This window comes from Streptomyces luteosporeus (genome assembly GCF_039532865.1).
Classification (GTDB): Bacteria; Actinomycetota; Actinomycetes; order Streptomycetales; family Streptomycetaceae; genus Streptomyces; species Streptomyces luteosporeus.
The window spans coordinates 1-57,671 of record NZ_BAAASL010000015.1; the positions used below are offsets into that span (position 1 = coordinate 1).

A 57,671-nucleotide genomic window follows, 5' to 3' on the forward strand; every position below is an offset into this window, starting at 1 on the left:
CAGCTCCACATCCGTCCCTTCCTGAGCCTTCGAGGGCACCCCCTCGTTGGCTCGCCCGTCCCGCACTCAACGGATCAACGAGACTGAAGCACGGGCTTCATGAGACAGATCTGAACCGCGGAAAGAACAGATGAGCCAGCGCCAGCCAGAACCCGCGCGCCCCCTCCGGCGGCGGGGCCAGAGACCCTGCCCGGTGACGGCCGGGCTCGGCGCCGACGCGGTCCTTGTGCCGGTGCAGCGACACCCAGCTGTAGCCGTGCATCGGAACATGCCCCAGCCGCGAGCCGCACACCGACGCCTCCAGACGGCCGCCCGCTTTCCGCACGGTCACCAGGCCGGGCCAGCTGGGGGAGTCGGCCGTCAGATGCGCGAGCAACAGCCCGTCCTCGGCCAGCTGCTCCACCACCTTCACCGGCAGGTACGGCACCGAGAAGGTGAAGGCGATCCGCTCGTACGGGGCCCGCTCCGGGTGGCCGTCGAGCCCGTCGCCGGCCACGACGTCCGCCTCCAGGCCGAGCGCAGCGAGCCGGCGCGCGGCCGCGAAGGCCATCTCGGCGTCGCGCTCAACGGCTGTGACCCGCCCGGCCCCGAGGACGCGGGCGGCCAGGGCCGTCGAGTACCCCGGCCCCGCCCCCAACTCCAGGTAGGACAGGCCGGGACAGAGCCGCAGGTCCTGCAGCATCTGGACCGTCATCGACACCACGCTCGTCTGCGACGTGATGCGGCCGCCCTTCACCCGGCCGCGCACCTGCCCCTCGAGCGCCTCGCCGTTGCGCTGTGCCAGCACTGAGGCACCGCTGTAGATGAGCTCCAGCCACTCCTTCCGGTCCTCGGGGTGCACGCCGTCCAGCAGCTCCAGCACCACCGGCTCGGGATACCCGGCGTCCCGCCGGACGTAGGCGCGTGGCAGCAGCACCTCACGCGGCACCGCCAGCAGCGCCTCCCGCAGCAGCGGGTCGGATAAGACCCCCTGTTCCTCCAGGCGGCGCACCATGGCCTGCCGCGCCTGCGCAGCCTCGGCCTCCTGGGTTACGGCCTCGGCGGGGGAAAGGGGGGACGGGGAAGAGCAGGACACAGCAACCTCCAGCAATGCTCCGCGTGGGTGGTCGACTCAAGTGCCGGTCAGCGCCATGGCCTCACCTGCCCAGGCCCGGCTTGCCGTGGGCTTCGCCGGGGCGGGGGCGCCAGCCCACGTCCGTGTACGGCCAGCCGTTCGCTATGCCCTCCAGCGCCGCGACCGTGTACTCCACCGTGGGATCGGGCAGCGCGTGCAACGGCCACCACCGCCACTGAACGCACCGGTCCGGCTCCATCAACCGTGGCTCGCCGCGCCACCGGTGGACGCGGAAGAACAGCTGCAACCGCGGCACGCCCTCGGGGTCGTCGCCGTCGAGCAGGTGCACGGTGTGAACGAGCTCGAGGTCGGGCTCCATAACGGTGACGCCCAGCTCCTCGCCGGCTTCCCGCACCGCACAGGCCCGCGCGCTTTCCCGCTCCACATGCCCCGCCGGAACATGCCAGACATTCGCCGCGAACAGCGCATCCGGCGGCCGCAGTCCCAACAGGACCCTGCCCTTGTCCTCGAACACCAGATGCGCACCAACAACATTCGGCACAAATGGCACTGAATCTCCTCCCCACGGGAATGGCGCCGCCCGCTGGCTGCGCGCTCGCTGCGACGTGGCGTAGGCCGCTCAGGGGCCGCGCCGACGGCCGCGGCCGCGAGCGCCGCAGCCGGCACGCGGCCACATCCGATTGCTTCGAGGTCCGCCACGACGCGACACCCGCCGTGGCAAGGGAACAGCCGCGCTCGCGCTCCAAGCCGTGCTGGCGCAGCCACAGCGGCAACGCCGGGTAGCCCCGCCGGTCGGCTGTCGGCGTCGGTGACGCTGCGCGAGAACGTGGTGCGCGCGTGACAGATGCCGCAGCGCAGCAGCACGAAGTTCCGGCGGGTCCTGCCCAGCTCGGAACCGGCGCGCTTGGCCTTGCGTGCGAGGTCGGCGAGGCGCTTGCTGCGTGCTCCGCGTAAGGGGTCGGTGGTGCCCATGTCCGCTGTCTTGGTTCGCTTGCTCTTCACGCCGCTGCCCCTTCCGTCGGCCAGCCGTGTTCGGACAGCAGCGCACCGGTGCAGAACTGCTTCAGCACGGCGGCGGTGTAGGGCACGCAGTCCGCCGGCGGCCGCGCGGGATCGGCCCACACCAGCGCGGAGCACTTGTCGGGCTCGCGGATGGAGGGTTGTCCGGTCCAGTGCTGGGTGGTGAACACGATCCCCATGCGGCCTTCGCCTTCGGGGCTGCGGTGGTGGATGGCGTGGCAGAACTCCAGGTCGGCCGGCGCGATCGTGACGCCCACTTCTTCGGTGACCTCACGGCGGGCCCCGGCGGTGACGGGCTCGTGCTCCTCCAGGTGCCCGCCGGGCGGGCACAGCAGCCCGGAGGCGTAGACCTGCCCGGCCCGCCGGAGCAGCAGGACCCGGCCGTCGTCGCGGACCATCAACACCATCACGTCGACGACGAGCCGGTAGCGCGGCGGCTGCTTCACGCACACCTCCCCGGGATTGTCGGAACGGGACGGCAGAGCCCTGTCTGGCTGTGTTCGAATCGCAACCACACCCCCGTGGCATTTGCGGATCGGTTTTCGTGGTGATGCACTACGCCTCCTCGTTGACGAGCGGGTCGGACGAGTGATCGGAAAAACGGCCCCCGGACGGGTGCGGTCACGGCCCCAGAGGGCGTTTCGTCGCGCAGGAATTCGAGCGACCGTCAACCGGCCCGTGATCGCTGGGTGGGCAGGCCACAGGGCGGTGTGCGATTCACCCGGGCGTGACCGCTCACCCGATCCGGGCCTTGCGTTGCTGACGGAAACAACCGGCCGCCACCCTTGACCAATGGTCGCCGGGCAGAAGCGGCGGGTGCTTTGCGGACAGCCGGGTGAACCCCCTCACGAGGAGGGCGTTCCGGCCGCCCGCTTGGTGATCACCTTCGACGACTTCTTCCTCGCGGGCGGCTTTCGCGCGGGAGGAAGGGGACGCCGTCCGCCGAGCACCTTGCAGAGCTGATCGGGGTCGGTCCAGTCGCCGAGTCGGGGAGGGACGACCCATCGCACGTCGCGCGTGCGCGTGCACCCGATGGTCAGCGGGAGCTCGATGACGGTACCCCGCCGCAGCAACCGGACGTCCCGCCCCAGCAGGTCCCACTCGTCGGCAGAGCCGCGGTCGATGATGAACGTCCAGTGGGCGGCGTACGTGGTCGCCAAAACCGGGCCGACCTCGGGCCCGAGTGCTTCCCGCGCCCGCTGTCCGAGCGCGGGCCCGACTCGGATGGCGTCCCAGTGCACCCCGCACCGCACGCGGACCACCCCGGGTATCGACATCACCGGCCGGCCGTGGAACCGAGCGGCCGCCCGTGCCTCTTCGTGGGCCGTGTAGGGATTGATGAATCCGCCCCTCAGTCCCACGGCATCCTCCTGGCGACGATGTCCGGGGCACCCGGCACGGTGCTTCCCGGGATGAGGCGGTCGCGGATGCCGACCTGCCAGGCGCGCCAGATGGCGTGGGTGGCGGTGCGGGCTTGCAGCTTCCCCAGCAGGTACTGGTGGGCGGTGCGCTCCGCGAGGTTTTTGGACATCAGGGCCTCTTCTCGCTCGGGCCGGGAACGGCCGCCGGGTGCCGGCCGGAGGGTGCTGCAGCGCGGGGATGGCGGCTGCCGGGGCGCAGGCGCCCGGCCCACCGGGCGCATCGCTCGGCGGTGACGGCCACGAGCGCCAGCCGGCCGCCGCGCGTGCGCCACCAGCCGGGCGGCAGCACGAGCGGCTCCGGCACGGGAACGTGCGGCCAGCGAGCCGCGGTGGTTGTGCGCCACCATGCCCGCGCCCAGATGACCCCCACCGTCAGGTCACCGGGGAGCAGTTCCCGGGTGACGACCGGCTCGGGGGTGACGTGGACGAGTTCGCCGGCCGCGCGGAGCCGGGCCGCGAGTTCCACCGCGCCGCCGCGAAGGTGGCGGGGGTCGAGCCCGGTGCGATGCACGTCGAAGACCGCCGGCTCGTCCTCTTCGGGACGGGGCATGCCTAGGCAGGCGTCGGCTACCTCCCACGGGGAGGCCGCCTCGGTCACCACCTGCGGCCAGGACGCCGGCGCCAGCAGCGCCGTCAACGCGGGCGGAAGCTCGGCGCCGGACTCCGTGGCCAGCACCACCCGGCCGCTGACCAGAGGTGCGCCGCCGTTTTGCAGGGTGGCGACCATCGTTCGCACCCAGCTCGGATCGGGGGTGAAGCCGGGGTCGGTGATCAGAACGAAGTCGCCAATGGCGTGATGGATGCCGGTGTTGCGTGCGTAGGACAGGCCCACCTGGCGCTCGGGCACCAGGTGCACTGGGACCGGCCAGGGGAACATCGCGCGCGTCAAGGTCGGGGTGTCGTGGTTGTCGACGACGACCACCTGGAGATCCCCGGGGTAGTCCTGTACGGCCAGGGCGCGCATCAGCGGCCGTAGTCCCCAGGCGTTCCTGCGAACGGCCACGACCACGCTCACCGACATCATGCGGCGTCCTCGCTGGTCTTGATCGCGACGATGGCGTGCGCGGCCGAGGCGAGCCGGTCCTGCTTGGTGGGGCTGCGGCCGGGCCAGCACGTTGTCGGCACCATGCCGCCCTCGACCAGCTCCCAGCCGCGCGTTAGGTTGCGGACCTCGCCGCCGCTGCGCAGGTGCACCGGTACACCGGCCTGGGTGCATTCCCAAGCGGCCCGGACGTGACGGGGGTGGAAGTCCCCGGTGGGGTGGGTGATCGACAGGGCGCTGCCCACCGGCAGGGCCCTTTTGAGGTTGTCGATGAGGGGGAAGAGGGGGCCGGGGATCAGGTGTAGGACCTGGTGGAGCAGCACCGCGATCGGCTCACGCGGGTCGAAGACGCGGCGCACCCGGGCGTCGGCCAGGAGATTGCCGGCGGCGAAGTCGGCATGGACGTGCGCGGTGCGCGAGGGCGCCTTGGCCGTCATGAGGGCAGCTGCGTGCGCGACGACGACCTCGTCATGGTCGACGTACACGACGCGCACCGGCCCGTACTCCTGGGCGATCTCGTGGACGTAGGGCTGGTGCGGGTAGCCACATCCGATCTCCAGGAACTGCCGGAAGCCCCGCTCGGCGAGGTAGTCGACTACCTGTTCGCGGTGGCGCAGGTGGGCGTGCGCGGCGGAGCTGGCCAACCGGTTCAGCTGCAGGATGCGCGCCACCAGGGTGCGGTCGGCCGGGTAGTTCTCCTTCCCGCCGAGCAACCGGTCGTGGATGCGCGACGCGGCGGGCTGGGAGAAGTCGGCCGGTGCCAGGCTCAGCGGGCTCGGCATGGGTGGTGGTTGCGAGGGCGGGGTGGGGTTGGGCGGGTAGGTGGGGATCACGATCGCGTACTCCGAAAGAGGAACGTGAGCAAGGGAAAAGGGCCGCCCGGTGGTTCGGGCCCCGCCGAGGGCGGGACTTGGGTCTTCCGGGCGGAGACAGCAGCCGGCCACGCGTGGGGCCGAAGACGGGGATCAGCGCAGAAGCGGCACGAGGACACCAACAGCGCAGGCCGCCGGGGCAAGCACGAGGACCAGAAGCGTGGTGCGAAGGCTGCGGGGCGCCGGTTCGCCGCGATGGCGCCGCCTCGGTCGGGCGTGCCGCCGCCGTCCAGGCCGCACCGTCACCGAGGCCGCCGCGCGGGGCACCGGAGGCGGGCTGAGGACCAGCGGCGTGAGCGAAGCCGGCTCGGCCGGGCCCCGGCGCAGTGCGAGACTGATCCGCCGTAACGTCCCGGTATCCACGACGGACTGGTTGTCGAGCGTGGCCTGGAACGCCTGCCGCTCCTGCCCGAGGTGGTGGTTCACGTCGCCTCCACCCAGGTCGGGAATCCGGCCGGCATCCGGAACGTCGGGTCGCCCTCGGCGCGGTACAGCAGCCGCTCGCCAGCGAAAGTGAGTCGGCCGTGCGCCCACCGCCAGTTGTCCAGCAGGTAGCCCTGCCCCGGCGCGAGGGAGAGCCGTCGACGGGTGCGTTCGACGGCCACCTCCAGGTTCAGCAGGCGCCTTCGCGCGGCCGGGCTCCAGCTGACCCCCCGACCGGAAGGCAGGCGCAGCACGCAGCGGCCGGCTGGTGAGAGCCGGAAGACCGGGGCATAGATGCGGGGCGCGGTGCGCATCGTCGTCCGCCGCGTCAGCGGACCCAGATCACCCGGGCGCCGACGAGCGAGCTCGGACAGCAGGTCCTGGCCGTCGACCAGCAGGGTGTCGCCCCCGGTGTCGGCCGGGCGGGCACACACGACGAGCAGGAGCCTGGGCGGGTGCTTCAGGCGGGCGCCGGCGGTGTGCAGGCGCATCGGAGCCCGGGTGAGGTCCACCGAATCGGCCCGCAGATGGTGCCGGCCGGTGGGCCGGATCTCGTGCAGGCCGTGCGGCTCGTCAACCCTGCTGCGCCGCATGAACCGGTCTGCGAACGATGCGACCGCTCTTGGCGTCGTCAGCCCGTCGACGACCACTAAGCCGTCCTTCTGCAACCGCCGCTGGACGCTGGCGACCAGGTCGGGCTGCCTGAGATTGACCAGGTGGTGAGCGAGCCGGCCGCGTGCCGCGGGCGCCGCGAGTAACGTCACCGGCGTGCTCCCGTGAACGATGCCGGGAGGTACGCCCAGGTGGACCGCCGCCCATCCGGCAGGGTCCGGTAGCCCCATATCGCCAGGGCTTCGACGAGCGCAAGGCCGCGCCCGCATTCCGACCGGTCGTCGGTCGCGTGTCGGACGGCTGGCGCGCTGGGGCCCCCGCCGTCGTCGACCTCGATCAGCAGCTCCCCGCCGCCGAAGGCAAGGTGAAGACCGATCTGTGCTCCACCCTGCGGTTTCGCGTGCTGCAGGGCGTTGGCCAGCAGCTCGCCGGTGATCAGCTCGGCTCGAAAGACCGCCTCGTCATCGAGGCCCCACCGTTCAAGGAGCTTCCTGACCCCCAGTCGTGCGTCACGCACTGCTTCCCTGGAGGGCGCGACTCCCGAGGCGATGAGCCGGTCGGGGGACATGTGGGGGCGCTTGCACAGCGCGGGTGGTCCCGCAGGCCGTGGGCTCTGCCAATCGAATGCCGTCGGCGGACGGGGCGCCGGTTCACTCACCTCGGCCTGGTCGGCGATGTCGGGCTCGCCGCGCTCCACCAAGGCGGAGATGCCGGCGACAAAGCCGCCCTTCCTGCCGAGCTTAGGCAGGTCGCCCTTCCACTGGTCGGCGGTCGTGGTGTGCGGCAGCAGCTCGGTCTTCACCTCGGGGTTGAGGTCCCGGATCAGCTGCTGGACATGGCGGGCCTGAGCGAGGGCTATCGGGGAGGAGCGGGTGGCGATCCGGATGACGTCAACATTCATTGCAGATGTAAGCCTTCCAGGAGAACTTGCAGAATCGAACGGATCGCTTCCGGCCACACGAGGCCGAGCACCACCAGCTCTGCCCCGAGGATCAGCGCAGCGCCGAGGACGGCTTCGACGACCCACCGGGGACGGCCGTAGAAGCACCGGGGGAGCCTCACGTCCGGGGCCTCGCGGGCAGGTAGTGCAGGAGCTCGGCGGTGTCGGCCGCGAGGCGGTTCACCGCAGCGACCGCCGACTTCAGGCCGGGGCCGAGGCCGGCCGCCATGTCCCGGCGCGCCGTCTTGCAGGTACGGACCGCCACGTCGTCCTGACGATGACTGGCGTGGGCCTCGACGGCCGGCAGGAGCTTGCCTATGACCTCGAGCAGGTCGTGCTGGGTCGCCCGCACGTCCTCGTACGGGGGCAGGGGGCCGCCGTACATGCGGTGAGCAGTGCTGATGAGCCGCTGGATCGCTTCTCTGTCGGTCACCGTCGCACCCGGAGCGGTCGTCATCCTCGCTCCTCCTTCGCCCGGTAGGTACCTGGTTCATCGGCCGGAACCGGACACCTCGAAGGGTGGCAAGAAACACCTGGCCGGCGCATGTGTGGCGCGCCGCTGGGAGGGCATCACGGCAGGGGAGTGTCGAACGCGGAGCCGCATCGTCCGGAGCCAGGTTTCCGGTTCCACCCTTGAGCTTCCCACCGTGGGCCTACGATCGACCCCACCAGCGGTTTGACAGATCAACTATCAAATGGGGGGTGCAACGATGCCAGCCCCAAAGCGACTTGACCCGGCTCGGGATCGTGTCGCGAAGTTCGGGGCGTTACTCCGGGAGCTCCGACTCGCCAAGGGCTGGAGCCAGGCCAAGCTCGGCCGCAAGGCCCTGATGTCGAACTCACTCGTCTCCAAGATCGAGACCGGCGACTACGTTGCCACCCGCGAGCAGGCCCGAGGGCTTGATGATGCCCTCGACGCGCGCGGCCGCCTTTGGAAGATGCGCGATGAGCTGGACGACAACCCGGATGCCAAGTGGGTCCAGAAGGCGTTCACGTTCGAAACGAGGGCTGTCGCCTTCCAGCACACGGCGGGCCTGATTCCGGCACAGCTTCAAAACGCGGAGTACACGCGAGAGGTCATCAAGCGGAACCTCCCGTACTACGGAGGTGACCTTGAAGACAAGATCCGTCACCGGGAACGGCGAATGGCGAACTTCCGTAAGCCGAACCCACCCGAGTTCTCCGTCGTGCTGGAGGAAGCGGCGCTGCACACGACCATAGGTGACCAGGGAGTGATGCGGCGCCAGCTGCTCGACCTGATCGAATTATCCCGACAAGCGAACATTGATCTACGTATCCGGCCGTTTGAGGGTGAAGGGTACATCGAGAGCATCGGCGAGATGACGATCATGTACTTCGGGAGCCGCGACCCGGTCGTCTATCGCACAGCTGGTGTACGCGGCCTGCTCATCACCAATCAGCAGATCGTCAGAGATCACATTGGTGTCTATGATCGGCTTCACGCCGATGCGCTCGATCCCGAGGCATCAAGGGCTCTCATCCGCAAGGTAGTTGAGGAGAACTATCCGTGTGCACCATCCGACTTGACCTGTCGATAGCTACCTGGCGTAAGAGCACCTACAGCCAAACGAACGGGAGCTGCATTGAGGTGGCCGAGCAGTTTGCCGACGTGATGCCCGTACGGGACTCCAAGGACCCAGGCCGCACGCCGTTGGTCTTCCCACGCTCTGCCTGGTCCTCGTTCGTGACCGCCCTGGCAGCCAACAACGGGAATCTATCCGCGTGATCTGCTGCGGCTGCTGAAGCCGGCTGTCGGTCGGAGACGAGCAACGCGTCTCCGACCGGTTTGATGATGCGTGCATCAAACGCCCGGGGGCTGGCCGACGCCAGGCCGTGGGGGGAATCTGGACGCCTGCCGTGTCCACCCACGAGGAAGGGGTCCACCGTGCGCGTCCTCCCTGATCGGGCCACCATGCAGTGGCGTAGCAGCAGCCACAGCCAGAACGGCGGGCAGTGCCTCCAAGTGCCAATGCACCCCCCGCCGACGAGATGCACATTCGGGACTCCAAGGACACCAGCCGGACGCCGATCGTCGTCTCGCGCTCGGCCTGGGCCGTATTCGTGACCGCAGTCGCTGTGACGAACGGGAACCTTTCTGCGTGATCAATGGCGGCCCGTGAAGCACGACATCGGCGCAGGCAGCTGTCCGTCTGCACCGCTCGACGGGCGCGGGGGTCGCGGTCGTGCCCACCACCACGACTGGCCCCACAGTCCCCACTGCGCCGAAGCGCCGCCACAGCGCGCCCGCGACCGTCGAGCACGACCTGACCGTGCAGGACGCCCGTTTCACCGGTCTGGACTTCTCCGGCTTCGACCTCTCCGGCGCGGATCTCGACGGCCTCACCCTCGACGAGTGCCTGCTGCACGAGATCAAGCTCGCCCGCGCTACCACGGCCGGCCTTGCCGTCACGGACACCACCTTCCGCAACTGCGACCTCGCCGCCGCGCACCTCGAGGACGCCTCCCTCGGCCGCACCGAGATCGTGCTCACCCGGTTCCTCGGCGCACGGCTCACGGGCGCTCACCTCCGCGACGTCACCGTGCAGCAGTCCCGGGCGGAGATGAGCATCTGGCGGCAGGCCAAGCTCACCCGGTGCGTCTTCGACCGCGTGCCCCTCACCGAAGCCGACTTCGGAAACGCCAAGCTCGACAACGTGCTGTTCCAGCAGTGTGAGCTCGGCCATGCCCAGTTCTCCGGTGCCACGTGCAAGAACGTGGTCTTCGAGGATTGCCGGTTCCCCGGCGGTCTCAACGGTCTGGCCGGCCTGCGGGGCGCGACCGTCCGCAGTGACGGCGCACTCGACGTGGCGCTGCTCTTGGCCGCCGAAGCCGGCATCACCCTCGACCTCGCCTGACCTCGTGTCCTGAAATGCTGCATGCCGTCTTCCAGCGGTCCGGCCGAGCCTCTACCGTGCGCGTCACCGTTGGCAGAAGGGACACACCATGGGGTGGGGCACAGGCAAGGGCGGCTCAGGCGGCGACGGACGGCACTCGGGCAACAAGGACCCTGGCATCGTGAAACCCTCCAAGGACGGCTCACGGCCCGATGACCCGCCGAAGCACAAGAAGCCGGACAAGAAGTAGATGCACCGGGACTCCGCCGAGCAGGCCGCGCTCCATGGCCTGCTCGACTCAATTCGCGCAACGAACGGCCCGATCGCTCCCCACTGGGAGGCAGCGCTGAAGGCCGCGCCCCGGCACCTGTTCCTCCCCAGGACGATCTGGCAGCAAGACGAGGGCGGAACCTACGTCCAGGTCAGCGCCGACTCCGAGCCGGGCCGGTGGCTCGACCTCGCGTACAGCAACGACGCGGTCGTCACGCAAATCAACGACGGGAAGCCCGTGGCGAGCGGCGACGACGTGCTGCCGTCGTCTTCCGCATCCGATCCGAGCATCGTGGTCCGCATGCTCACCATGCTCGACCCGCGTCCGGGCCAGAAGGTCCTGGAGATCGGCACGGGCACCGGATGGAACTGCGGCCTGCTGGCCCACGCCATCGGCGGGCAGAACGTGACCAGCATCGAGGTCGACACCGACGTCGCCGCCCACGCCGCCGATGCCCTCGCGCACGCCGGGTTGAAGCCGCACCTCGTAGTCGCGGACGGCGCGGGGGGCTGGCCACCGCATGCCCCGTACGACCACGTGCTGGCGACCTGCGCGGTGAGCAACGTCCCCTCGGCGTGGCTGGAGCAGACCAGGCCAGGCGGCACGATCCTCGTACCGTGGAACAGCCCGTGGTGCGACTACGGGCTTCTCCACCTCACCGTTCAAGACGATCACACCGCCGAGGGCCGGTTCTCGCCGTACTCGGCCTTCATGCTCATGCGCACCCAGCGCCGAGACATCCGGCTCTTCCGTGACGTCGTCCACGACGAGCACCAGCCGGCCGAGTCCCGGACCACGCTCTCCCCGTGGACCGTCGCCGGCGACGACTACGACGCCCAGTTCGCCATCGGGCTGCGCCTGCCGGACCTGTGGTTCGCCTGGCACCACGACCCCGAGCTGGACGACGTGCAGACACGGCTGTGGGTCGCGACCACCGACACGTCCTCGTGGGCCGCCATCGACTACGACGGCCACCAGGACAACGAGTTCATCGTCTGGCAGCACGGCCCCCGACGGCTGTGGGATGAGATCAAGGACGCCTGGGCCTGGTACGACCAGCGCTCCCGGCCGAACCCCGGCCGCTTCGGCATGACCATCACTCCCGACGGCACGCACCGCGCGTGGCTGGACGAGCCCGGCAACCAGGTACCAGGCTGACCGCCAACTCCTCGGGGCCGGCGCGGCGCGCCGGCCCCGAGGGTCACTTCAGCTCGTCGTCCTCCAGGTAGGCGCAGCCCTCGATCCGGCCGCTGAGCACGTCGACGGCAGCGGTCAGGAGCGACGAGGGCCCATCGCCGATCTCGGCGACGGCCTGGCCCGGCGCCCACCACCGGTAGTCCAGCACCTCGCTCTCCTGCAGCTCGATGTGATCGAACTGCTCACGCCGGACGTGCATGGCGAACACGAAGTGGTGGGAGTCGCGCGGGCGCTGCAGCGGCCCGAACCAGGTCCCGGCCCGAGCCTGCCGGACGACCAGGAGCCGCCCGGCCGTGCCGCGCAGCCCCGTCTCCTCCCGCAGCTCGCGGACCGCCGCCTCCTTCAGCGTCTCGCCGGCCTCGACCCGGCCGCCCGGCAGAGTCCACACCCCCGCACGCCGGTGGAGCAGCAGGAGCACCCGGCCGTCGACCTGCCGAACGACACCCCACGCTCCTGCACCGAAGCGCTGACGGGTCTCTTGATCCGTCACTGGGTCGCCTCCTCCATCTCGAGGTAGACAGCCTGGCCCGTACGGCGCGCCCGGTCCACCGCTGCGAGCCGCCCCCACGCCGAGGGATTGAGAACGTCGGCCCACTGGTCCAGGTCGCGCACCTCCCAGCGCTCGTGCTCGTGCGGGTCGAGCCGGATGGACTGCAGGTCCTTCGGGCTCAGGGTTCCGCCGTCGAAGATGAAGCCGGTCTTCGGCACCGGCCACAGCCCGGCCGGCATGTAGATCGTGGCCAGCAGGCGAGGCCGGCCGGTGAAGACCCGCCCGGTCTCCTCGCGGCATTCCCGCACGGCCGTCTCGAACGGCGTCTCGCCGTGGTCGGTGTCCCCACCGGGGAACTGCCACACGCCCGCGCGGTGCGCCGAGAGCATCTGGAACGGCCGCCTCTCCGTGTCGGTGAAGTACAGCCCCGCGAACATCGCGGCCTTCGGCAACGTCCCCACGTACTCCTCGAGCGGCAACCACTCACTCACCTTGTCCCCTCTCTCCTCGTTGTGGTCCGGGTTCTGCCGCTGCCGACTGCGGCAGGAGCCTGGTTCGGTGACGCTCACGCGCCGGCGGGAGCGTCGAAGACGAGGTATCCGGGCACGCCGGTACGGCGCGCCTCGCGCAGGGCCGGAAGCATCCGCCGATGGGCGGGCGTCGCCAGGTCGATCCACTCGTCCCAGGTCCGGCAGGCGAATGCGTCGTGCTCGTCGGGGGCGAGCTCGACGTTCGCCAGGTCGGGCGCGGAGAGCACTCCGCCGTCGAAGACGGCCATGACGCGCGCACCCGGCCAGTTGGGAATCGGGTGCCAGAACTCCAGCAGCAGCAGGTTCATCGGGCCGTGTGCCTGAAGCCCCGTCTCCTCCTGGGCCTCCCGCTGCGCGGCCGAGCGCAGGTCCTCGCCGTGATCGACCATCCCGCCGGGCAGCTGCCAGGAGTACCCCTCGTAGATCGAGTGCAGCATCAACGGCCGGTCCGCGGTGTCGGTGAACAGCACCCCCGCGCAGCCGGTGAGCGACGGCAACGTCTTGATGTACTCGTCCACCGGCAGGGGCATCTGCCTCTTCCCCACGTTGTCCCTCCCTGCTGATCGTCATTTCTTCTGGGTCGGCACCTTCGCGCCCGGCTCGGAGGAGGTGTCGTACTGGGACGCCTGCAGCTCGTACAGCTCCCGGTAGTGCCCGTCCTTGTGGGCCATCAGCTCCCGGTGGGACCCAGACTCCAGCAACCGGCCCTCGTGGAGGACGTAGATCACATCCGCGGAGGCGGTGGCCGCGAGGCGATGGGTGATGAGCACGACGGTGGTGACGCCGTCGTCGGTCAGCGACCGAAGCGACTCGAACATGTCTGCCTCGGCGCGAGCGTCTAGCGCGGCGGTCGGCTCGTCCACGATGACCAGGTGCCTTTGCCGGTACAGCACTCGCGCGGCCCCGACGCGTTGCCACTGGCCCCCGGAGAGCCGCACGCCGCGTTCGAATCCCTTCACCGCGATCGAGTCGTACTGGTGGGGCAGCTCCTCGATGACGTTGTGGACGTCCGCGCGCTCGGCGGCCGCGACGACTGCGTCACGGTGCATCGGCCGGTCCCCGTCGCCAATGTGGATGTTGGCCCCGACCGTCATCGGCCAGCTGGCGACGGTCTGGGAGAGCATCGCGACCTTGTCGAAGACCGACTCGCGGTCGACGTCACGCACATCGAGGCCGTTGTAGGTGATGGTGCCGTGCGTGGGCAGGTACAGGCCGGCCACCAGCCCGGCGAGCGTGGACTTCCCCGAGCCGTTCTCGCCGACGAGGGCCACCACCTTGCCCTTGGGGATCGTCAGCGACACCTCGCGCAGCGCGTACCGCTCCGCGTTCGGGTAGCGGAAGGAGACATCCTCAAGGACGACTTCGACCCCGGGGCCTTCCACCGCAGCGCCGTCGGTGGGGATGGCGTGCCGCGCGCCGAGCTTGACGGCGTTGTTCATGTCGGCGAGGTACAGCGATTCCTCGCACATGCGGTTGAGCTGGTGGACGACCTGGTTCAGGTAGCCGGTGGCCGAGCGGATCGCGAGGACGGCCGTTCCGGCCGCGGCGAGCGGCAGGCCGCCGGCGACGAGGAGCCACCACAGCACGCCGTAGGCGACGATGCGCGCCGTGCCGGACATGGCGGCCGCCACGATCTCGGTGCCGGCCTCCGCACCGGCCAGGCGGGACTTCTCCCGGGCCGCGGTCTCACCCATGTCCTTCTGCGCGCGCAGCAGGAGCCGGCCTGCGCCGTGCACCCGCAGCTCCGGGGTGACCTCGGCCCGGGTGAGGGGGTAGATGATCTGGTCCACGGCGCGGCGGTGGTCGTTCCACACATGCCGGGAGGCGTAGGCGCGGCGCATGACGACGACGGCGCCCCACCAGCGCGGTGCGGCGATCAGCAGCAGCGCGAGAACGAGGAGCGGGTGGAGGGCGGCCAGGACGACGGCGGCCGCGCCCAGGCTCATCAGGCCGCTGGTGACCCACACGGAGCTGTCGAGCATCTGCCGGACGGAGTCGGTGCCGTACCGGCCCAGGGTGAGCTGGCGTTGGATGTCCTTGTCCTCCATGGCCGCCAGCTCGACGCGGGCGAGCATGCCGTAGTACGTCGTCGCGCAGGACAGTTCGATGCGGGGGTAGAGGTATCCCTCGACCTTCACGATCAGGCAGCCCAGGAGCACCTCTGCGGCCGAGGATGCCCCGGCCAGCAGCAGCGATGGCAGCGCTTGTTGCAGTTTCTCGGGGGTCGGGCCGTCGGCGAACAAGTGGACGAGGACCTGGTTGGTGGCCACGAGGAGGAAGGCGGTCATCGCGCCGGAGGCCAGCTGTGCGGCCAGGAGCAGCGCGAGCGCGCGGCGGTCCTCGCGCCAGGCGATGCGCGCGATCATCCGGAGCATGGAGGGGAACTGCTTGGCCATGGACCAGAACGACATCCGCGTCAGCGGGTCCTCGTAGATGGCCCATGCCTTGTCGTGGCGCAGGGTGCCGCTGAAGAGGAGCCTCTCGCTCTCGGAGATCGGGTGCTGGGGTGTGCGGGGTTTTCGGGCCTTCAACGGCACCTCCGGGGCCAGGGGTGGGCGCGCAACGGCTGGACCCCTGGCCGGTCGGGTGGGATCGGCCAGGGGTCCGGGGCACTCATGTCGGATGGCTGCCGGCTCTCAGGCGACCGAGGGGCCAGCAGCAGCAACGGCCATGGCGGCTCCTCCCGTTACCGTCACGCGAATGGGACGTTGTGCATCCTTCCGGGCACGGTCCGTGATCGGAAGGGGTTTCGGTTTTCCGATCCAGCCGTCAAACCCGACGCTGTCGCGATCGACGCCGGCCGGTGAAGGTGAGCAGGGGCACCTTCGCCGGCCGTCCGCTGATGCGGTCTGCCGGCCTACACCCGGCTTTACAGCACCACCGTGAGCGTCATGGCGGAGTGGTCGCTCAGGCCGGCGCGGCGTACGTCGTGGAGGTAGGAGCAGGCGGTGATCTGGTCGCGGTGCGCCGCGCTCACGAAGGCGTGGTCGAACCGGTAGCCGCTGCTGCGCCCGAACCAACTGTGCTCGACCGCGTCGGGATGCAGCGTGCGGAAGGCGTCGACGAGGCCGGCGTCGGCGAAGGCCCGGTAGAAGGCGTACTCCCAGGCCCCGAAGACCTTGTGGTGGGGGCGGTGGCCGGGCTCGACGACGTTGAGGTCTCCGGCCACGACGACCAAGCCGCCGAAGCCGTCCACGGCCTGGGCGAGATGTTCGGTAACCGACGCCTGGAATGCCCGTTTGTTCTCGTTACGCCGCTCTTTCGGGCCGCGCGAGGGCACGTACAGGCCGAGCAGCCCCACAGCATGCTCGCCGATCGTCAGCCGAGCCGCCGGCGCGCGGTGTGCGAGGAACGAGCTGGCGGGCGGCGTGACCTCGAGGGTGGGCAGGCGGCTGGCGATGACCGTGCGGTAGTCCCCGCCGGGCTCTGCGCTGACGATGCTCTGGTACCCGTTGTCGGCAAGGGCTTGGACGAGGGCGTCTCCGCCTGGTCCGGCCCCGACTTCGGTCAGGACCGCGACGTCGGCCTGCTCCTGCTGGGCGAGCCAGCCGGCCTGGGACCGGGAGCGGTCCGGGGAGGCGTTCTGCACGTTCCAGGTGATCAGGTTCAGGTGGGTGGTCGATGGCGGGCGTCCGAGGGCCTCGGGGGTGAGGAGGGCGAGCTGTCCGGGCGCGGTCATCGGCGGGCGTCCTTCTCGTCCAGGAACACCTCGCCGGACGCGTCCAGGGCCTGCTGGATGCGCGCTCCGGCGTCGCGGATGACGGCGAGGTCTTCGTCGGTCAGCGGTGTGCCCAGGCACGTGAGGTTCTGGCGTACCTGTTCCGGCGTGGTGAAGCCGGCCAGGACGGCGACGTGCGGGGCGCGCTGGAGACAGTAGCGGAGGGCCATGCGGACGAGGGCACGTTCGCTGGCACCGAAGCGCTCCCTCAAGGGTTCCAGGCCCGCCTGGATGATCTCCAGGGCGCCGGGGGTGAACCACGCCTTCCTGAGCCGGTGGTCGCCCTCGCCGTACTGGGGCGGCCGGCCGGAGGAGTGCTTGCCGGTGAGGAGTCCCTGGCACAGCGGCTTGTTGACCAGGATGGATACGCCGTGGGCGGCGGCGAAGTCGAAGATGTCCACCTGGCCGGGCCCAGGTGCCGGGGTCAGCGCGTTGTAGCGGACCGCGAGGTACTGGGGTTCGATCGCCGCGAACAGCTGCCGGAATCGGCTGTGCTTGTCCGCCCGCTCCGCCTTCGGCACCCTCACGCGCTCGGTGGCGTACCGGTGGGGGCCACGCATGCCGACGGCCCTGATCAGGCCCTCGCGCTGGAAGGTGCGCATCGTCTCGATCGCGCCGGCCAGGTAGCGGTCGTCGGGGCCGAAGTCGGCATTGTGGAGGAAGTAGATGTCCAGACGGTCGGTGCCCAGGTTCTCCAGGCTCGTCTCCAGCTGCCTGCGCATGTGGCCCGTGTGATAGGCGTGCTCGGCGGTGCCGGTGAAGTAGCCGACCTTCGTGGACAGCACCACCTGTTCGCGCGGCACGCCCTTGAGGAAACGGCCGATGAGCCGTTCGGAGTGGCCGTGGCCGTAGACGTCCGCCGTGTCGAACAGGTTTGCCCCCAGCTCGAAGGCAGCGTCGAGCCCGCGCAGGGACGCGGTGTCGGAGGCGGTGCTCCAGCCCATCGGCAGCCCGAGGTTGGTGCCGGGGCCGCCGATGGCCCAGCAGCCGATGCCCACCGGGTGGACCCTCAAGCCCCCGGCGAGGGTTCGGGGCGCTAAGCCGGTGCCGGTCGTCCTGGTCATGTTCCAGTCTCCTCTCCGTACATATCCCAGCAAACTGCCGCAAGTCGCGGTGCATTGGGGCTACGGTGGCTGGCGTGACGAACCCGCAGAGCACCCGACTCGATCTTGGCGCCATCACCAAGAAGGGATGGGCCGGCCGTGGCGATTTCCCCGACGAGGAGTACGCCCAGGCCGCCGCGTTCTACGCGGCCCGCCGCGCCCAGGACCCCCGCCTGCATCGCGTGCGCGAGAAGGCCGCAGCGCTCATCAAGGAGTGGACCGGCCGCACGCCCCGCGATGTGGGCAGCTTCGGTATCCGCCTGAACCTTGAGTCCTCCGACCTCGACCTCGGCATCGGCTACCCGGTCGCCGAGCGGCAGACCCTCCTCGAGGCCCTCGCCGGCCACGCAAAGCTGCTGGGCGAGCGCAAGACGCGGTTCTCCACGAGCCGCCTCGTCTTCGCCTTCGAGGTGGAGGGCGTCGAGGTGGACCTGTCGGCCCTCACCGAAGAGGATTTCGCGGTCGCCTGCCGGATGCTCGACGAGATCGAGGCGACCATGACGCTGGAGGAGCGGGTCTGCCACACCTGGGTCAAGCACCTGCTGCGCGAGGCGGGCCGCATGGAGGACTACGCCGACTGGAAGCTGGTGACCTACCGGCGGTTCTGCAGCGAGTTCAACTGGGTGCCCATCCCGGAGAAGACCGGTTCGTAGAAGGTGGCCGCGGCCACCGCGCCGGCGGAGATGGCCCCTGCCACCCCCGCCGGCGCCCTCGGGCCGGCGGTTCAGGTGCCGCACGGGTCGGCCGCGTTGATCAGCCGCCACTCCCGGGACTCCTCCCACCGCCGGTACTCCCGCTCCAGGGTCTTCGCGTGGTCCACCGGCAGGCACCGGGCGACCTGCTCCGCCACCACCCCCATGCGGGCCCGCAGAACGGCGTGCTGCGCGTCCAGCTCCGCGCGCAGCGCACCCCGCAGCGCCGTACGGGCCACCGGGGACCGGTGGAGCGGGCTGCGGTCGATCACCTGGATCATCAGCCCGAGCACGGTGAACGAGGCGTCCTTCAGCACCACACGGGCCTCGCGCACCGTGTGCCGCGGCGCGCCGTCGAGGACCTTCTCCAGGCTCTTGAGGGTGTAGTCCAGGGCGAAGTTGCGGTCGACCCACAGCTGCGCCCATTCGCTGGCCTCGCCGATGCGCCAGTCAGCGAACTCGGCGTCCTGCCGGCCCATGGCCGGCCGGACCTCCCCGGCCAGCCCGGCCTGCTGCACCTGCCGCGTGTACGCCGCGCCGAGCAGGCACTCCATCGACACCAGCATGTAGGAGATGCCCGTGTGGAACGGGCGCCCGGTCGATGCCGCGGCGACGAAGTCGGGGTCGCGGACCCCCTCGACGATCTCGCCGGGGCTCAGGTGCGGCAGGGGGCGCAGCAGCAGGTCCGTACGGCCCTGGAAGACGTAGGTCGCCCGAAGCTCCTCCAGGGTCATCAGGTGGTCGAAGGTGATGTACGTGAAGCGCGTGGGTACTCCGAGGGCGGACAGCGTCCGGATCGCGAGCGCGTTCTGCTCCCCGGTGGTCTCCTTGTTGAACCGCTCCAGGATGGAGTCCACGCCGGACTCGACGCCGAAGAGACAGCGGCGCAGCCCGCGCTCGACGAGCGTGCGCCACATCGCCGCCCGCTCCGCATGCCAGCCCACGTCGCGGTCCGGCCGCGCCACCTGATCGATCCGGCAACTCGTCTCCCACGCGAAGCCGGCCGCGTGCAAGGTGGCAGCCATGCCAAGGGCGCGGTCGACGGCGTCCGGGCCGCGCCCGATGAACTCCTCGTCGACCAGGTACAGGGTGCGGGAGATGTGCGGGTAGCGGTCGAAGATGCGGCCGAGCTGGGTGAGCAACCAGGGGAACGCCTGTGGGGCTGCCCCGGCCCACTGGCCCTTGTGCCCTCGCGGGCAGAAGCTGCAGAAGTTTGTGCAGCCCCGGGACCCCTCGATCTGGGCGACGCCGTAGAACTCGAACGTCGAGGGGAGCAAGTCGAGCTCCGGCAGAATGTCGTCGGCCAGCAGGCGGTTGACCGGCTTCGCCGTGCGGCGGCGCACCAGGCCGAGGGCGCCCCCGCGCGGGGCCCCGGTGTAGCCGATGCCCACGATCTGTTCGCGGTCGATGTCGCCGTGCCAGTGGGCGAGGAGGCCCTGGATGGTCGTCTCGCCCGCTCCCCGGGCGATCAGGAGCTGGGGATAGCGGGCGAGCAGCAGGGCTTCGTTCCTGGCTGTCAGGCTCCCTCCAGCGATCACGAGGGGCGGTTCCGGGAGGAGGGAGAGCGCGTCGAGGAGCTCGGTCATCATGTCGTGCTGACCGAACGTGGCGCTGATGCCGAGGATGTCCGGCGACTCGGTGGTGACCCTCTTGATGATGCCCGGCAGGGTCGCGCCGAGCTGCATGTCGACCAGCGACACCTCGCCCATGAGCGTGGCGCGCGCCGCCCTCGCCACGTCGGAGATCCCCAGAGGGAAGCGGGGCAGGGGGAAGTGCTCTGGGTGGTAGAGAGCGACCAGGAGGACGCGCGGGCGGCTGAGCCGCAGCTCGGCGTAGTCGTCGAGCGCGGCCGTGGACAGCCAGGTGCCCGGGGTGTCGATGCTCACGTGCCCGTCGGTCCAGGCCGGCCAGGACCGGGTGGAGTGCGCGAGACCCGAGAGGTCCGCGATGATCCATGAGTGATCCGGCCGCTGGATGAGGACCAGGCGGCGGTCGAGGGTTCCAGCGACGTGGATCTGCCCGCCGCGGGTGTCCAGGCAGTCGTGGAGGAAGCTGCGCAGTCCGAGCGGGTCGGTCAGCAGCTTCTCGGCCGTCTCCCTCTCCTGCTGCGTGAAGCGATGCTCGCGGCCGGCGGCCTGGCAGGCGCGCACTAACCGGGAGACCTCGGGAATGGATGATGGCGCCCTCATGCTCATGTCTCCCCTGCATGATGCGGCCGCACAGCGCACAGGATCGCCCAAGTCCGTGCAGGTTACGGCCGGGGTTGATCGTGAATGATGGGTGCGGTTCCGCCAGAGGCCGCCGGTGGAGGTGACGGTCGTCGTCACCTCCACCGGCGCCCCGGCTGACCGCTACTCCTCGGCGGTGAGGGTCTTGAGGAAGTCGGTGTTCGCGGCCGCGTCGTGGCTGAGGCGGAACGTGGTGCGGGGCAGGCCGGTGAGCATGCCGAACGCGGTTCGCACCCCGGCCGCTCCGTTGTCGGGAAGCAGCCCGAAGATGTCGGGGTAGCGGTCCTCGGAGGCGGCGGTGAAGAAGTCCTCTTCCCGCAGCGGCCGCTCCTCGTCCAGCAGTTCGGGCTCCGAGCCGGGGGTGATGTGCGGGAACAGGAAGCGCTCGGCCGCGCCCCGGGTGGTGAGGGTGAGCTTGAGCATCGTGGAGAGCTGGTCGGGGAAGAGCTGCAGCTTCAGCTCCCGGCCGTTCTCCCACTGCGGGGTGCGGTTGCCGGCCAGGAGGGCATCGGTGACGCGCTGGTCCTGGGTGGGGTGGAGCCGGTCGCCGCCCATGAAGCGGGTGCGGACCTCGTCGTACAGGCCGAGGGCGTCGAGCAGGCCGAGGCCGACGGCGGCCGCGGAGGGCCACGGCAGCACGTTCACCGTTCCGTCGACGCTGCCGCGCACGAAGACGCGGTCGTTCGCCAGCAGCCCCATGCCCTGCCGGGCGAGGGTGAGCGCGACGGTGGTCTTGCCGGCGCCCTTGTTTCCGAGCGTCAGCAGGACGGCGCCGGTGTCGCGGGTGACGGCGGAGGCGTGGAGGATGGCCCAGCCATCGGCAAGGAGCTGCCCGCGCACGCTCTCGCGCGCGAGCCGTGCGGCGGCGAGCGCCACGGCGACCTCGTCGGCGCCGACGATCCGCACGGTGCCGGCCGGCCACGCCTCGTAGGCGAGCTGCTGGTCGGGCTGCGCGGCCCGTACGGCGCCCTCCGGGGTGCGGGTGTGGACCATGGGTGTGCGGGCGTACTCGGTCTCCTCGTGCGGGAGGTGGACGATGCTGCGGGTCAGCAGCTCGGTGGCCTCGGGGTCGATGTCGGCCCGGACGGTCCGCTCGGCCTGGTCGGCGGCGGTGGCGCTGGTGGCGTGCCACCAGGGGCCGAAGTAGCGCAGCGTCCAGTCGGTGACGAAGCCGGAGTTGCTGGTGACGGTCACTGCGTGGTGGTCGGCGCTGATACGCGTCGAGTGCATCAGGTGGGTACTCCTTCGGTGAGGTGAGCGGGGAGGCTGTCGTAGGCGGCGCGGACCTTGGCGCGGGCACGGGCCAGCGCGCGGGCCTCGCCCGGAGACAACGGCGGGAGGCATACGCTGGGCTGCCCGGCGGTGAAGTGCAGCGGCATGCCCAACCAGATCCCTTCGTGGCTGACGGACAGCTCAATAAGTCCGTCGGCCAGGCCGAGGGTGTGCTGCAGCGCGGCGAGCACGGCCCCGGCGCAGCCGGCGCGGGCTCGGCCCAGGCCGGCGGTGATGCGCTGGGGCCGGTCGGCGAGTGCGGCGCGCAGGGTGGGCAGCGGCACCTTTGCGGGCATCCCGGCCACGCGGGTGGTGGAGGCGCAGATCACCGCCTGGTCGCCGTGCTCGCCGATCACCCGGCCGTCGACGACGTCCACGGGGACGCCCAGGTGTTCGGCGAGCAGGAGCCGGTAGCGAGCGCTGTCGGTGTGGGAGCCGACGCCGTAGGTGCGACGGCAGCCGGAGGTCTCTGCGAACAGCCGTGCGAGCACGTCGACGGGGTTGGTGACCACGATTGCGATGCCGTCGTAGCCGCCGAGGTCCTGGGCCAGCTTGTGGACGATGGGGGCGTTCGCGGAGAGCCCGCCCATACGCACGTCGCGCTCGCGGCGGTTGATGAACACGGCGCGCGGGGCGAGCACGATCGCGTCGCAAGCCCCCATGTCCGCGACCTCGACCGCGTGCGCCCTGACGGGCGAGCCGCTGACCTGCTGCAGATCCTCGAGATCAGCCACCAGCGCCGCCGCCGAGTCCCCGGTGCGGGAGGCGACCAGGACGCGGGCGCACCAGTCGGTGGCCATGAGCAGCATCGCGACCGACTGGCCGATCGCCCCGGCCCCGACCACGCCGACGGTCACCTTGCGGCCGGTCACCGGACGGCCTCGCTGACGACCTCGGCGAGCGCGAGCCGCCACACCGTGCCCGGCTCCGTGCCCGCCTCCAGCAGATTGGTCACCCGGTCCATCACGTGCAGCGCTCGGCCGGCCGAGCGCCGGGTGGCGTCGCCGAGGTCGGGCAGCATCAGTCCCGGCGGCGCCGTCACGTAGGTGGTGATGATGTTCGTGGTGTCCATCAGCCACAGCAGCACCAGCTGCCGCAGCCACGCCTGGCGTGCGCCACGCTCCATGCCGAGCGTGCGGGTCGCTACGAACTCCGCGATGCCGTCCGCGATCCCCCGCACCGTGCCGTACGGCGGCGCGGACACCAGCAGGCGCAGGAGGAGGCGGGAGAGGAGCTTGGCCTCGTCAGTACCGGCCCGGCCCCGGGCCAGCCCCGGGTCGAGGAACACCGGCCGGCCACCGGGGCCGTCCGGGAAGAAGACGTGCTCCGGCTTGAGATCACCGAAGGTGACGTGCATGACGCCGTCGCTGGGCTCGGCGAACCGCAGGCGCCGCAGCCGCGCCACCACCGCGGCGATCTCCTCGGCAACATCCCCGGCCAGCCGCATGTACACCGGGCCCGACAGCCCGTTGAACTTACGGGCGAAGACCGCATCTATGGCCCGCTCCCCGATCGCGATCCGCTCCAGGCCGCGCACCACACCAGGCCGAGCCAGGCCCTCGTCCAGCTCGTTCATCACCGTACCCAGCAGCTCCGCCGTCAGCGCCGGCTGCTGGATGAGCAGCTCCTCCAGGGTCGGCCCGCCGACGGCTTCGGTGAACAGCACCCCCTGCCCGTGGTGCACGACCGCGGGAACACGTAAGGCGGACTCGCGGCGCAGCAGCCACAGCTGCTCGGCCTCGCGCTCGAGCAGCGACCCGGGGGTGGCGACGTACGCGGACTGCCGCGCCCGGACGGCACCCCAGTCGCCGCACGTGCCGCGCAGGAGCGACACGAGCGAGACACCGAGGAACGACAGCTTCGCGAACAACTCCTCGTCGCCGATACGGACCCGGCGGACGTAGGTGGTCACCGAGGCGGTACGGGCGCCGAGGTGCACGACCGTGCCGGGGGCGAGTGCGGCGGCCGCCGAGCGGATCTGGCCGGCCGCATAGGCGAACACGTCGGCCGCCACCGGGCGCGCGGGCGGTGCGAGAGCGGGCATGGTCGTCCTCCACGCAGGTCGAGTACATCAGCGAAAAGGGGGGTGTACTGCGGAAAGGCACAGGTCACCTGGCGGGCATATGTGTTCCGGGCCGCCGAGACCGACCAGCATGGTCACCCCCGGACCCGGCACGCCAGAGGTGGAGGTTTGCCAACGAAACCGGAAAACCTCACCTGCCCCAGGTGCCACACCCGCGCCTTCCGCCCCAGGGTTGCGGCCGACGCGGTGGGGGCACCCGGCGGCGAGCCGAAGGTCCCAGCAGCCGACGGTGCGGGTGGTGAGCATGGGGTGCCAGTCTCCGGGTTGGGCGTCCTTCCGGCCGCCGCAGCTGGATGGCACCTGGCAGGCTGGCGGTCGCCCTGTGGTGAGACTGGTCCAGCCGATGTATCGGGTTAGGTCTCAGTGGGGTGCGGTGGACCGGATGAGACACTCAACTACTGTCAGTCGGAGGAGACTTGTGGTGATCCTCAGCAAGGGCAGCGGGCAGCCGGCTGGTGAGGCGATTCCGGTGATCAGCCGGGCGGCGCCGGGGAAGCGGGGCGCTGTTTTGTGAAGGCGGAGGTCGTGGGGGAGAGGGAGCGGCTGTCCTGCGGTGGGACTCGCGTCGGATGCTCCTGCCAGAAGACCTTCTTCCGGCGGTAGACGTCGAAGGCCGGCTCTTCGGCGAGTGCCGTGAGTGGATGGCGACGACCTCGGGCGGGGTACCGGCACTGGCACTCGGGCTGGTGCCTGATTTCTTCGGCTTGCCGCCGCGCGGCCGCGGCACGCTGCGGGCGACGCATATCCGCCCTGGTCGGAAATACCTTCCTTTTTCGCTGGTGGCGGCGTTACGGTCGGTGCACACAAGATCATCAAGGGGGGATTTCATGCATGCCAGTACGATCCTGCCCGGCCGACCGCCGGGCAACGGGGACGGCAGTCAAGGTCTGACAGTCCGCCAGCGGGCGGTGCTGGCTTGTATATCCGAGTCCGTTCGCACTCGCGGATACCCGCCCTCCATGCAAGAGATCGGCGATGCGGTGAGCCTGGCGTCGACCAGCTCCGTCGCCCATCAGCTCAAGTCACTCCAGCGCATGGGCTTCCTGCAGCGCGACCCGCACCGGCCCCGCGCGTACGTTCTCGCACCGCGCGCCCAGGCACTGGCCAGCACGCATCCTCTTCCTCCGCCGCACGATGCGTACCCGGGTGAACAGGCCGAGCCCGCTGCCGTGGCCCAGGTCCCGCTGCTGGACCGGATCGCCGCCGGATCGCCGGTTCTCACCGACCAGGATGTGCAGGAGGTTCTGCCCATGCCGCGGCACGTGGTCGGCGACGGCGAGCTGTTCGCGCTGACGGTCGTCGGCCAGAGCATGATCGATGCAGGCATCCGGGAGGGCGACATCGTCACCGTCCGCCGCCAGAGCGCCGCCGAACCCGGTGACATCGTGGCCGTGCTCCTGGACGGCGGCGAGGTCACGGTGAAGAAGTTGCGGATCGCGGATGACGGGGTCTGGCTGATGCCCTGCAATCTGGCCTACTCACCGCTCCGCCTAGAAAACAGGACGATTCTAGGCAAGGTCGTCGCCGTGCTGAGGTCGCTGTAGAAACGTTCCGCCATCTACGGCTCAGCGGCGATCGTCTGCACTCGGCTCAACCGGCTCGGCTTCGCGCTTCGGATGTGCACGGCGCGGTACATCGCCGACCACCTGGTCTGCTGCGTCCTGACCCGTTGGTGCAGGGAGCCCACAGCAGCGTTCACGCTGCGTTGCCAGCCGGGCGCGTGTAGCATCCTCCTCGTGTGACACCCGAGACTGTGCCTGTCCGGGACGCTCGCGGCCGGTCGGCCACCCCCGTGGTGAGCCCGACTGGGGCGCGGCCCCTGGCAAGCCGGGACCGGCCGCGCCCATGGCCGGGCTCTCCAGCCGGAGGCCCGACCACTCGTGGGCGTACGCCCACCCGGAAGAACGGCGCAGAACATGGGCCGTCACGCCAAAGGGAGCACCAACCGTGCCCACCTCACCAGGGCCGGCATCCGCTGGTTCCTCCGACTGATCATCGCCATCCTGGCGGCGGTCGCCGGAGCGGCGACCAGATGGGGGCTGGAGGTGGTATCGCACATGCTGTAGCCCCCGCCGGCGCAAGTCTGGCGGGGACCCTTACAGCAGGTTGAACTCCCTGAAGCCCGGCGCCACGCCCATGGTGTCGGGCTTCGCTGCGTCACTGAGGGTGCCGCAACGTCCTCTCAACCATAGCCGGGCCCGTCAGGTCGCGCGAGAACAGTGGCCTGGCAACTGCGGCCCAACGTGTTGCACATCTACCGGCGGTCGTCCGAATGAGTGAACGTGAACCGGGGCTTGCTGATCATCCTGCGCCGACCGTCGCAGCCCTCGCCCAAGAAGCTGTCCCGCGGCCGGGTGCATTGCTCGGCCACCCACTTGCTGCTCGTCACCCCCTGGCAGTGCTGGCACGTAGCCCAAGGCCATGCCGCTGGCCGACGCGGAGCACCTCGTCCGCACCTCACAGAACTGGGCCTCCTCAACGGCGATTGGTGGTGACCCGAGTCATACCTCCGACGTTGCCTTCGGGCGGCGGGGTTTCGTGCTGGCTAACTAGGTCAGATTTCCCTGGCTAGGGGCATGGCATGGTCACGGTCTGCGGGCGGGGCGAGGCGGGACAGCCACAGCCGAAGGCGCAGCGGTGGGTGAGACCGCAGAGCCCAGAATGCGCAGATTAGGCGCCGGACCGGGGGGACGTGGCGGGCGTCCTCCAGCGCCTGCTGCCAGGACGCGACCGCCACCTCGCGGCCGCAGCGGCGGGCCGCGGCTCGGTCACAGGCCACCTCGGACCACCACAGGTATGCCACCCACAGCGCCCCCAGCCCGGCCAGCACTCCGGCAGCCCGGCCCAGTGGGAGTAGGCCCGTACACAGCACCATGAGCACCACCCCGATGACTTCGGCGGCGAGCCTGGTGTGGGAGTCGTGCCGCCGCAGATGGGCGAGCTCGTGCTCCAGGATGTACGGCATCACGGCATGGCGCTCGGGCCACAGCCAGATGTGCCCGAGAGTGACATGCCCGCGCCGTCCCAGGCGGACGGAGGACGCGTCGTCCCACGTGCCGATCCGCCCGCCGGCAACCGAGAGCGATATCCGCCTCATTCCGGTTTCGCCGGCGAATGCCTCCACCCGTTCCTCGACCCGGCACATCTGGCTGACCAGGAACTCGAAGTCCTTGTCGCGACTCCTGTCCTTCGCCACCGTCCTGTCGGGGTCGCGGTAGGCGCGCCAGGTCATGTCATGTCCGGCTGCGCCCAGCCACAGCGTGCGGCCCAAGTGGGAAAACCCGGACCATGCCCGTACTACCCCGGCCACGACCGCAAGCGTGATCAGGCCAGTGGCGCGTGGCTCCGTCCACCAGCGCAGTGCCGCGAGCCCGCAGCCCAGCGCCACTATCGTGGCCTGCTCGCCGTACCGGGAGAGCAGCGTCCTCATGTCCATGACGGACGACGGTAACTGCGGACAACCCCGTCGCGCAGCAGAAAAGCCCGGCGAGATCTGCTCTCACCGGGCCTTCCTGCTGCCGCATCGGTGGGCTCGGCTATGGAGGGAGGTGAAGCACAAGAGCACTTCACCAACGGCCCTTTGCCTGAGCAAGATCGAAAGTCTCCGCAGAGAGATCGCGAACGGCCTCGGAGGTTGCGCGGGGGTCAGCCCTGGCTGGTGGGCTGCTGCTGAAGCAGGCCGGCCGCGCCGCATATGGTGCACGCCTCGGCCCCGGGTTGGCGTAGGGCTTCCTGCGCCTGGGCTGTGGTGAGGTCGGCAGGCCCGGCGGGCCCGCTGGAGAGGAAGCACTGGGCATGGTGCACGACCGTGCGCCGTGGACCTGCATTGCTGTATGGCTGACGGGTTGCTCGATGCGCCACCGGTCGGTGCTGTCCCCTCGTGCCGGCGGCCACGGCCCACGTCCCTCCGGCTGGGGCGGCCGGGCGGGGGCTTTGTGTCCCTTGCGGGCCCGGGCGATCGCCGCTGGGTGCCGGCGGGTCGGCACGCCGTCATACGACTCGTCGGGTACCTGCTCGACCTGCGTGGCCGGGATGTGGCAGATCACATCGGCGGGCTCGGCGACGTCTCGGCCGTCTACCTGGGCGTGGGCCCACAGCGTGAGCGACACCGTGTAGAACCACTGCCCCTGGCGGCTCTGCCACCTGCGCAGCAGCCGCCCCCTCATCTTCTGACCATCGGGGAGCCGGACCCAGAGTCTGGGTTTCGGGGTCTGCTCGGAGATACCGTCGCCGACAGGATCGGCCATGGCAGGGTCAGGTGGCTCGTGCATGTTCATTCCGGCGCTCACAGCTCCCTCCGGCCGTCGGCCCCCCTTCCGGTACCCCGGGGCGTTCTACCCTTCACGATATAGAACAATTATTCGAGCGTGCATCTTGTACTCCCTTCGCCGGGGGCGGCCGACGGTTGCGAGCGGGCGTGCAGACGGCGAAGAACCGATGCCGCGCTGAATCGAGAGGATTAGCCGTGACCACTGCAGAACCGGACAAGGCGCCCGTGCCGACCTGCCCTCCGTCGCAGGTCGGCCCCTGTGCACGGTGCCGCCGTCCATGTTGTCGATATGGCCCGGGTGCCCGAGCTTTGTGCCCGGTGTGCTGGGGGCTCGCCGAGGCTGAGCGCACCAAGCCTGCGCGAGCCGCATGACGCTCCGCGGCGCGGCAGGCGGCGAGGTGTCGGGTCACTACCCGGGCGGTGGCGTCTCTTCCGGGGCGAGGTCGGGCCGTACACGCACCAGCCGGACGGGATGCCGCCATCTCCCGGCGGCGTCTCGGGCCACGTCGCCGGCGATCTCGACGACCAGGTCCGGGCGCGGTCAAGGTCACCTCCAGCGACTCCCGCCCTGCCCCCCACACGCCGGAGGAGAAGGTGCCGCCTTGCCAGGGGTGGCCCGCGACGGCCCGGGGAGAGGTGTACTGCCAGCTCCGGGCGCAGCGAGCCGGTGACGGGGGTGCTGCGGCCCAGGTAGCGCAGGCGGCCGGTGGGGTCCCGGCGGCCGACGAGCACGGTGGCCGGCTGGCGCAGAGTGCCGGTCACGCCGCCGACGAGGACGTCGTGGCTGCTGTGCAGCTTGTATTTGAGCCACCCCTCGCGTTGGGGCGGTAGGCGGACGTGCCGTCCTTGATCAGCAGGCCCTCGACGCCTACCGGGGCCCACTGGGTCATCCACCGCTCGGCCTCGTCGCGGCTGGTGGTCATGGGGCAAAGGGTCCAGGGCGGGCCGAGCCGCGCGCGCTCGAAGAGCTGCTCCAGGCGGTGACGCCGCTCGGTGTAGGGGAGGGAGAGCAGCTGTTCGCCGGCCTCGTGCAGCAGGTCGAAGCACACGAATTGAGCCGGGTTCTCGTCGGCCATGCGGGCCGCGGCGGCTCCGGTGTGCCGGGCCCGCTGCTGCAGCCGGTCGAACGCCAGCCGGCCCTCCGCCCACACCACCACTCCCCGTCCAAAAGCACCGGTGGGGGCAGGTCGCGGGCGGCCGCGGCGACGAGCTCGGGGAAGGCGCGGTTCAAGGAGGCGCCGCGGCGGGAGACGATCTGTACGGGCCCGTCACCAGGCACCCCGATGCCAGCGCGATAGCCGTCCTTCTCCAGATTTTGACGTGTCTCATGAGACATCAGCTCGCGTCTGTGCCCCCAGAAAAGATCAAGCACCGCAGGGGCCGCCCGTGTCAGGATGCTGGGCATGTCTGGTCGCGCGCTGAGTTTCGGAGTGGTGGCGGAAGCATACGAACGGTTCCGGCCGGGGTATCCCGTGGAGCTGTTCGACATGGTGATGGCATACGAGGGCCACCCGGTTCGGACCGCCCTCGAGATCGGCGCTGGGACAGGCAAGGCAACCCGCCTGTTCGCTCAACGAGGGGTCATGGTCACCGCGACCGATCCTGACGGGGCCATGCTCGCGGAACTGCGCAAGCACGTGCCGACGAACGTCAGAACGGTGCAAGCCGCGTTCGAGGACTTGCGACCGGGTGAACGGTATGGACTGGTCTATGCGGCAGCCGCGCTGCATTGGACGAACCCGGAGGGCCGGTGGTCGCGCGTGGCCGCGCTGCTGGAACCGGGTGGCGTATTCGCCTCATGCGGCGGGCCATTTCGACTGGCTGATCCGGCTGTGGAGGAAGTTGTCCGCGCGGCGCGAGCACCATTCTTGGAGAGTGACGAGATTCCGTCGCCTGACGGGACGCCTCCGGATCATGAGATGCAGTGGCCGGGCACGGAGCTGCAACAGTCTGAGTGGTTCACCGGCGTTCAGCAGTCCGTGATCGAACGGCGCGTGACGATGAACGCCCGCGACTACGTTGGTCATCTCTCCACCATCTCGGCTTATCTCGCCTTGCCGCCCGCGGAGCGAGAGCAGGTATTCAGCCAGATCATGCAGGTACTGCCGGACAGAGTCGAGATGGCCGCCGACATCACCATCCATCTCGCGCATCGGCGCCACCAGGATTGATCACTTCACCTCACCATGCCAGCCCGCCGGCCCCAGGCTGGTTCCGAGCCACTTTCACTCGCGTGTGGCGTGTGATCGGTCGAGCGGGATGACGACGGCTGAGCGTTGGGCGATCTGCTCGCGGAGGGCAGTGTTCTCCGCACCCCGCAGGCATGCGTCACCACTCTGGCAACGTGCAGTATTCCGGTGCCGGTCGGAGGTGCGCTCGGAGATGCCGCGATGTCACTCGGATGAGACAACTCCAAGTGTCTGGAGAACCATCCCACTTGACCTCGAAAAATCCCTGCTCAGGAAGCTCCGATACCGGCTTGGCCAGCATGGGAGGCGGCATCACCAGGGGCATGGCCCACCAGCCGGCCCGGCCGCCAGCGCCTGCGGCCACGGCAGGCGCATCCAGTCGACCAGCGGCCCGTGATGCCAGGTCAGCTCCTCCCAGTCATAGGACGGCCGGGGCGCAGGGACAGGCCCAGATGCCAGCGGCGTCCAGCGATCGAGTGCCAGGACCGTACCGTCCTCCACGACGTGCCGGCGCTCCCACACCCACCCGTCGCAGTCAAGGACGTACCCCGCTCTCGGTGGCTGGGGCACGCGGCGATGGCCGATGTCCCACAGCACCGGCCGCACCAGGGGATCCGCGCAGTGCACCGCGTTGCGCCGCGCGAGGGCCAGAGCTCGGCGCGCGGCCTCGCGGCGGCGACCGGGTTCACTTTCGCCCGCCACCTCCGGCAGGGCCAGCATGTCCCGTACCGTCAGCTCGCACGCGTGACGATGGCAGGCCAGGCTCTCGGCGGTCAGGACATGAGCCGGGTGGTGGGGCGAGGACACGGCGCTGGCCTCCAAGGGGAGTGCGGGGCCTGTTCAACGACGCCGCGCGGCGCCGGGAACGCCCCGCCGCTCTTTGGTAGCCCCGTGGCTGGGCGAGGGCTGCTCACTGCGGCGGGTGCAGGCCGCGAGGACCGCGCGAGGGGAGGCGACATAGATGTCCCGGAGGGTGCCGGGCCACGCCTCGGTGAATCCACAGCGGATGAAGAACGTTATCCGGCCGGTGCGGTCGTCGCTGTACTCGGCGAGGAGCCCGATCCCCGTCGCCCCGGCTTCATGAGCCCGGCGCGCGAATTCGCGCATCAACGCGCGGCCGGCGCCCGCACGGCGGTGCGTGGTGGAGATGAAGCTGATCCATGCGTGCGGGCGGGAGAGGCGCATGTCGTCGAGCGGATGTGTGGCGTCGTCCAGGTGGCCCTCCAGCTGACCGACGGCATGGCCGTCCTCGGCCAGGGCTACCAGGGTGGTGAACTCCTGGCCGTTGCGGGGGTCGGTCCGCGGAGCGTTCCGGTAGCCGCTCGCGGCGAGCACACCAGCGTCGACCAGGGCCACGTCCACAGCAGTGATCACATCATCAGGATAGGGACCGGCCAGGCCGACCCCTTCCATGCGGACCACTCGTTAACCAGTACGTGACGACGCTGCCCTTGGACGACGCCGCGCGGCTTCTTGCAGAGCTGAAGGCCGGTACCTGGGAACCAACAGAGCTCGAACGCGACTTCGCGGAAGACCTGGCCCGCGCTGGCCTGTCAGCTTCCAGCCTGCGGGCTGGACTACGCGCGGCTCCGCCCGGCCTCCTTGCCGCCGTCCTCGAACCGGTGACCATCGCGATGGAGCACACGGTGCCGGCCGTGAACGAGGAGGAGCTACAGGTCCTGCGGCAGCTCCTGGACAGGGCTGCGCCTGCGCCGTGACCGTCATCCCTCGTCGTGCCCCCAGGAACTCGGGCGCCGTGTGTCAGCGGGGCGCAGCTTCGGCTCGCTCCCTGCCGGGCAGAGCGCTCGCTGACCGCATGTGGTCGCACTGGCATGCGCGCGGACTGAACTCGACGCCGACGGCCGCGCCGGCGACCGGGAAGAACCGGAGTCCCTGGGCAGACTGCCGGGTGGTGCTCCACGTGTACTCCTCGCACCCGTGCACGGCGCGGAGCAGCATGCGGGTTGCGTAGCGCCGGCCCCGGTAGGCGGCGGTCACGCGGATCTGGCTGACCAGGCCCAAGCGGCACTGCGCGCAAGCCCGCCACTCCAGTCGCGCGAAGTCGTACCCGTCCTCGGGCCGGCAGACCCGCAGCCGCTGGGCACCGGCGGGGGTGACCGGCGGCGCGTACAGCCACAGATTCCCGTGCGCGCCACCAGATCCGCGCCCGCGGAACACGTCGGTGATACGGGACCACACCGTGTCCACCTCCTGAAGCGCGCCTGCGGCATGTGATGACGGCGCCGCGCGGATCCGGCCGGTACACGGCGGCGGGCAGAGGAGAAGGAGCCCGGCGACCAGGCGCATCGGCTTCTTCGATGTTGAGGTGCCGCCGGGCTCCCGCATTCTCTCACTTCGCCGGCGCGGGTGATCCGGAGACGTACGGGCTGGTGTTTCCGGCAGACCGCGGTGGCTGCGGCGAGGAGCAAGGACGCGCAGGGCGGTCACCGGGTCCCGCAGCATCAGGGCGACCGTGGCCGGGCGGGTGAGGCTGGTGGGCAGGTGGGCGACGGCTCGGGCATGGCGGTCGGGTCGGGCGGAGGCGGTGAACGCGAGCGCGTGGAGGTTGGTCAAGCCGGTGGTGTCGGCGTAGGGCTCGTCTAGCCCAGGGCGGCGGACGGCGCGAAGTCCCTGGGGCTGGAGCGACTTGGGGATCTCGCGACACGTCCCGTAGCAGGAAACGCCGCATGAACTCCCTACGCGATCGTTCCCGCTGTGCGGAACCAAGGAGCCTGTATCCGTTTTTGTCCCCTCTGCCCACCAAGCATCGGTTGCTGGCGGCGTAGGAGGAGCCTCTCTTAGTCCTTGATCGTTCTGCGCTGCCCACCGGACGTGGGGAGTGTGGACGTGAATCAGTACGGGCGGCTCGCGCAGCAGCACTGGCAGGAGTTCCGGCCCAGGAGCATCGCAGAGCTCGATGACCCCGAGGCCTTTTTCACCGAGCTCGGCGGCGATGTCCAGGACGAGGTGCGGATCCGCTGGACTGCCGAGCGTGTGACCTCGCCGGCGCCTGCGGGAGAGTCCTTCCTCGAGCGGGTCGGTCGTCTGCAGCAGCTACGCCACGGCGCCGAGCGCGAGGTGCTGCGCGAGCTGGTTCTCCTGCCTTCCGAGGACGACGTCGATCTAGCGGAGGACCCTCACCTCACCGAAGCCGAGGCGGCCGAGGAACAGTGGCGTGAGCAGCACCTTCACGACCTGCTGGCCGGTCGCAGTCGGCCGGGGGACTTCAGTGCCGCGGAGCGTGAACGGCTTCGTGCTGGTGCTGTGCCCCGTCTGCTGGAGCTCGCCGGGCTCTCGGATGAGGCTCTGGCCCGGCAGGGGCTGCTGTAGTTGGCGGCCCAGGAGGGGGCGTTCCGTCCCGAGGACCAGAACGATCTCGCTCCGGCATCGCCGATGCCGCGCCTGGAGGCCAACCTGGCCGCGCTGCGGGTCCTGCGCCAGATCCAGGGCGAGGAGCGGGAAGCGACCGACGAGGAGCGTCGAGTACTAGCCCGGTGGTCGTCGTGGGGCGCGCTGCCGAACGTCTTCGACCCGTCGCGGGAACGCACCAAGGCCCGTCGTGAGAAGTACGAGGCAGCGCAGGCGGAGCTGCGGGAGCTGCTGACCGAGGCGGAGTACTTGGCGGCGCGGCGGACGACGCTGAACGCGCACTACACGGACGCGGCGTACGTGCGGATCATCTGGCGGGCGTTGCAGGCGCTCGGGTTCAAGGGCGGCCGGGTTCTGGAGCCGGGCTCCGGGGTTGGCACGTTCATCGGGATGGCCCCCGAGGGGGCCGAGATGACCGGTGTCGAGCTCGACCCGGTGACCGCGGCGATCAGTCAGGCCCTGTACCCGCAGGCCCGGGTCCTGAATGAGGGCTTTGAGAAGTCGCGGGTCAGGACCGGCGAGTACGACGCGGCGATCGGCAACGTGCCCTTCCACTCGGCCCGGCTCAACGACCCTCGGCACAATCCCGGCAACTTCCCCATGCATGACCATTTCATCATTAAGGCCCTCGAAGGTGTGCGGGTCGGGGGAGTGGCCGCGTTCATCACCTCCACCGGCACCCTCGACAAGTCGTCCAAGGCCGCCCGCGCGGAGATGGGCGAGCTCGCGGATCTGGTGTGCGCGATCCGGCTGCCTAACGGCGCGCACGCCGCGGCCGCCGGCACCGACGTGGCGACCGACTTGCTGGTGTTCCGCCGCAAGGCGCCCTCCCACAAGAAGCAGGGCGCGGCCTTCACGAAGACCCAAGAGGTCAAGGCCGACGACGACAAGCGGATGGACGTCAACGAGTACTTCCAGGCCCATCCGCGCAACGTGCTGGGCACCCTGGTGCCCGGGCGGGCTCGGGGCGGCAAGCACCGGCCGGAGGTCCTCGCCGGCAGCGGCGACACCGCTGCCCGCCTGGAGCGGGAGCTGCAGCGGGAGATCGCGGCCGCCGTCGAGGCCGGTCTGGGGATGACCGAGAACCCGGCCCGGCGCGAGGAGGAGGTGCAGGGCCCCGACGCGCGGGAGCTGTTCGGCGAGGACGCGGAACGGTTCGACGGGCGGATCATCGAGCTCGCGGACGGGAGCTTCTGGTCGGCGCGGCTGGAGGACGGTGAGCCGCATCCCTGCCCCAAGACCCAGCGTGACGAGCTGCGGGCGCTGCTGCTGATACGTGACGCGGTCTCCGAGCTCCTGGACGCCGAGACCTCGCCGGACGTCGATGACGTCTGGCTGACCTTCCTGCGCTCGAACCTGAACGCGCACTACGAGGCGTACGTCGAGAAGTACGGGCCGGTCAGCCGGTTCACCCGGCAGGAGCGAACCCGCAAGCTCACCTGGGACGACGTTCCCGAGGAGCTGTCCGAGCAGCTGCTGGACGCGGCTCTGGAGGTGACGGGCCGGCTCGGCTCGAAGCAGCAGGCCGCGATCGACAACCTCGGCGACGGCGTGATGACCGAAGCCGACCTGCAGGTCCTGCTCGGCTGGGACGCCACCAAGGCCCCTGCCGCGCTGCGCGAAGCACTGGCCGAGGTGCAGGCCGTGCGCGATGAGTTGCGCGACGCCGGAAAGCTCAAGGTCTGGGCGCGGGTCCCGCCGGCGCAGGGCGGTTTCGCCGACGACCCGCACGCCCCGCTCGTCTACGCGCTCGAGGAATACGACGAGGAAACCGGCACCGCCCGCAAGTCCGAGATCTTCACCCAGCGCGTCGCCGCCCCGCGCACCCTGCCCGAGAAAGCGGAGACGCCCGAAGAGGCCGCCGCGATCAGCCTCGACCTCCACGGGCAGATACGCCTCGACGTCGTCGCCCGGCTGCTGGAGCTGGACGGCGAGCAGGCGGCGCGGGACGCGCTGTTCGGTGTGGTGTTCGAGGAGCCCCACACCGGGCGCCTGGTCCCGGCCGCCGAGTACCTGTCGGGCAACGTCCGCCTCAAGCTCACCCAGGCCCAGGACGCAGCCGCCGTCGACCAGCGGTTCATCGCGAACGTCGCGGCGCTCCACGAGGTGCAGCCCGAGGACGTGCCGCCCGGCGAGATCCGGGTCAAGCTCGGCGGCGCCCCCTGGGTGGACGCCTCCTACGTCCAGGAGTTCCTGCGCGGCCTGCTGCGCGACAAGTCGATCAAGGTGGAGCGGGCCGCTGGTTTCACCTGGACGGTCGACTGCCACAGCGAGAACGACGTCATGATGACCGCGGTCTGGGGCACCCAGGAGATGAACGCGGTCCAGATCGTGCGCGCTCTGCTCAACCAGCGGCCCATTCGGGTCGATCCCTCCTTCCCCGAGGACGCCACCGCCGCAGAGAAGGCCCAGCTCCGGGCCGAGGCGATGACCGCGACGATGGTTGCCAACAAGTACGCGGAGAAGATCAACGAGGAGTTCCGCACCTGGCTGTGGAAGGACGAGGAGCGCGCCGAGCACCTCGCCGCCCTCTACAACACCCGCTTCAACTCCTTCGTCCTGCGCAACTACGACGACGCCCCGAAGCTGTCCTTGCCGGGCCTGTCTACCGAGTTCACTCCCCGCCCGCACCAGCAGGCAGCGGTCTCCCGGATCCTCAACGAGCCCAGTGCGCTGCTCGCCCACGAGGTCGGCGCCGGCAAGACGCTCGAGATGTCCATGGGCGCGATGGAGCTGCGCCGTCTCGGTCTCGCCCGAAAGCCGGCGATCGTCGTCCCGAACCACATGGCCGAGCAGTGGACGCGGGAGTTCCTGCAGGCCTACCCCGGTGCGAAGGTGCTGACCGCTTCCACCAAGGACCTCTCCACCCGCCGTAAGCGCAAGCGGTTCGCGGCCAAGGCCGCCACCGGCGACTGGGACGCGATCATCATGACGTACGGCGTGATGAAGGCGATCCCGCTGTCCGCGGCCGAGCACGAGAACTACATTGCCAACCAGATCGCCGAGTTCGAACGCGACCTTCAGCGGCGCCGCGCCGCGATTATCGCCAAGGGCGAAGACCCCGAGAAGGATGACACCGTCAAGGCGGTCGAGGGTAAGAAGCTCGTCCGCGAACAGGCCCTGCGCGCCCGGATGCGCTCCATCCGCGAAGGCGGCCTGTCGTGGGAGCAGCTGGGCATCGACTACCTGTTCGTCGACGAGATTCACAACTTCAAGAATCTGTACAACCCCTCCAATAACGCCGGCCTGAGCATTGCCGGGTCGATCCGCGCGACCGACCTGCACATGAAGCTGGAGTACATGCGGGGCAAGTACGGCGCCCGCGTGATCACCGGCGCGTCCGCTACCCCGGTGGTCAACAGCATCGCCGAGGCGTACGTGTGGATGAAGCTGCTGCGCCCCGACATCCTTGCCGCCCAGGGCCTGGAGAACTTCGACGACTGGGTCGCCAACCACGCCGAGATCGACACCAAGATCGAAATCGCCCCCGAGGGCGGTCTGCAGACCAAGTCCCGGTTCGCGCGCTTCACCAACATGCCCGAGCTGCTCACGGCCTGGTGGGTGCCCACCGACGTCAAGACCGCCGAAGACCTCGGGCTGCCGGTCCCCGACGTGTACAAGGGCGGCCCGCAGATCGTCAGCTGCCCGCCGACCAGCGTGAACGCCGAGATAGCCGAGGAGGCCCGCAGCCGGGCCCGCGCGATCCGCTCACACTCAGTGGACCCCAGCGAAGACAACATGCTCAAGCTGGCCAGCTGGATGAGGCAGGCGGCCCTCGACCCGCGGCTGATCGGATACGCCCTCGAAGACGGCGAGCAGACGAAGATCTCGATCGCCGCCGACAAGATCGCCGAGCTGTACTTCAAGCACAAGGACGACGTCTATCAGGGCCCCAACGACGCAGCGCCCGACGAACTGCCCGGCAGCCTCCAACTGGTCTTCGCCGACCTGGGCACCCCCTCCAAGGACGCCCTCAAGCAGGGCAAGTGGACTGTCTACGACGGGCTGTTCATGGAGCTCGCCGCCCGCGGCGTGCCCACCGACGGCATCCGCTTCATGCAGGAAGCCCAGTCCGACCGGGAGAAGGCCGCCCTCTTCCGCGACGCCCGCAACGGCAAGATCTCCGTCCTCATCGGCAGCACGGAAACCATGGGCACCGGCACCAACGTCCAGCGCCGCGCGATCGCCGTGCACCACCTGGACTGCCCCTGGCGCCCCGTCGACCTGCACCAGCGCACCGGCCGCGTCGTCCGCCAGAAGAACCTCAACTACGACCTCGGCCGCGAGGTCCACGTCTACAACTACGTCACCGAGAACTCCTTCGACGCCTACGTGTGGCAGCTCGTCCTGGGCAAGGCCAAGTTCATCCAGCAGCTGATGAGCGGCAAGCTCACCGACCGCACCATCGAAGACATCGCGATGGACCTCAACGAGTACATGGTCGAAGCCGTCGCCATGGGCGCCGGCGGCCCGCGCCTGCAGGAAGTCGGAACCCTCCAGAACGAGATCCTCGGCATGGAGGCCGAGAAGCACGCCCACAACGCCGCCCAGTACGGCCTGCGGCACACCATCGACACCGAGAGCCTGCGCGCCGAGCAGCTCGAAGCCAACATCTCCTGGCTCACCACCGTCCTCGGCGACGCCACCACGCCCGGCACCCGCCGCTCCACCCGCGACACCGACTTCTCCATGACCGTGGTCGGGCGTAACGGCACCAGGCGCACCTACACCAAGCGCAAGGAGGCAGCGGCCGCCCTGCAGTTCCGGCTCGTCGACGCCATCGATGAGCTGCGCGGCCAGCGCAACCACCCGCCGCTGGAGATCGCCGAGCTCGGCGGGGTGCCCATCTTCGCCCGCCTGGACTTCCTCGACCTCCACCTCGACTTCGGCGCCGGCCAGCCCGTACCCGTCGACCGCAAGAAGCTCACCGCCGACCCGGCCGCCGTCTCCGGCACCATCCAGTCCCTCGAATACCGCCTGGCCCACCTCGAAGACGACCTCGCCCTGGCCCAGGAACAGCACGCCCACGCCCTCGCCGAGGTCGCCAACGCTCAGTCCTACCTCGGCACCGTCTACCACGACGACGACAACCTCGTGGAGGCCAAGGCGAAGCTGGCCGCCCTGATGGCCGAGCTGGAAACCGAAGCCCCCGTCCAGAGCAACGGTCCCGCCGGTGGCGTGCCCAGCTACGCGGGCGGCGTCGAGGGCGGGGCTGCCATGGCCCGCTCCGGCGGGGGAGGCGGGGGCGGGGGACGCTCCCGCAGCCGCTCCGGCACAGGCAGCGGCGGCGCCGGAGCGTCCGCCGACGGCCCCGCCGCGGCGGACGAGGAGCAGGAGGACTTTCCTCACTACACCGACCGTCTCGCCACGTGGATCGCTGAGCGGCTGATGGCCGAAGCCCTGCGCGCGGTCGTCGAATCCCACCCCGACGCGGCCACCAGCCCCGGCGCCCGCAAACTCACCAAGGCCCTCGCCCAGCTGCACGAAGAGAGCCGGAGTCTGCGCGCCAAGCGCCTGGCCAGCGAGGTGCTGGCGCCGGCCGCCGCGATCGTGCCGCCTGAGCTGTGGCGCACCGCCATCGAGGACGCCACCAAGGCGCTCGGCAGGAACAACCCCATGGCCACCGACCTCAAGCGGCTCGGCCGCCTGGCCGCCCTGCACGAACAGCGCTGGACCGCGACCCTGGACAGCCCTGCCGCGCTGGCCCAGTGGGAGGACTCCGACGAACCCCGCCCGGACCAGTCCGGCGCCGAGGACGGCCGCGAGTACGTCCGCCTCGACGACCTCGGCCTGTCCGCCACGTACACCGTGGGCACCGAAACCCTCGCCGCCCACGCCCTGCTGCGCCGCCTCATGCAGGACAGCCCCGTCCTGCACGCCGTCACCAGCCAAGGCCGCCAGCTCACCGCCCGCCGCCGCGACAGCTCCCGCCTCGAAGCCGTCTCCAACGACGCCCGCCTCACCGGCCTGGCCCGCCGCGCCGCACCCTCCGTCACCGAAACCCCCGAAGCCGCCCAGACCCCCGCGGCCGAGAGCCCGGCCGACGGCCCCGCGCAGACACCCACCACGACCAGCACTCCGCCCGCAGCCCCGTCAACGGCCATCGACAAGCCCGCACCCACCCCGCCTGCCACCGGCGTGCCAGCCGCGCTGTCGCCCGCCGCCGAGCCCTCGCCCGCAACCGCGCCCGTCTTCGCCACCCAGCGGGAATGGAATCGGGCCTTCGCCGAGGTGGAAGCCACCGAAATCGAGCTCAGCCGCGCCGCTGGCGAGACCTGGGACCGCGAGAACATCCCCCGGGCCTTCACCCAGCTGCGCCACGACCTGTTCCAGGCGGTCGCCGCACACGAGGACCGCGACGGCCACGACACCGAGACCGCCCTGACCAACTCCCTCAACCAGGCCGAGCGGCTCCTGCGCTCCCTCAAGGGCCGCGACCGCATCACCATGCAGGCACCCGTGAGCCGCTTGACCCGTCTCGTCCGCACCTTCCTCGACCGGCACCGCGCCACCCTGGCCCAGCACGCCGGCGAAAACGATCTGGCCCGCACCATCGAGGCCCAGGCCCGCGCGCAGTTCGAAGAGTTCATGGCCACCTGGAGCCAGAACAACCAGCCCCTCACCCAGGCCATCCGCGACGGCGACGAAGACGCCGTGCGCGCCCTCGCCGCGGCCGACCCCACCGCTAACGCCGCCCCCGCACCCCGAACCCCCGCCCCGGCCCAGGAGGCGACGGAGAAGACTGCGGACGAGCCCGCACAGGACACCGGCACGAGCGACGGCCCCGGCACCCAGGAGCGCTGGAGCCTCGGAGAAGACCGCCCCGCACCGTATGCCACGGACAACGAGCACGATTCCGCCGCCCGAGCACGCCAGGGCCTGCACGAGCTGCACGACCAATGGCAGGAAGACTTCGGACAGGACCTGCCCGCCGAACCCGGCGAGGAACTCGCGGCGGCCATCGCCGAGTTCACCGACTCCTGGGATCAGGCGCAGCAGACCCCCGCCGCGGACTGGGGCCTGCAGCTCCAGGCGTACACCCGGGTTCAGATAGCAGCCGAAACGCTGGCCGGGCAGCTGCACGGCGCGCCCGCCGACCGCCGCGCCACCGCCGACCAGGCCACCGGCCGGCTGCGCCACCTCGCGCGTACCGCGGCCCTCCACGTCGACCGCCTTGCCCACACCCCGCCGCCCGCGCCCGACGAAACGTGGCTGCGCGAGACGGCCCGCCGCTTCGAGAAGCCCTATGCGAATGCGGCCGAGGTCCAGCAGGCCCTCGACGCCCTGGCCGAAGCCGCCGCGCAGCCCACCACGCCCAACGGACTCGAGCGCACCGAGGCACAGAGCACTCTGCTGAAGGCCCGGATGGCCGCCACCCGCATCCCGGGCGGGGCGGCCGCGCACCTGCACGCCCTGTACGGCCTCGCCCGCGCCACCGGGACCACGGACCTGACCCGCGCCACCGGAAAGCTCCCCACCCACCTGGGGCGCCTGGCCCGCACGGTGCTCACCGATCCCGACCTGGCCGACACCCTCCTCAACCCCGGCGCGCGCCCGCTTGAGGTCGCCGCCCGCGACCTCGACCCGGCAGCGCCCTACGCGGACACCGACGGCCGCTACGACTACGAGGAGCTGGAGGGCTACTACGGGCCGCGTGGCGACACCGTCGTGCGCAGCATCCACAACCAGCTCAGGCCGACCAAGTCGGCCACCGAACGGCGTTTGTCCCACCTCTTGGAGGACCTCGCCCGCCGCCCCCTGACCGGGCCCGACGGCCACATCGATCCAGCCTGGCCCCACCTGCTCGACGAAGCCGCCCACCTGGCCCGCCGGGTCATCCGCGAACACGAGGACGAGGGCTACCGCCACTCCCGCAGCGGCGACTTCCGCGACTTCGCGGCCACCGCGACCCAGCTGGCCCGCAGACTGTACGCCACCCTCGTCGAGACCGACGGCCGACTCGACGACGAGCTGGAGGCCCTCACCCAGCAGGCACTCGCTGACCCCGAGCTGCTCGCCTCGACGCACATCCCCGCCCACCCGCTCACCAGCCACGCCCCCGTGCCGTTCGCCCCGGCCCTGGTGGACTGGCTGGGCGCACGCGCCGAGCAGATGAGCCCAGCCCTGCGGCACACCCTGCACGCCGACATCACCCCGCGCGGCTTCACCGGCGCCTTCGCCCGCCTGGCGGCCACCGTCGCCCAGCACGCCACTGGAACCCAGCACGCCACCGGCGCAGGCCGTCTCCCGCTGCCGCCACAGTGGCAGCAGCACGCCGAGCTCATCGGCCGGCTCCTGGACGCCGCCGCCCGCGACCCGCACACCGTCGGCCTCACCGTCAGCAACGACCCCCTCGACAGCCTCCATGTCGGCCTGATCCGCGACTGGATCCAGGAGCAGGTCATGGACGAGATCGACGGTGCGGACGGTGCACGCAAGACCGCCCTGATGCGGGCGTTCTTCGGCGACGACGCATCCCTCGACCTGCTCGCCGCCCACGTCACCGCGCAGACCGCCCAGAGCGCCCGGCTCGCCCTGCAACCGCAGGACGACACCCTGTACGCGGTGCAGCGCGGCCGCGAGGTGTTCGTGTGCCGCGGCGCCGAGCTGAACGACCGTCTCGGCACCGACTCCGGCCTGCGAATCTCCTGGCAAAGCAACGGCCCGTGGACCCTGTGGTCGCGCGAAGGCGGCCGGTCCGGCACCCTGCAAGCGGTACCCGCGCAGGAGGACGCCGCCCGGTTCATCTCGATCGCCAAGGGCCTGACCGTCAACGACGCCGGGGCCATGCTGTCCAACCACCCGGACAGCTGGCCCGGACTGTTCGGCCCCGACATCGACACCGACATCTTCAGCGCACTCATCGAATACGCCGCCACCCCGCAGCCAAACACCGACCCTTTCAACGCGTACCTCGAGGACCTCGCCACCTCGCGGCCGGGCGCCGCCGTGCCTGACACCGCGACCGCCGCTCCCGGCGCCCCCCTCCCGGCGGCCGCGCTGGCCGCCTGGCACCTTCCAGACCCGCAGGACATGGGGGAAGGCGAGGACCCCTACCCCCACCAGGCCGCCGCCCGCACCGGCGCCCTGCACCTCATCGCCGCTCTCGGAGAGTTCACCCGAACCTGGAGCGGATCCCAGTACCTCAGCGAGAAGGCGCTCAAGGACATCGCCGACGAAGCGGCCATCGCACTGTGGCAGGACGCGACCGCCGAACAGATCGGCACCCGCCCCGATGCCGCGCGCTGGTGCCGCACGCTCCTCGACCTCGCGTCCGCCTTCCAGATGCGCCTGGACGACGACGGCATCCACGAGCCCAGCATCAGCAACCTGGCGGCGGCCGCCTACGAGCACGCCGCCCGCATGCACCTCACCACCCAAACCCTGGCGGCCACGGGGGAGGGGACCTGGCCCAACGGGGCCGAGGACGGCGAGCAGCAGCACGCCCGCGTCCTCGCCCAGACCATCGCCGAGCACCTTCCCGCCTCCCACCTCATGCGCGCCGCTGGCTCCGCCACCTGGGACGACACGGTCACCTACACCGCGGCCGAGCTGTACGCGCTTGCCCGGCGCACCGGCGCCCAGCTCCCGGTCTGGGACAACGGCGTCCTCACCATCACCGGGAGCGAGGACGGGCCGCACCTGTTCACCCCGGTCGGCGAGACGGCCGACGACACCATGCGCCTGGCCCTGCGCCGCCCCATCGGCGCCCCCCTGGAAGAACGCGCCAGCACCTTCGAGGCCACCCTCACCGAGCCGATCACTACCGGAGCCGAACTCGACGCGGCCGGCGCCGCACTGTACGCGCTGCACAAGGACGCGGTGCGTCACCTGCGCACCGTCCTCACGGACAATGAGACGATCACCGCCTTCGAGCAGGCCCTGCCCGTCATCGGCGGCGCGATCCCCTGGCACGCACAGGCCGCCCAGGCAACCGAGTTGGCGACGCTCACCGCGCAGACGCTGCGCGCCGTCGAAGAGGTCATCGGGCGGCACAGCGGACGCCACACAGCCCAGCCTGCCCACCACGCCGTGCGCCTCGTCCAGCAGGCCTCACACCGGCTCGCCGAGCACCTGGTGCCCGCCCGCATCAACGCCACCGGAGAGACCTACCCGGCCGAGGAGCTGCAGCAGGACCGGGAAGGCATCACCGCACTCGCCTACCTCCTTGACCACCTGCCCTTCGACGACGACATGCCGGCCGAGGCTGGTCACGACCTCGCGGCAGCACTGCGCCTGTGCGACGGGCACCGTGATGTCGGCGGACTCGCCGGAGAGATGCACCGCCACCAGAAGGTCGCGGACGCAGCCAAGATAGTGCTCAACAACAGCGGTCCCCAGCGCGGCTTCTTCGCGCTTGCGCTGCACAACCTGGCGCGCCACCACGTCGACCGGATCGCCAGCCATCTGCTCACCCTGCCCACCGACGCAGCTTCCACCCGCAGCGCACCCACCCCCGACGGCCCGGCCACCCCGAGCGTCCCCGTGCCGCCGGGCGCCCAGCCCTACGCCGATGCCGCCCACGGGCTCGCCGCCCAGGACGACCTCTTGGAACTGGTGCGCGCCGCCGTACTCGAAGGCCAGCGGCCCCTCACCCACGGACCTGCGCCCATCGTGCTCGCCCACCTGATGCAGGCCCGCGAGCACGGCGTCGTCTACAGCGATCACCAGACTCTGGCCGCGTTCGCCGAACAGGCCCACGAGCAGGCGCATCTGCATCGCCTGGACAAGACCGGCGACGGAAGCGTGCTCGAGGCCGCGGCCTATGCCGCTTCCACGCATGCCGGGAACCTGGCCGCCACCGAACGAGACGCCGACCCCCGCCTGCACCTCGCCCTGCTCGAGCTGCGCCGTCGGGCCGAGAACGATGCCGAGCTCGTCGCCCACGCCGAACTCGGCGCCGACCCCGAGGCTGACCAGCAAGGTGCAGGCATCCCCGCGACCGGGGACGAGGTCACCCCCAGCGAGGTCGAGGAGCCCATCCGGCCCTACCTCAGTGCGCAGGAGTGGCGCGACCACCTCTCCGAAGTGCCTGTGTCGCCCCTGCACTGGGACGCCGACCGCGACATGGCCGAGTCCTTCCGGGCGGCCGATCCTGTCGCGCATGCCCTGCTGTTCACCACGGGACTGAACGACTTGGCCCTGCATCCGGGCGAGGTACCGGCCCCGCCTGAGATCACCGTCGCTTACGCGTTCCAGCTCGCGGACGCCGCAGACGCGCTGGTCGCATTCCTCGCCGACCAGGAAGGAGCCGAACACGTCCGACGGCAGGCCACGGCATGGGCGGCCGTGATGCGACAAAGCGCGCAGCGTCTGCAGCAGAACGCGGACGGCCACTGGCAGCACCTGTCTGCCTCCTTGCCTCAGGGAGCCCCGATCGGCGCACGGGAACGCAACGCCCGCCGCACACAGCGAGCCGCCCGCGCAGCCGAGTTCACCGCCGATCCGTGGCGCCTGTATGCCCCGTTGAGCGGGACCAGCGGCGAGCCTTGGGAGGGCAGCGCCGTCACGCGCACCGCCCGGTCGCTGATCGCCGCCGGGGCGCTCGCCTACACCGACACCGACGGCGCAGTCGTGATCGACCTTCCGGCCCACCCGGGCGCGGTGCGCACACACACCGTGGTCTTCGCCCCGCTGGATGCTCAGGCAGCACTGGATCACCTGGCGACGTTGCCGCGGTTTGCCGCCCGCGCGGACGGTACCCGCTTCGAACTTGCCGACGACTTCCTCGACCACCTGCGCTCCGCCAGCCCGGAGCTCGCCGAGCCCGGCGAGAGAACTCTCACTCCCGATCGGGCCGCATACCTGAGGGCGATCGCTGACTTGGGCCAGGTGGCCCTCACCTCGAGCGGGAGTCTCGCCGTCTACCAGTCTCCTGATGACCAGCAGTGGCGCGTGGCTCTACCCGGGCCGATGTCCGACCTGCCAGGGGCGCCGGCGTTCGGCGACAAGCGCACCGCTTGGCGGTTCGCCGCCCGTATCGAGGCCGTCCTCGCCGAACCGATCGAGGCCGTCCTCGCCGACCGGGCCGATAGACACCCCTTCCCCTTCTCGTCTCCTCTGGCCGCGCACGCCGCCCGCCTGTGGCGCACCGGCTCAGGCGACACCGTTGAAGAGGCGGTCTATGCAACCGCAGTCGAAGAGCGGCACCTGCCGGCCGACCCCGAGCGCGACGCCGAAGCCCGGCGAACCCGTCAGGACACCGAAATTGCTGCCGGATTCACCACCATCGCCACCATCCGCGACCTCACACCCGGCGACCAGATCAGCTTCCGCCACCAGGTGACCGCCAGTGACGTGGCCGACGGTCTCCTGCGGGGCACGGCAGTGCCCGCCCAGGGGGAGTGGGTGACCGTGCGGGGCACGGTCAGCGCTGCACTCAACCTGCGCGAACGCACTGACGCCGAGGGCCAGCCGGTCGACCTGCACCAGGTCGTCAGTCTGGACGACGCCACCTGGAGCGACCATCAGGGCCACGGCGGGCCCGCGGCCTGGCTTCACGGGCCGGCTCCCCGACACCACCTGCGCCGCCACGCCCGCATGCCTCACCTTCTTCGGGAACGCGCCGCAACGTTTCTCAACCGTTTGCCTGACAACCCTGCACCGGAAGGTGACGCCGACCGCCGCTGGTTCAAGAGGGTGCGGCCCAGCGCTCCCTTGCGCCTGGCACAAGCAGCCCTCTCTCGGCTTGCCAACGGCGTCAGCTACAGCGGTGATCCCTCCCAGGACCTGCATCTGATTGCCGAGATGCTGCGTGACTTCGACCAGCGTCTGGGGACCGGCTCCGGCTCCTACGGTCAGACCCGGCAGCGCGTCCGGCAGCTGGCGGACGACATCGCCTCAGCCGCCGGCCTGTACCCGCCGGGTGACCGGTCTGCCCGGGGGCGCGGTCGCCACGGCTGGGACCTTGTATATCCCTGGGAACTGCAGCCCGGCGACGAGGTCTGGGCGGACGGCTACGAGAGTTCCACCTCTCAGCGCATCACTAACACCTACGGCCGCGTCATGGAGCCAGGCGTTTTCAACGCAGCCAGCGACCGCATAAGTGTGCACCGGACCTACTACGGCAAGGGGCGCGACTACACGTCCGCGCACACTTTGAGCCGCCCGTTCAACCAGGTGACCGTGCCGCTGACCGGGCTGGTTGAGCGCGCACCGCGCCCCCTGCAGATGCCAAAGCCAGCAGACCTCACGCAGCAGCCCGCCGCGGCCGCGGCACCTGCGATGCAGCCGATACCGGCCCCGCGGACGCAGTCCGATGTCATTCCCACCCCGCTCGAAGCCGTCCAGGCGGCGCCCGGTCCCGCAGCATCGGGGGGCGCTCCGCGCGCCGAGCGCAACGCAGTCCCTGACGCGCCCAGTGACCAGCACAACGCCGTCCCGCCGGCCGCGGGTGGCGGTGCCGGACGCGACAACCCGCCTCCGCCTGCGCCAGGGGGCAACGACGAGCCGGGCCAGCCCGCCGAGCCCTCCGAGGACGAACAGCCCGCAGTCGGGACGGCTTTCACGCACTTCAAGGAGATCAGCGCGCCGCGCCGCGCTCTCAATCAGGCCATCCGGGCAGTGGCCCGCACCGGCCATTTCAAGCAGCGTGCCCTACAAGCGGGTCCCGAGACGGCGCTGAGCGATGCCCTGGAGACCTTCAGGCGGGTCTCCCTCCGCGACCCTGGCGACTTCCACGCAGCCGTCGATGTCGTCCAGACGGCTGTCAGCGCCTTGCGCGAGGCATGGGCGGAGGACGCGGTACCGCAGGACGCTGCCCAGGCACTCACCGAGCTGCTGCAGGCCGCAGACTTCTTCGCTACGTCCTGGCGGGCCACCGTTGCATCGCCGGCCTGGGACACCCTCTTCCGGGGAGCGCCCCGCCCCAGCCTCACCCGGCCAGCCGACGCCAGTGAACCGACCACCCTGCAGGTCAGCGATGCCGCCGTGCCCGGCATCACCCTGGCCGAGCAGCACGCCGCCCTCCGCACCGTGATCAACACCTACGGTGCGCTCGGCTCCGCTCCCACCGAGCGCGGATCAGGGCTTGCGGCCTTCGTCCGGCGGATGGACGACCCAGCCCAGTGGCGGGCCTGGCGCGAGGACCTGGTCACGTCCGGCCGCGGCCTGTGGCTCGGCGGCCCCCGCCTCAGCGAGGACCTGCGCGAGCTGGGGCGGCTCGATCCCGCCCCCGACGGCATCCTCATCACCACCCAGGGCGGCCTCACCCGGCCCACGATGCGCCTGGTGATGCGCTGGGAGGAACTGCCCGCCTGGATCGACCTGGGGCTGGACGAGCGGACACGCCGCGAACTCCTGGCCGCCGACGAGGCCTACGTCACCGCCCTGGCGGTCAGCACCGACGGCGGGGTGGACCGGAGCCGGCTGAGCACCGCCGAGCAGGCCATCTGGAACGCCCTGCGGGCCGCCGGGACTCCGACCGCCCAAGCCCTTGCCGCCTCCTGGAACCGCTACCGAGCCGACGCGGTGCCCACCGAAGCGGACGCATTGTTCGATCTGGAGTCCGCCACCCCCGAAGACGGCCCCTACACCAGCCTCGCCGAGTTCACTCGCGCAACCGACGAGGTGATCACCGCGGTCTGGGCGCTGATCGCCCACCCGCAGTGGCCGGCCGCTGACCCGCGCGTGGTGCGGCTGCACGAGGCGAGCGCGGCCGTGCGGGCCTCCAGCGCCACCACCATCACCCCGTCCGACGCCGTCCGCGCGATCCTCGCGCTGGCCCGGACCGTGCAGGACAACGACCTTCTCCAAGTCCCGGTGCCGCCGGACGTGAAGGATCTCTTCGCATCGCTTGGCACCCTCGCCCGTCGGCATGCTGACCGGGTCGCGGCCACCGCATGGAGCGAACAGGCATGGCGGCACGTGTTCCCCAGCGCGGGCGAGATCTGGTCCGAGGACCCCTTGCTGCTGCCCCGCCTCGGCTACCCGGACCCGCGCCAACGCTCCCTCGCCGCCACCCCCATGGAGCCGCTCGGCGAGTACGAGGCGTTCGGCAACCAGGACTACGAGCAGATCACCCACCCCGGCCACCCCGACCGGCTCGCCTACCGAGTCCCGCACACGGACGGCTTCACCGTGCTGCAGGAGGACAACTGGAGCGGCCCCGCCTACACCCTGCGCACACCCGACGACACCATCGTGGCCACCCTCGTCAAAGAGGGATCGAGCTGGCACACCGTGATGGGCCACCAGCTGCCCGGCCACACCAGCGAGCCGCTCACCATCCTCCCCCCGCAGCCGTACGGTCCGGACAACTTCCACCACGCGGTCCTCAACGCCCTGCGCGTGTGGACCCAGGAGACCGGCCAGCCGCTGCCCGGCCACCCCACCTACCCCGACGCCATGCGCGTGTCCTGGGCCTTCGCCGAGCTCGAACCCTTCCCCAACGCCCTGCACACCGCCGCCCGCCACACCTGGCCGCTCACCTACACCCGACAGCCCACCCTCACCCGCGTCCTGGACGCACTGGAGCAGATCCAGGCACACGATCGGACCCAGCTCGACGACGACCAGATCCGAAGCAGGGCCGACGCCATCGAGCGCCTCGGCGCCGCCGCCACCGCGCTGCGCACCCAGCTCGAGAACGAGCACCTGCACGCCAGCGACCTGTACGGGCTCGTGCGGGTGCTGGCCGGCCACGCCCACGAGATGCCGCAGCGCCTGCGCACCTTCGGCACCCGCACCACCCCCGCGCCCGAACTCGCACCTGCTGCCGCGCCGGCGCCCGAGACGGCGGCACCGGCACCGGAGGCCCCGATGACCACCCCCGTACCCGGCGAGGAACTCAAGGAAGCACCGGTGACGGAAGGGGGCGTGTGGGACCCCCACTACCCCGTCCCCGAGACCATCGGCCAACTGTGGAAGACAGCCCAGGCACAGGGCTGGATCATGACCCGCAACACCGAGGTCCAGGGCTACGGCAGCCAGCTCCTCAACGTCGAACTCGAAGCCCACACCCAGGTCGGCTACTGGAAATTCTGGCTTCAGTGGCACCCGCGCAAGGGCCGGTTCGCCGCCGACAAGGAGCGGTCCTTCGCCGACTGGCCCGACGGACGCACCGGGCCGCGCGGCGGCACCACCCACCCCACGGTCAAGGACGCGCTGAACGCCATGCAGCGCTACTCGGCCGTTCCCGCCCCGCAGGAGGTCGGGACACCCCCCGAGCCCGCCGTCACGGCCGAGCCGGCGGTCGCTGCGGTGCCTGCGGCCGGCCAGCCCACGCTGAGCGCGCCGTCCCCAGCCGCACGCCCGGACCCCAACCTGGCCGTGCCGTTCGACGCGCAGGAGATCGAGGACATGCCCGGCTACTGGTGGCGCCTGGAGCCACCCCGCGAGGGCGCCCGCGACAACGTCGAGCACATCACTGTGGGCCACGGCACCGAGCGGATCGGCCACGGCTACGGCCCCAACGGCTGGGACGGCGCGGTCAAGTGGAAGATCGCGGTCGGCACGGACTGGATGCCCGGCGAGCGCACTCCCTTCGGCAGCGCCAAGAAGATCGCCGAACGCCATCAGGCCCTGCAGGAAGCCGCTCACCTCACCGGTCCCCGGCCCACGGAAGCGGTATGGGTCCACCACGACCGTGAGTACGGCGGGGAGAACCGCACATGGGTGTTCGGTGTCGCCGACACCGACAAGGACGCCCTGGCCGCCCTTGAGGCGGAGGACTTCATCCGCATGCGCAGTGCAGGCGCATGGGTCCAGAACCCGCGCATTCGGCCCGAGACCCGGGCCTACAAGACGGGCCTGTTTGTCCGGCGCATGCTCAAGCACGGCCGATCCATCGCCGTCCACTACCACCGTGACGGCGCACCCGCCGACACCGCCCTGCCCGAACTCGACCTGGCGCAGCGCGGCGAACTCGACGCGCTCGCCGAGGGGGAGCGCAGGGACTGGAGCCCGATTGAGTTCCAGGCAGGAGACCAGGTCCTCCTCAAGGGCTCGCGCAGCTGGTGGCACACCGTCACCGACATCCAGCCCGGCAAACTCACCGTGGAACTGGAGAGCGCCGACTACGAGCGCGTTCTGGCCCGCCGTCGCGGCGACGACCTGCTCACCGCGGCCGACCCGGTCGGTGAGATCACCACCGCCCGCCCCGGAACCCTCAACCTGCGTGGCCAGGCACCCGAGGTCCTGGAAGCCGAAGTGGCCCGACTGGAGCTGCCGTTGGCTGAGGCAGCGCACGCTCCCTTCGTCGAGGCCCGCCGCGCCCAGATCACCACCGAGCGGGAGCGCGTCGCAGGAGACCTCGCCCGCAAGGAGAAGAACCGCGCCCAACTGCAGGCCATTCTCAGCAACCCGAAGGAACTGAAGAATCTCAGCGGCCGCCTCGTACACAACGAGGCGGGAGACCTTCTCGGGGCTGTCGTCAGCCGGGACAAGATGCCCGATCCACCCCGGACCCGGAAGCAGAGCAAGAAGTGGATCTTCGTCGACGTGGACGGCAACGCCCTGGTCGCCCTCGAGGCCAAGCGCGACGCGGAGCAGTACGCGATCGACCGCGAAGATGACCTCCACGAGGTCATCCCTGAGGGCTGGCGCAGTGGTGTCTGGACGCAGATCGGGCCCGGAGCAGTCGTACGACTGCCTGCTCCGCAGGGCGGTCGACTCACACCGGAGAGCTGGACCCCGGCGTTCACCGTGGCCAGCATCAGCCGGGACGCAGACGGCTCGGTGACCGTCGACGGTACGCGGCAGGGCGCTTCGGTCAGCTACCACCTGAGCGCGGCCGTGGCGAAGACCGGGCCCCTGCGGGAAGCCGTGGGCGACCTTGCCCTGCTCCCCGAGACCATCGTTGCGCGTGCGGCGCGGCCAGCCCTGCTGGCGGCACTGGACCACCCCACCGACGGGGTGTCCTACCCCCTCGTCGGTCACGACGAGCTGATGCGCAGTATGCGGGCCGTCTCCGCCGCCGCCGAGGCAATCGAGTCCCGCCCCACGCCGGTGGCGAAGCTCCGTGAGCAGGTCCTCTCGGCGCGCGACGCCCTCGTCCACCTGGCGGAGGTGGCCAGTGCGGACGGTGTGGACGTGATGCCCGAGCGGGCACGCGCCGGGGTCCAAGTGATGGAGCACTGGGCCGCACAGCTTGCGGACGTCGACCTGGCCGCCGCGCGCCTGACGGATACAGCAGTGCCGACGGAAGACGTGCAGAGCCCCGTTGACGCGCCCGCCACCGAGCCGCAGTCCGCCGAGCAGACGTCGGTCGGCCGGCCCTGGACGCAGATGCGCCCCGAGGACTTCGACAGCGCCCCGGTACCCGTCGCACAGGACAGCGGGGCAGTGCCGGAAGGCCAGCTGAACCTCGACACCTCCGACGCCGACCTCCCGCGCGAGGACAACCAACCCGAGAACGAGGCGGCCGCACAGGCTGACGGCGTCTTGGAGACAACCGCACAGGAGCCGACCCAGCCGGACGAGCCGGCCGCCCGCACCACCCCGGCCCAGGAGCAGGCGGACGACAAGCCGGTCTCGATCTACGACGCCATACGGCTCGGCGGCCAGGAAGTAGCCCGTGCCCTGCTCGCACGCGTCACCGTCGGCGAACTCGCGGCCGACGGCCAGTTCCTGCGTGCCCCGGTACTGCTGGACGGCGAGGCCATCGGCTCGGTCGTCACCCGCCCCGACGGCTCATACGCTGCCACCACCATCGAGAACTGGACGACGAGGCATCCGTTCGAGACCGTATCCGGAGCGGTCGCCCAGGTTGTCCAGTCCTACGACGAGTGGGTCGCCACCGGCCAGGAGCGCCAGGACCGCGCCCGCGCACTCGGCCTCGACCAGCCGCCCGCCGTACCGGAGGGCAAACTGCCCGAGGACGCCACCCCCGTACCCGGCTACCCCGACTACCACCAGGTCAGCGCCTACCCCGGCACCGTGGTGTACGGGCCGGGCAACCGGAAGATCGGCTCGGTCGAGAACCGCACCTACAACCAGGGCAAGCACAAGACCCTGTACGGCGACGACAGCCCCATCAAGGGGCACGACACCATCGAGCGGTCCGTCCGTCACCTGGTGGAAGTGCACGCTGATCTTCACGACGTGCCCAACGACCAGACGTGGCTGAACGTGTGGATCGAGCACCACCCCGACCACACCTACGTGTGGGGGGCCGCCGAGGAGTACCGCGAGCTCATCTTCGCGCTCGAGGTCGCCGGCGGTCCGCGCGGCTTCAACCGGCGCAACGTGGACGGGGCACACCGACAGCACGGCGCGTACTGGCACGCAATGCCGAAGAACCTGACGTACGAAACCCGCACCGAGAAGATCAACGCCCTGCGGGCCCTGCTGTCGGCGCGCGGCCGCGAGATACCCGTCTTCGAGAGCCTTGAGGCCAAGCAGGAAGCCGAGGCCGCCGCCAGGGCCCGGACGGCCACGCCCGCGCCCACCGCACCAGTACGCGAGACCGCCCCCGGGGCAGACGGTACGGCACCGGCAGCGCAGGAAAAGCGCACCGCCCCTGTACGGCCGCCCCTCAGCCAGCCGTCCCAGGGCCAGGCCGCGCAGGTCATGGCGATCCACGAGATGACCATCGATGACCTCGACGAGACCATCGAGGCGCTGAGGGACGTCACCGACCCGCTATCGCTGGCCTACCGGCTGCGCGCCGAGCGGCGCCGCTGGGCCCTGCAGCGCGAGGAAGCCGAAGGGTGGGTACCGCAACCGCACTACGACGCACAGGGCAACCTGATCGAGCCGTCCCGCGGGCAGATCCTGCGTGAGCGGGCCGACGGCTACCGGCTCAACCCCAACGAGGCCCAGGGCGCCGTCACCAGCGTGGACGACCTGCCGCCCGCGAAGCCCGGCGCCTACACCGATGCCCGGTGGGCTGAGATCGTGGCGGCGGCCGCCGCCACGGAGGACTACCCGCCCACCGCCGAGCAGGAAATCATCATCGAGGCCGCCGCCCGGCGCGGCCTGGACCTGCGGGTGATGGCCCTGGCCGGCACCGGCAAGTCCACCACCTTGAAGATGCTGTCGCGGCGCATGCCCGGCCAGCGGATCCTGTACCTCGCCTTCAACCGGTCGGTCGCCGACGAGGCCATCGAGGCGCAGCAGCGCGGCGAGTACAGCGACAACCTCACCCCGACCACCGCGAACGCCTACGCCAACAGCATGGTCGACGAGGCCCTGCTGACCCGGCTGAACTGGCCCAAGCTCAACGAGCAGCAGCTCGCCGACCGGATGCGCTGGCGCTCCCGGATCCGGGCCGGAGACGGGTCGCTGACCCCGCAGCGGGCCGCGTACCTGGCCAACCGGCTCGTGTCGGAGTGGGCGAAGTCCGCCGACACCGACTTCGCCGCCCACCACCTGCCCGACACTCTCGCCCACCGGGACACGATCTTCGCCGCGATCCGGCCCCTCGCCCAGGAGATGTGGGACAACCTCACCGACCCGAAGGCGACCAACAAGGACCGCGATCTCCCGCTGTCCTTCGATCACACCGTCAAGATGTGGGCGCTCTCCGGCCGGGTCCCCGACACCGACGTGCTGTTCTGGGACGAAGCACAGGACGTCAACCCCGTCATGGAGTCGATCGTCGCCAACGTCCGCGACGCCGGCATCCAGGTCGTGGCGGTGGGCGACAGCAACCAGGCCATCTACGGCTTCCGCGGAGCGACCGACGCCCTGGGACGCCTGCCCGCGGACGCGACCGCCACGCTCACTCAGACCTTCCGGTTCGGCGACGCCGTCGCCGACATCGGCAACCGCTTCCTGCGCCTGGGCGGCACCCGCATGCGGCTGGCCGGCTGGGACCGCAAGACCTCCCGCCTCGCAACGATCGACCCGGGTGACGAGACGATGCTCATCGCCCGCACCAACGCGGGCGTCGTCCTCGGTGCCGTCGAAGGCCTGCGGGCGGGCCGCAAGGTCGCGGTGTCCGGAGGACTGGCCGACCTGCGCAAATTCCTGGAAGCCGCCGAAGCGCTGCGCGAGGGGGAGCGCACCAGCCATCAGGAACTGGCCCGCTTCAACGGCATGGCCTGGGACGAGATCCTGGAGACCGCTGAGAGCGAGCCCGAACTCAAGCAGCTCGACTCCATGTTCAAGCTGATGGAGCGGCACAGCGAGGAGCTCGACGCGCTACTGGAGTCCGTGCGGATGCCGCGCCCCTTAGTAGAGGACGACGGCGAGCGCCTGTACGTCAAATTCGCCCATGGCGACGGCAACTTCCAGGCCACGAAGGAGTGGCTCAAGAGCAAGGGCGTCGGTTTCGGATGGGACGGCGACGCCAGGCGGTGGAGCTTCCCGCCGCCGAGGAAGCCCGCCACCTCGGCGACCGAGGCCGAGCGCTACCGGCTGCGCGAGCGGGTCGAGCAGTACATCACCGACCACTACACCGCCCCCGCCAGCGACAACGGCGGGCAGGTCGTCGACCAGGCCGCACCCCATGACCTCCTGGTGTCCACCGCGCACAAGGCCAAAGGCATGGAGTCGCCGCGCGTCCGCATCGCCGGGGACTTCAAGGGCCCCAAGGAGAGCGCCAGCGGCGGCATCGACTGGGACACGATCCCCGACGACGAGCAGCTGCGCCTGGCCTACGTCGCGGTCACCCGCGCCACCGACATCCTGGATGCCGGCTCGCTCGGCTGGATCTTCGACGTCACCCGCGAAGACGACCCGATGCAGGAGCCGGACGGCATCTACCTGCGCGCATGGCAGATCGGCGACTTCGCGCCCGGCAACCGAGTCACCTTCTGGAGCGAGGACGGAGAAAGCCTCCTCGACGGGGACATCGCGGAGCTCGACGGCACCGCGCTGCTCGTGAGGACCGACGACGGGCGCACCCAGGCGGTCGTCACCGCTCAGATCGTCCGCCGCAATGGCCAGGACCAGCCGCACCTGCCCGTGGCCAGCGACGAGGAACTCGACGAGGCCCTCAACAGCGGCTTCGTGCCGCTGACGGCACCGAGCCCGAGCAGTGCGGCCCCGCCGTCCCCGCAGACCTCGCCCCGTCCTGCCGCCGCGCCCAGCACCGGTGCCCAGGCACCGCACGCACCGAACGCACCGTCCGCCGCCGAGGGCACCGGGGAGGAAGCCGCCGTGGACACACCGGAGGCGACCGAGCAGCAGGCTCAAACGGCGCGCACCACCGCAGACAGCACGACGCAGACGGCCCCCGACCGGGACACGTTCACCGCGCTCAAGCCGCCCCAGACCAGTGCCCTGACCGGGGCGGACGGCACCCTGTGGTGGGGCGGCCGGGCCGCCGGACGCAACAAGCCGATCACACAACCTGTCCTCGCCCGGCTGAAGTTCGGACCGCGCGGCATAGTCGACGTCGAGGACGCCGTCACCGGCAAGCACATCACCCGCATCCGCACTGGAACACCGTTCTTCGCCGCCGCCCCGCGCCTCACTGAGCCGCAGGAGCCGTCCACCACCGCGGGCGTCGGCCAGAACGCCGCCGTCGACACGGAGCAGAGCCCCACAGCGCCGCCCGCCGCCACCGATGACGCGCCGCCCGCGGCCGAAGCACCGCACCCCGCCGCGACCGCCGCGTCGGCGCCGTCGTTCAGGGTGATCCCCCGGGCCACGGACACCGGCCGGCGCTGGGCCGTCGTGGACCGCACCGACGGGGACGTCGTCTGGATCCGCCACCAGGACCAGGACCCCGTCGAAGCCGTCTTCGCAACCAAGGAAGACGCCGAACGCACACGCCACAGCCTCGCCAGCGACCCCGGCCTACGCGTCCCCGCACCCGAGACGGTAGCCACCGCCCCGGGTACAGGCGAAGCCCAGCGGCACGCGGCGGGCCCCGCCCTTGCTCCGGTCCTGGGCAAGATCATCGCCAAGGACACCCGCGGCACCGACCAGCTGGTGAAGATCCAGGTCGGTAACGAAGCCAGCGGCCTGCGCGTCTACGTCGCCTGGAACCCCATCGGCGCTGACCAGGTCCAACTCCACCAGTCGGTCTACCTCTCCGGCACCCTGGGCGCCGAGACCGCCTTCCACGGACGCCTCGAAACCTCCGTCGAGGGCGGCACGGTGGAAGGCGAAGCCGCCGCCCAGGACCGCCACAACCTCACCCAGCCCGTCCCCCAGGGCTGGATACCCGCCGACCCGAGCGCCGCTCCCACCCTCGACGTAGGCCAGCAGGTCCGCATCCTCGACCCGCACCACCCCGCGCACGCCGCCACCAGCCAGCCGGGCACCGGGCAGCTGTACAGCACGGTCACCGTGGAGCTGGCCGACGCCAGCTCGTACGCCGGCACCAGCGCGGACGGCCGCGTCCTGGTCTTCACCCGCGACCAGGTCGTCGCGGTACCGGGCGACGGCGCAGCCCAGCCGCAGCAGACTGCCCCGGCCCCGGCGCCGGTTTTCGAGCAGGATGCCGTCACACGCGAGGTTTCCGCCGCTCTCCTCGCCAAGCTGCGGGAGGTTCCCTACGCCCAGCGGGCTGGCCGGTGGGCGGTCGCTGACCTCGAGCGGCGCCCGGACGGCTCCCGGGTGGAAGTCCTGCTGCGCAAGAGCGGCGAGTGGGCCCAGGCCGTCGCGGTCGGAGCGCACAACCTGCGCGACGAGCGTGGCCACTACCACGGGCTCGAAGATGTGCTGGCCTGGCGGGACGCCACCCGGCTCGTCACCCTTCTGGACCGCCGCGATCGCACCCCGCGCCCGGGCGCGGTGGCACCCGTGCTGGTGCAGGACCGCACGCCCAAGCCCCCGCTGGTCTCCAGTGCGCCTCAGGGCATGGCACCGGCCGACCTCGAGCGCCGGGCCACGGCCCTGGACCAGTGGCTCAACGCGTACGCGGCACAGGGCGACACCGCCGACAGTGTCCGCGCCGTCGAGCAGCGCGACGCCCTGCGCGCCGAGCTGGAGCAGCGTCGCCTGCGCCAGGTGGACGCCGAACAGCTCGGCGGCATGGACGCCTTCCGCCAGGACCTGGCCGACCTCACCGTGGAGGCGGCCGACCCCGGCGGCGCCCGGGGCGTCCTGCGCAACGGCACCCGGATCGGCACCGTCGTGTCGAGCACTGCGGGCTGCCACTTCGT

Annotated in this window: 39 protein-coding genes (1 of these 39 running past the window's edge); 12 read left to right on the forward strand and 27 right to left on the reverse strand. The window is 70.7% G+C overall.

Annotation, left to right across the window (positions count from 1 at the left end; all coding sequences use genetic code 11):
• Window positions 1-97: 97 nt before the first annotated feature.
• The 11 genes from ABD361_RS19975 to ABD361_RS20025 all read right to left on the reverse strand — a co-directional run bounded on the left by ABD361_RS19975 (window position 98) and on the right by ABD361_RS20025 (window position 7,862).
• Window positions 98-1,075, reverse strand: a complete 978-nt coding sequence (locus ABD361_RS19975; protein ID WP_344436740.1) for a protein-L-isoaspartate O-methyltransferase family protein — start codon at window positions 1,073-1,075, stop codon at window positions 98-100.
• Window positions 1,076-1,136: 61 nt separating this feature from the next.
• Window positions 1,137-1,625 (reverse strand): NUDIX hydrolase, encoded by a 489-nt coding sequence (locus ABD361_RS19980; RefSeq protein WP_344436741.1) that lies wholly within the window; start codon window positions 1,623-1,625, stop codon window positions 1,137-1,139.
• Window positions 1,626-2,073: 448 nt separating this feature from the next.
• Complete coding sequence (locus ABD361_RS19985) at window positions 2,074-2,541, reverse strand: NUDIX hydrolase (protein WP_344436742.1); 468 nt, start codon at window positions 2,539-2,541, stop codon at window positions 2,074-2,076.
• A gap of 399 nt (window positions 2,542-2,940) precedes the next feature.
• Window positions 2,941-3,456, reverse strand: a complete 516-nt coding sequence (locus tag ABD361_RS19990; RefSeq protein WP_344436743.1) for a hypothetical protein — start codon at window positions 3,454-3,456, stop codon at window positions 2,941-2,943.
• Window positions 3,447-3,626: a hypothetical protein gene (locus tag ABD361_RS19995; protein WP_344436744.1), complete on the reverse strand. Its 180-nt coding sequence runs from the start codon at window positions 3,624-3,626 to the stop codon at window positions 3,447-3,449. The genes ABD361_RS19990 and ABD361_RS19995 overlap by 10 nt, the downstream gene beginning before the upstream one ends.
• On the reverse strand, window positions 3,626-4,540 hold the full coding sequence (locus tag ABD361_RS20000; protein ID WP_344436745.1) for a glycosyltransferase family 2 protein: 915 nt from the start codon (window positions 4,538-4,540) through the stop codon (window positions 3,626-3,628). Before ABD361_RS20000 ends, ABD361_RS19995 begins: the two co-directional genes overlap by 1 nt.
• On the reverse strand, window positions 4,537-5,340 hold the full coding sequence (locus ABD361_RS20005) for an SAM-dependent methyltransferase (protein ID WP_344436746.1): 804 nt from the start codon (window positions 5,338-5,340) through the stop codon (window positions 4,537-4,539). Before ABD361_RS20005 ends, ABD361_RS20000 begins: the two co-directional genes overlap by 4 nt.
• Window positions 5,341-5,523: 183 nt before the next feature.
• Window positions 5,524-5,856 carry a hypothetical protein gene (locus ABD361_RS20010; RefSeq protein ID WP_344436747.1) on the reverse strand — a complete coding sequence of 111 codons (333 nt, stop codon included), beginning with the start codon at window positions 5,854-5,856 and terminating at the stop codon, window positions 5,524-5,526.
• Window positions 5,853-6,617 (reverse strand): TauD/TfdA family dioxygenase, encoded by a 765-nt coding sequence (locus tag ABD361_RS20015; RefSeq protein WP_344436748.1) that lies wholly within the window; start codon window positions 6,615-6,617, stop codon window positions 5,853-5,855. Before ABD361_RS20015 ends, ABD361_RS20010 begins: the two co-directional genes overlap by 4 nt.
• Window positions 6,614-7,366 carry an ATP-binding protein gene (locus ABD361_RS20020; RefSeq protein WP_344436749.1) on the reverse strand — a complete coding sequence of 251 codons (753 nt, stop codon included), beginning with the start codon at window positions 7,364-7,366 and terminating at the stop codon, window positions 6,614-6,616. The genes ABD361_RS20015 and ABD361_RS20020 overlap by 4 nt, the downstream gene beginning before the upstream one ends.
• 157 nt (window positions 7,367-7,523) lie before the next feature.
• Entirely contained in the window at window positions 7,524-7,862 is a 339-nt protein-coding gene (locus ABD361_RS20025; protein ID WP_344436750.1) for a DUF6415 family natural product biosynthesis protein, read from the reverse strand.
• A gap of 253 nt (window positions 7,863-8,115) precedes the next feature.
• On the opposite strand from ABD361_RS20025, the gene ABD361_RS20030 reads away from it, so the two are divergent.
• The 5 genes from ABD361_RS20030 (at window position 8,116) to ABD361_RS20050 (ending at window position 11,689) form a co-directional block, all read left to right on the forward strand.
• On the forward strand, window positions 8,116-8,964 hold the full coding sequence (locus ABD361_RS20030) for a helix-turn-helix domain-containing protein (protein WP_344436751.1): 849 nt from the start codon (window positions 8,116-8,118) through the stop codon (window positions 8,962-8,964).
• On the forward strand, window positions 8,934-9,152 hold the full coding sequence (locus ABD361_RS20035; RefSeq protein WP_344436752.1) for a DUF397 domain-containing protein: 219 nt from the start codon (window positions 8,934-8,936) through the stop codon (window positions 9,150-9,152). The genes ABD361_RS20030 and ABD361_RS20035 overlap by 31 nt, the downstream gene beginning before the upstream one ends.
• A 227-nt stretch (window positions 9,153-9,379) precedes the next feature.
• Window positions 9,380-9,529 (forward strand): DUF397 domain-containing protein, encoded by a 150-nt coding sequence (locus ABD361_RS20040; RefSeq protein ID WP_425583269.1) that lies wholly within the window; start codon window positions 9,380-9,382, stop codon window positions 9,527-9,529.
• Between the two features lie 80 nt (window positions 9,530-9,609).
• Entirely contained in the window at window positions 9,610-10,281 is a 672-nt protein-coding gene (locus ABD361_RS20045) for a pentapeptide repeat-containing protein (RefSeq protein ID WP_344436754.1), read from the forward strand.
• Window positions 10,282-10,510: 229 nt separating this feature from the next.
• The gene (locus ABD361_RS20050) at window positions 10,511-11,689 is read left to right on the forward strand and encodes a methyltransferase domain-containing protein (protein WP_344436756.1); all 1,179 of its coding nucleotides are present in this window, start codon (window positions 10,511-10,513) and stop codon (window positions 11,687-11,689) included.
• A 43-nt stretch (window positions 11,690-11,732) separates the two neighbouring features.
• Here the strand turns inward: ABD361_RS20050 and ABD361_RS20055 are convergent, their stop codons facing one another.
• The 6 genes from ABD361_RS20055 to ABD361_RS20080 all read right to left on the reverse strand — a co-directional run bounded on the left by ABD361_RS20055 (window position 11,733) and on the right by ABD361_RS20080 (window position 17,530).
• Window positions 11,733-12,218: an NUDIX domain-containing protein gene (locus ABD361_RS20055; RefSeq protein ID WP_344436757.1), complete on the reverse strand. Its 486-nt coding sequence runs from the start codon at window positions 12,216-12,218 to the stop codon at window positions 11,733-11,735.
• Window positions 12,215-12,709: an NUDIX domain-containing protein gene (locus ABD361_RS20060; protein ID WP_344436758.1), complete on the reverse strand. Its 495-nt coding sequence runs from the start codon at window positions 12,707-12,709 to the stop codon at window positions 12,215-12,217. The genes ABD361_RS20055 and ABD361_RS20060 overlap by 4 nt, the downstream gene beginning before the upstream one ends.
• 74 nt (window positions 12,710-12,783) lie before the next feature.
• Window positions 12,784-13,293 (reverse strand): NUDIX domain-containing protein, encoded by a 510-nt coding sequence (locus ABD361_RS20065; protein WP_344436759.1) that lies wholly within the window; start codon window positions 13,291-13,293, stop codon window positions 12,784-12,786.
• A 21-nt stretch (window positions 13,294-13,314) separates the two neighbouring features.
• Window positions 13,315-15,279 (reverse strand): ABC transporter ATP-binding protein, encoded by a 1,965-nt coding sequence (locus tag ABD361_RS20070; RefSeq protein ID WP_344436760.1) that lies wholly within the window; start codon window positions 15,277-15,279, stop codon window positions 13,315-13,317.
• A 338-nt stretch (window positions 15,280-15,617) separates the two neighbouring features.
• Window positions 15,618-16,427: an endonuclease/exonuclease/phosphatase family protein gene (locus ABD361_RS20075; protein WP_344436761.1), complete on the reverse strand. Its 810-nt coding sequence runs from the start codon at window positions 16,425-16,427 to the stop codon at window positions 15,618-15,620.
• Window positions 16,424-17,530, reverse strand: coding sequence for an aldo/keto reductase (locus tag ABD361_RS20080; protein WP_344436762.1), 1,107 nt, complete (start codon window positions 17,528-17,530; stop codon window positions 16,424-16,426). The genes ABD361_RS20075 and ABD361_RS20080 overlap by 4 nt, the downstream gene beginning before the upstream one ends.
• A 74-nt stretch (window positions 17,531-17,604) precedes the next feature.
• Here ABD361_RS20080 and ABD361_RS20085 point away from each other — a divergent pair, with 74 nt between their 5' ends.
• On the forward strand, window positions 17,605-18,222 hold the full coding sequence (locus ABD361_RS20085) for a hypothetical protein (protein ID WP_344436763.1): 618 nt from the start codon (window positions 17,605-17,607) through the stop codon (window positions 18,220-18,222).
• A 71-nt stretch (window positions 18,223-18,293) separates the two neighbouring features.
• On the opposite strand, the gene ABD361_RS20090 is transcribed toward ABD361_RS20085, so the two are convergent.
• From ABD361_RS20090 to ABD361_RS20105, 4 genes are all read right to left on the reverse strand, one after another.
• On the reverse strand, window positions 18,294-20,450 hold the full coding sequence (locus tag ABD361_RS20090) for a B12-binding domain-containing radical SAM protein (RefSeq protein ID WP_344436764.1): 2,157 nt from the start codon (window positions 20,448-20,450) through the stop codon (window positions 18,294-18,296).
• 162 nt (window positions 20,451-20,612) lie between these two features.
• On the reverse strand, window positions 20,613-21,719 hold the full coding sequence (locus ABD361_RS20095) for a phosphoenolpyruvate carboxykinase (ATP) (protein ID WP_344436765.1): 1,107 nt from the start codon (window positions 21,717-21,719) through the stop codon (window positions 20,613-20,615).
• Window positions 21,719-22,633 carry a lactate/malate family dehydrogenase gene (locus ABD361_RS20100; protein ID WP_344436766.1) on the reverse strand — a complete coding sequence of 305 codons (915 nt, stop codon included), beginning with the start codon at window positions 22,631-22,633 and terminating at the stop codon, window positions 21,719-21,721. The genes ABD361_RS20095 and ABD361_RS20100 overlap by 1 nt, the downstream gene beginning before the upstream one ends.
• A complete protein-coding gene (locus tag ABD361_RS20105; RefSeq protein ID WP_344436767.1) occupies window positions 22,630-23,805 on the reverse strand; it encodes a hypothetical protein in 1,176 nt (391 codons plus the stop codon). Before ABD361_RS20105 ends, ABD361_RS20100 begins: the two co-directional genes overlap by 4 nt.
• Window positions 23,806-24,671: 866 nt before the next feature.
• On the opposite strand from ABD361_RS20105, the gene lexA reads away from it, so the two are divergent.
• A complete protein-coding gene (gene lexA / locus ABD361_RS20110) occupies window positions 24,672-25,388 on the forward strand; it encodes a transcriptional repressor LexA (RefSeq protein ID WP_344436911.1) in 717 nt (238 codons plus the stop codon).
• Window positions 25,389-25,760: 372 nt separating this feature from the next.
• Complete coding sequence (locus ABD361_RS20115; RefSeq protein ID WP_344436768.1) at window positions 25,761-25,910, forward strand: hypothetical protein; 150 nt, start codon at window positions 25,761-25,763, stop codon at window positions 25,908-25,910.
• Between the two features lie 488 nt (window positions 25,911-26,398).
• On the opposite strand, the gene ABD361_RS20120 is transcribed toward ABD361_RS20115, so the two are convergent.
• The 3 genes from ABD361_RS20120 to ABD361_RS20125 all read right to left on the reverse strand — a co-directional run bounded on the left by ABD361_RS20120 (window position 26,399) and on the right by ABD361_RS20125 (window position 29,268).
• Window positions 26,399-27,280, reverse strand: a complete 882-nt coding sequence (locus ABD361_RS20120; protein ID WP_344436769.1) for a hypothetical protein — start codon at window positions 27,278-27,280, stop codon at window positions 26,399-26,401.
• Between the two features lie 209 nt (window positions 27,281-27,489).
• Window positions 27,490-27,738: a DUF6233 domain-containing protein gene (locus ABD361_RS30705; RefSeq protein WP_425583270.1), complete on the reverse strand. Its 249-nt coding sequence runs from the start codon at window positions 27,736-27,738 to the stop codon at window positions 27,490-27,492.
• 1,134 nt (window positions 27,739-28,872) lie between these two features.
• The gene (locus ABD361_RS20125; protein ID WP_344436770.1) at window positions 28,873-29,268 is read right to left on the reverse strand and encodes an ATP-dependent DNA ligase; all 396 of its coding nucleotides are present in this window, start codon (window positions 29,266-29,268) and stop codon (window positions 28,873-28,875) included.
• Between the two features lie 249 nt (window positions 29,269-29,517).
• Between ABD361_RS20125 and ABD361_RS20130 the strand changes: the two genes are divergently transcribed.
• Complete coding sequence (locus ABD361_RS20130; protein WP_344436771.1) at window positions 29,518-30,285, forward strand: class I SAM-dependent methyltransferase; 768 nt, start codon at window positions 29,518-29,520, stop codon at window positions 30,283-30,285.
• Window positions 30,286-30,615: 330 nt separating this feature from the next.
• Here ABD361_RS20130 and ABD361_RS20135 read toward each other — a convergent pair whose 3' ends face one another.
• Both ABD361_RS20135 and ABD361_RS20140 read right to left on the reverse strand, forming a co-directional pair.
• On the reverse strand, window positions 30,616-31,110 hold the full coding sequence (locus tag ABD361_RS20135; RefSeq protein WP_344436772.1) for a hypothetical protein: 495 nt from the start codon (window positions 31,108-31,110) through the stop codon (window positions 30,616-30,618).
• A 33-nt stretch (window positions 31,111-31,143) separates the two neighbouring features.
• Window positions 31,144-31,677 carry a GNAT family N-acetyltransferase gene (locus ABD361_RS20140; RefSeq protein ID WP_344436773.1) on the reverse strand — a complete coding sequence of 178 codons (534 nt, stop codon included), beginning with the start codon at window positions 31,675-31,677 and terminating at the stop codon, window positions 31,144-31,146.
• Window positions 31,678-31,739: 62 nt separating this feature from the next.
• Here ABD361_RS20140 and ABD361_RS20145 point away from each other — a divergent pair, with 62 nt between their 5' ends.
• Window positions 31,740-32,021 carry a hypothetical protein gene (locus ABD361_RS20145; protein ID WP_344436774.1) on the forward strand — a complete coding sequence of 94 codons (282 nt, stop codon included), beginning with the start codon at window positions 31,740-31,742 and terminating at the stop codon, window positions 32,019-32,021.
• Between the two features lie 43 nt (window positions 32,022-32,064).
• On the opposite strand, the gene ABD361_RS20150 is transcribed toward ABD361_RS20145, so the two are convergent.
• Window positions 32,065-32,649: a hypothetical protein gene (locus ABD361_RS20150; protein ID WP_344436775.1), complete on the reverse strand. Its 585-nt coding sequence runs from the start codon at window positions 32,647-32,649 to the stop codon at window positions 32,065-32,067.
• Window positions 32,650-33,150: 501 nt separating this feature from the next.
• On the opposite strand from ABD361_RS20150, the gene ABD361_RS20155 reads away from it, so the two are divergent.
• Together ABD361_RS20155 and ABD361_RS20160 are read left to right on the forward strand one after the other, a co-directional pair.
• On the forward strand, window positions 33,151-33,633 hold the full coding sequence (locus ABD361_RS20155) for an amidase (RefSeq protein ID WP_344436776.1): 483 nt from the start codon (window positions 33,151-33,153) through the stop codon (window positions 33,631-33,633).
• Window positions 33,634-57,671, forward strand: the 5' portion of a protein-coding gene (locus tag ABD361_RS20160) for a UvrD-helicase domain-containing protein (RefSeq protein ID WP_344436778.1). The gene runs 3,235 nt beyond the window's last position; the window shows 24,038 of its 27,273 coding nt (coding positions 1-24,038); it begins with the start codon at window positions 33,634-33,636; its stop codon lies off the right edge, out of view.

Coding starts and splice junctions, on each gene's coding strand:
- ABD361_RS20090 (WP_344436764.1), bottom strand. CDS start 20,450: ATGAGGGCGCCATCATCCATTCCCGAGGTCTCCCGGTTAGTGCGCGCC.
- ABD361_RS20000 (WP_344436745.1), bottom strand. CDS start 4,540: ATGATGTCGGTGAGCGTGGTCGTGGCCGTTCGCAGGAACGCCTGGGGA.
- ABD361_RS20150 (WP_344436775.1), bottom strand. CDS start 32,649: ATGCGGGAGCCCGGCGGCACCTCAACATCGAAGAAGCCGATGCGCCTG.
- ABD361_RS20120 (WP_344436769.1), bottom strand. CDS start 27,280: ATGGACATGAGGACGCTGCTCTCCCGGTACGGCGAGCAGGCCACGATA.
- ABD361_RS20080 (WP_344436762.1), bottom strand. CDS start 17,530: ATGACCAGGACGACCGGCACCGGCTTAGCGCCCCGAACCCTCGCCGGG.
- ABD361_RS20115 (WP_344436768.1), top strand. CDS start 25,761: ATGGGCCGTCACGCCAAAGGGAGCACCAACCGTGCCCACCTCACCAGG.
- ABD361_RS20005 (WP_344436746.1), bottom strand. CDS start 5,340: ATGCCGAGCCCGCTGAGCCTGGCACCGGCCGACTTCTCCCAGCCCGCC.
- ABD361_RS20030 (WP_344436751.1), top strand. CDS start 8,116: ATGCCAGCCCCAAAGCGACTTGACCCGGCTCGGGATCGTGTCGCGAAG.
- ABD361_RS20095 (WP_344436765.1), bottom strand. CDS start 21,719: ATGCACTCGACGCGTATCAGCGCCGACCACCACGCAGTGACCGTCACC.
- ABD361_RS20050 (WP_344436756.1), top strand. CDS start 10,511: ATGCACCGGGACTCCGCCGAGCAGGCCGCGCTCCATGGCCTGCTCGAC.
- ABD361_RS19995 (WP_344436744.1), bottom strand. CDS start 3,626: ATGTCCAAAAACCTCGCGGAGCGCACCGCCCACCAGTACCTGCTGGGG.
- ABD361_RS20105 (WP_344436767.1), bottom strand. CDS start 23,805: ATGCCCGCTCTCGCACCGCCCGCGCGCCCGGTGGCGGCCGACGTGTTC.
- ABD361_RS20020 (WP_344436749.1), bottom strand. CDS start 7,366: ATGAATGTTGACGTCATCCGGATCGCCACCCGCTCCTCCCCGATAGCC.
- lexA (WP_344436911.1), top strand. CDS start 24,672: ATGCATGCCAGTACGATCCTGCCCGGCCGACCGCCGGGCAACGGGGAC.
- ABD361_RS20025 (WP_344436750.1), bottom strand. CDS start 7,862: ATGACGACCGCTCCGGGTGCGACGGTGACCGACAGAGAAGCGATCCAG.
- ABD361_RS20075 (WP_344436761.1), bottom strand. CDS start 16,427: ATGACCGCGCCCGGACAGCTCGCCCTCCTCACCCCCGAGGCCCTCGGA.
- ABD361_RS20130 (WP_344436771.1), top strand. CDS start 29,518: ATGTCTGGTCGCGCGCTGAGTTTCGGAGTGGTGGCGGAAGCATACGAA.